Here is a 57671-nt window from a genome sequence, read left to right on the forward strand (position 1 = left end):
TGCGACTGTTGTGGCAACTGCGTACCGTAGCCAGGACGCTGCTGCGAGCCACCGCCACCGCCACCGCCACCGCCGTCCATCATCGGCGCGGTTGCCGAAGCCACCCCGCTCGCAAAGGAGGTGTTGAAGCCCGCGCTGTTGCCGGCGCCTGCGGCATTGCCGGTGCGCCGCACAAAGCTCTTGAGGTCGATCTCCTGCATCACGCCGTTGGCGATCAGGTAGGCGTTGGCGCTCTCGTAAGCCTTGACGATCACATCGATCAGCTGCTGCTGCACCGTGTCCTGCACCCGGGCCCAGAGCTCGCGGCTCAGGCCGGCAGCCAGCCACTGCTCCACCAGCAGCCTGGCCAGCGTCTCGGGCTTGAGCACGTCCTTCGAATCGAGCTCGCTCGTGCCTTCGAGGTGCTGGATGCGCAGGCGCAGGTCGCTGAGCTCGAAGCTCGCCTTGTCGTGGATCACCTGGGCGAGGCGCGAGGCGAGGATGTTGGTCTCGACCACCTCGTCGCCGATCAGCTCGAGCCGCAGCGCCGTGGGAAAGGTCGTGAGGCCGCCGGTCGGCGTGGCGGTGGCGCCGAGGGCCTTGCGCCAGCTCGTTTGCGAGAGCGTCACCCATTGCGTGGCCTGGCCCTGGAACGCCACGAAGTCGTCGCGGTGCTCCTGCATGGCGCGGGCGTTGCTCACCTCGGAGGCCAGTTGCGTCAGCCGCTCGCGGATCGCGCGGGCCAGCGGGACGATGGCCCCCTCCGTGGCCAATACGAAACGCTCACGCGTCTCGCGTGCGAGCTGCAGGGAAGAGGCGGACCGCGCAATGCTCATTGAAGGATCGGGAAGGCCAGGGGGAACTGTTCGGCAACAACAACCGCGAGCTTGCATCGGGAAGCGCCACCGCACAAGTGTGGACACTGCCCGGCGTTGCACGGGAACAGCGTTGCGGCCCCGCCGCCCGCTTTGTTGAACCCTGAAGTATCCGTCAGACCACGGCGCCGGCGTTCGGATCGTCTTCCGATTCACCGTCGCGCTTGGTCGGGCCGCCCTTGATCAGGTCTTCGCGCTTCACGCCCAGCCACATCGCGATGGCCGCGGCCACGAAACACGAGGAGTAGATGCCAAAGCAGATGCCGATGGTCAGCGCCAGGGCGAAGTAGTGCAGCGTCGGGCCGCCGAAGAAGAACATCGACAGCACCACCAGCTGCGTGGAGCCGTGGGTGATGATCGTGCGGCTGATGGTCGAGGTGATCGCGCTGTCGATCACCTCCGAGGTCGTCATCTTGCGGTAGCGGCGGAAGTTCTCGCGCACCCGGTCGAAGATCACGACCGACTCGTTCACCGAGTAGCCCAGCACCGCCAGCACCGCCGCCAGCACCGCCAGCGAGAACTCCCACTGGAAGAAGGCGAAGAAGCCCAGGATGATCACTACGTCATGCAGGTTGGCAAATACGGTAGCCAGCGCAAACTTCCATTCGAAGCGAAACGCCAGGTAGATCATGATGCCCACGACCACCATGGCAAGCGCCTTCAGGCCGTTGCTGGTGAGCTCGTCGCCCACCTGCGGACCGACGAATTCGTTGCTGCGCAGTTCCACCGTCGGCTCGATCGCCTTCAGGGCGCCCATCACCTGGTCGCTCTGCTGGGTCGAGGTCATGCCCTTGGCCACCGGCAGGCGAATCTGCACCGAGGTGCCGAAGCTCTGCACCTGCACCTCCTGGTAGCCCAGCTTGGCGACGGCTTCGCGCACCTTGCCGACGTCGGCCGACTGCTTGTAGGCCACTTCCATCACCGTGCCGCCGGTGAACTCCACCGACAGGTGCAGCCCGCGGTGGAGCAGGAAGAACACCGCCAGCGCGAAGGTGACGACGGAAACGATGTTCAGCACCACCGCGTGGCGCATGAACGGGATGGTCTTGTGGATCCGGAAGAATTCCATGGCTGCTGCCTCTTACTTGGTTTCGGCCACAGCCGTGCCGTCTGTCTGCGGGCGCCAGACCGTGCCGATCGACACGCTCTTGAGCTTCTTCTTCTGGCCGTACCAGAAGTTCACCAGACCGCGCGAGAAGAACACGGCCGAGAACATCGAGGTGACGATGCCGATGCAGTGCACCACCGCGAAGCCGCGCACCGGGCCCGAGCCGAAGGCCAGGAGCGCGATGCCCGCGATCAGCGTGGTCACGTTGGAGTCAAGAATGGTGCCCCAGGCCCGCTCGTAGCCCGCATGGATCGCCGCCTGCGGCGAGGCCCCGTTGCGCAGCTCTTCGCGCACGCGCTCGTTGATCAGCACGTTGGAGTCGATGGCCACGCCGATGGCCAGCGCCATGGCGGCAATGCCGGGCAGCGTGAGCGTGGCCTGCAGGATCGAGAGGATCGCCACCAGCAGCATCAGGTTGACCGCCAGCGCGATCGACGAAAAGATGCCGAACAGCGCGTAGTAGAGGCACATGAACACCATGATCGCGGCGAAGCCGTACATCACGCTGTCGAAGCCCTTCTTGATGTTCTCGGCACCTTGCGTCGGGCCGATGGTGCGTTCCTGGATGATTTCCATCGGCGCGGCCAGCGAGCCGGCGCGCAGCAGCAGCGCCAGGTCGTTGGCTTCGCTCACGGTCATCGCGCCGGAGACCTGGAAGCGGTTGCCCAGTTCGCCGTTGATCGAGGGAGCGGTGAGCACTTCGCCCTTGCCCTTCTCGAAGATCAGCATGGCCATGCGCTTCTTGTAGTTCTCGATGCTGACCTGCCGCATGATGCTGCCGCCCTTCGAGTCCATGGTCAGGTCGACCTTGGGCTGGTTGGTCTGCTGCTCGAAGCCGGGCTGCGCATCGGTGAGGTTTTCGCCGGTGACCAGCACCTGCTTCTTCACGATCACGGCGCGGCCGGAGCGGTCGAGGAATTTCTCGGAGCCGAACGGCACCGGGCCCGTGCCCTGTTCGGCGGCACGGCCTTCGGCGCTTTCGTCCACCAGGCGCATCTCGAGCGTGGCGGTGCGGCCGATGATGGTCTTGGCCTGGGCCGGGTCCTGCATGCCGGGCAGCTGCACGACGATGCGGTCGATGCCCTGCTGCTGGATCACCGGCTCGGCCACGCCGAGTTCGTTGATCCGGTTGTGCAGCGTGGTCACGTTCTGCTTGAGCGCCGCATCCTGGAAGCGGCGCGCGGCTTCGGGCTTGATGCTGGCCACGATGCGCGATTCGGTGCCCTGCTGGCTCTCGACCGTGCTGAGGTCCGGCATCTGGTCCTGCAGCAAGCGCCGGGCGATCTCCAGGCTGGCGGCGTCGCGCAGCGTGATCTCCACGGTCTGGCCGTTGCGGTTCACCGCGCTGCCGCGCACCTTCTTGTCGCGCAGGCCTGCGCGGATGTCGCCGGCGAAGGACTCGGCCTTCTTGTCCAGCACGCCGCGCATGTCGACCTGCAACAGGAAGTCGACCCCGCCGCGCAGATCCAGGCCCAGGTACATCGGGAAGGCATGCAGCGCCGTCAGCCAATGGGGCGAGCGCGACACGAGGTTCAGCGCCACCACGTAGGAGGCCTCGTCCGCGTTCGGCACCAGCGCCTGCTGCAGCGCGTCGCGCGCCTTGATCTGGTCGTCCGTGGTGACGAAGCGCGCCCGCACGGCGGTCGGCTCCAGCGTCAACAGGTCGGGCGTGAGGCCGGCCGTCTTGAGTACCTCTTCGACCCGGGCCTGGGTCGAGGCATCGATCTTGACGGTGGACTTGGCCGCCGACACCTGCACCGCAGGCGATTCGCCGAAGAAATTGGGCAGGGCGTAGATGAGCCCCACGAGCAGCACGATCACGATGATCGTGTACTTCCAGACCGGGTAACGGTTCATGAGAAAGCGCTTTTCAAGAAACGGGACACGGCGTGAATTGGGGCCCTGCGCCGCAAAGCGCAAGGATCAGCTCACGCTTTTATTTGACGGCGCCCTTGGGCAGGACCTGAACCACGGCGCTGCGCTGGATCTTGATCTCGATGCCGTTGGCGATTTCCAGGCCGAGGTACTGGTCGCCCAGCGAGGTGATCTTGCCGAGCACGCCGCCGGCCGTTGCGACCTCGTCACCCTTGGCCAGGGCTTCGATCATGGCGCGGGCTTCCTTCTGGCGCTTCATTTGCGGGCGGATCATGACGAAGTACAGCACCACGAACATCAGCACCAGCGGCAGCATGCTGCCGAGGGAAGACAACATGTCGCCGCCGCCGGCGGCTGCGGGCGCGGTCTGGGCGAAAGCAGAGGAAATGAACAAGAGAGTCTCCAGCAGAGGGAAGAGAAGAAAGCGAGGGGAGTGCGGGCCGGGCCTGCCACTCCATCTCTGAGCGGTCGCGGGAAAACCGGCCGCAAATCAAAGCTCGGCGGGGCTTGGCCACCGCACAGCACCGGGCATTGTATTCGGGGCAAGGCGCCCTTCCAGCGGCTTATCCGGCGCGGCGGGGAGGGCTTTCAGGGTATCCGGTCCGGCCGTTCCTTGCTACGTTTTGAATAGCAAAAAGCGCCCGGCGGGCGCTCTTCGAAGACTGGAACGGCCGAAAATCAGGCCGCCGCGCGCTGCCCTTGCGGGTTGCGCCACTTGGCCATCAGCTCGCTCCAGCGGGTGCGGGCCGCCACCAGATTGCGCTCCTTCACATGGCCGTAGCCGCGGATCTGCTCCGGCAGGCTCGCGATTTCCAGCGCCAGCGCGTGGTTGTCGGCGCGCAGGGCGCCGATCACCTCGTCGATGCTCGCGCGGTATTCGGCGATCAGCGCGCGCTCGGTCTTGCGTTCTTCGGTGCGGCCGAAGATGTCGAGCGCCGTGCCGCGCAGGCCCTTCAACTTCGCGAGGAAGCGAAAGCCCGTGAGCATCCAGGGCCCGAACTTCTGCTTCTGCAGCTGGCCCTTGGCGTTCTTCTTGGCAATGATCGGCGGGGCGAGGTGGTAGTTGAGCTTGTAGTCGCCCTCGAACATGCCTTCGACGCGGTCGAGGAAAGTGCGGTCGGTGTGCAGGCGCGCGACTTCGTACTCGTCCTTGTACGCCATCAGCTTGAACAGGTAGCGCGCCACCGTCTCGGTGAGCGCGGTCTTGCCCAGCAGCGACGATTCCGACTGCTGCACCTTGGCGACGAACTGCCTGTATTCCTCGGCGTAGGCGGCGTTCTGGTAGCCGGTCAGGAACTCGGCGCGGCGCGCCACCAGGTTCTCGACGGTCTCGCGCTTCTTGAACTCGATGACCTGACCCGGGCGCACGCGCTTTTGCAGCTCCTCGGGACGAACGGCGGCCTGGCGGCCCCATTCGAAGGCGGTCTTGTTGTTCTCGATGGCGACAGCATTCAGTTCGATGGCGCGCATCAGCGACTCGTGCGCCAGCGGGATCCAGCCCTTTTGCCAGGCGTAGCCCAGGATCATCGGGTTGACGTAGATGCTGTCGCCCATCAGCGTGGTGGCGGCCGCATCGGCGTCGAAGGTGCCGATGCCGTCGATGCCCACGGCGCGCGCGATCTCGGCGGCACAGGCGTCTTCGGGGTTCTGCCAGTTGGCGTTGCGCACGAAGGCGGCCGTCGGCGAGCTGTGGCTGTTGAGCGCCACGTGCGTGCGCCCTTCGCGCATGCGCGCCATCGTCTCGCCGTTGACCGTGACCAGCGGATCGCAGGCCAGTATCAGGTCGGCCGCCGCGGTGCCCACGCGCGTGGTGCGAATGTCGTCCTGCGTGTCGCCGATGAGCACGTGGCTCCAGGTGGCGCCGCCCTTTTGCGCCAGGCCCGCCGCATCCTGCGTGACGATGCCCTTGGCCTCGATGTGCGCGGCCATGCCCAGCAGCTGGCCGATGGTGATGACGCCGGTGCCGCCGACGCCCGCCACCACCACGCCCCAGACCTTGCCGCCCGCCAGCGACGGAATCGCGGGCTCGGGCAGGAGGCCGAATTCGGCCGGCGTGGCGCCCTTGCTCTTGCTCTTCTTCTTGAGCTGGCCGCCCTCGACGGTCACGAAACTCGGGCAGAAGCCCTTCAGGCAGCTCATGTCCTTGTTGCAGCTGCTCTGGTTGATGGTGCGCTTGCGGCCGAATTCGGTTTCCAGCGGCTCCACCGAGAGGCAATTGCTCTGCACGCTGCAGTCGCCGCAGCCTTCGCAGACCAGCTCGTTGATGACCACGCGCTTGGCCGGATCGACGGCCGTGCCGCGCTTGCGGCGGCGGCGCTTCTCGGTCGCGCAGGTCTGGTCATAGATGATGGCCGTGGTGCCGGCGATCTTGCGGAACTCGCGCTGCACGTCGTCCAACAGGTCGCGGTGCTTGACCTGCACGTGGTCGCCGGGGACGTGCACCCCTTCGTACTTCTCGGGTTCGTCGGTGACGATCACGACCTTCTTCGTGCCCTCGGCATGCAGGCTCTCCGCGATCTGCAGCACCGAGTGCCCTTCGGGACGCTCGCCGACCTGCTGGCCGCCGGTCATCGCGACCGCGTCGTTGTAGAGGATCTTGTAGGTGATGTTCACGCCGGCCGCGATGCTCTGGCGAATGGCGAGCAGGCCGCTGTGGAAGTAGGTGCCGTCGCCCAGGTTCGCGAAGATGTGCTGGTCGGTCGTGAAGGGCTGCTGGCCCACCCACGGCACGCCCTCGCCGCCCATCTGCGTGAAGCCGATGGTGGAGCGGTCCATCCAGGTCGCCATGAAGTGGCAGCCGATGCCGCCCATCGCGCGCGATCCTTCGGGCACCACGGTGCTGGTGTTGTGCGGGCAACCCGAGCAGAACCACGGCTGGCGCGTGGCGTCGGCCACGCTGGTGGAGGCCTGCTGCACCACCATCGAGCGCTCCTTGGCTTCGAGGATGGCGAGCTGCGCGTCGATGCGCGCGGTCATGTCGGCGCCGGCCGCGGCCAGGAGGCCCGTCTTCTTCAGGCGTCCGGCGATCGCCTTGGCGATCAGTGCGGGGTTCAGGTCGGCATTGGCGCGCAGCAGCGTGTGCGAGGTCGGGTTGGGCATCGACCACTCGCCGCCCGAGTAGCCCTCGGCCGCGTGCACTTCGCCTTCGTCGAACTTGCCGACCACGTTGGGGCGCACGTCGGGGCGCCAGTTGTAGAGCTCTTCCTTGAGCTGGTATTCGATGACCTGGCGCTTCTCCTCGACCACCAGGATCTCCTGCAGGCCGGTGGCGAATTCGCGCGTGAGCTGGGCTTCCAGCGGCCACACCACGGCCACCTTGTGCAGGCGGATGCCCAGTTGCCGGCAGGCCGCGTCGTCGAGCCCCAGGTCCAGCAGCGCCTGGCGCGTGTCGTTGAAGGCCTTGCCGCTGGCCATGATGCCGAAGCGGTCATTCGGACCCTGAATGACGTTGTGGTTCAGCCGGTTGGCGCGGATGTAGGCGAGCGCGGCGTACCACTTGTAGTGCATGAGCCGGGCTTCCTGCTCCAGCGCATGGTCGGGCCAGCGGATGTGCAGGCCGCCGGGCGGCATTTCGAAGTCGGTGGGAATGACGATCTCGACGCGCTCGGGGTCGATCATGGCCGTGGCGCTCGACTCGACGATCTCCTGGATCGTCTTCATGCCCGACCACACGCCCGAAAAACGGCTCATGGCGAAGGCGTGGATGCCCAGGTCCAGAATTTCCTGCACGCTCGTCGGAAAGAACACCGGCGTGCCGCAGGCCTTGAAGATGTGGTCGCTCTGGTGCGCGGCGGTGGAGCTCTTGGAGATGTGGTCGTCGCCCGCCACCGCGATCACGCCGCCGAATTCGGTGGTGCCCGCCATGTTGGCGTGCTTGAAGACGTCCGAACAGCGGTCCACGCCCGGGCCCTTGCCGTACCAGATGCCGAAGACGCCGTCGAACTTGTTGGTGCCGGCAGGGGAGAAGCCCAGTTGCTGGGTGCCCCAGAGCGCGGTGGCCGCGAGCTCTTCGTTCACGCCCGGCTGGAAGACGATGTTCTGTTCCTTCAGGAACTTGCTGGCCTTCCACAGCGCCTGGTCGTAGCCGCCGAGCGGGGAGCCGCGGTAGCCGCTGATGAAGCCGGCGGTGTTCTTGCCGGCCTGCTTGTCGCGCAGCTGCTGAAGCATGGGCAGCTTCACCAGGGCCTGCACACCGCTCATGAAAGCGCGGCCGTAATCGAGGCTGTATTTGTCGTCGAGCGTGACGGTCTCTAGCGCGCGGCGAATGTGCTCGGGCAGCGGGGCGTTCATGTTGTCTGTCTCCGTATTGGCAGGGCCTTGTGGGCCTGGCTGGATTGGCTGTGGGTCTGTGCCCGGTAGGGCGCAAGCCCATGATCACGCAAAGTGTATGCCGGGGTTCGCGACAGGTGTTTGCGTTCTTTGCCTCGAAAAACGCGCTTCCAGAAAGAATCTTGCTTAACATCGGCATCCATGGAAAGCATTGACAAGTTCGACCTCGCAATCCTGCAAGAACTGCAGGCCGATGGCCGCCTCACGAACGCCGAGCTTGCGCAGCGCGTCGGCCTCTCGGCCGCGCCCTGCTGGCGCCGGGTGCGCGCGCTGGAGGAAGCCGGCTTCATCAAGGGCTACCGCGCCGAGATCGACCGCCACAAGATAGGGCTCGGCGTGCTCGCTTTCGTGCGCGTGGACACCGAGCGCGTCACCAACGAGGCCACCCGCAAGCTCGAAGACGCGATCCGCAAGATGCCCGAGGTGGTGGCCTGCCACTACATCAGCGGCACCGGCACCTTCGAGCTGCAGGTGGTGGCGCAGGACCTGAACGGTTTCTCGGCCTTCGCGCGGCAGCATTTGATGAACCTGCCGAACGTGAAGGACCTGCACACGAGCTTCTCGCTCGGTGAGGTGAAGGCGAGCAGTGCGCTGCCGCTGGGGCATCTGGCGAAATAGCGGCGCGGCGCTGCCCGGGTCCGATCGATCCGGCCAATGACTTTTGCCCGCTTCGCGCGGGTTTTGTGCGAGCCCCGCATGCAGGGGTGACCATTGTTGGCATTGCGAAATCGGTGAGCCGACAAGACTGTGGACGCCAGACCGGGACAGGCCCGGTCTTCCACTTTCTTCTTCATGGTTCGCATGATCCTCAGCCCACCCTTTCTGCCTGCCCGGACCTCGCAATCCGAAGCCGCCTGGCTCGACACCGCCATGGCGCAGCCGACCTCCCGGCTCTCCAGCACCAACGCCGCCGAAGGCTCGTTTCCCCTCAGCCTGCGGCTGGCCTGGCACAACGGCATCCACATCCAGGCGCCGCAGGCCGCGGGCGCGTACCTGCCGGTGCGCGCCGTCGCCGACGGAACCGTCGTCTTCGTGCATCCGCCGACCGTGCCCAACAACGACGTCCACCACGCGCTCAACTACAACCCGTTCAACACCGGCACGCCCAGCCCCGCGTGGACCAGCGATGGCTTCGTCGTCATCGAGCACAAGGGCGAGATCGGGGCGGCGGGCGCGGTGGCGACCGAGTTCGTCTACTTCAGCGCATACATGCACCTGGGGAGCCTCGCCAACCACGCAAGGACGCGCCAGCCGCTGAAGGCCGGGGATGCCGTCCACCGCAAGGATGCGCTGGGCACCCCGGGACAGATCTACGGCCACGACGGACAGATCCATTTCGAGATCTGCTGCGACGAGGCGAACCTCGAGAAGCTCACCACCCGCAAGCGCGACTGGGCCGACCCGCTGGCGCCCCAGCCACCGACGGCCAACGGCCGCACCGACGCCGTCTTCGGAAGCCTCTACATCTATCTGCCCGCGGGCACGCCGACGCGCGCGAGCCAGCCGACCAGCCACCTGCGTTCGGCCGTCCACACCGGCGGCGCAGCGAGTGCCGCCACCGATTTCTTCCTGCCCGACACCTTGCGCGCCGCGCAGTGGGTGCAGATCACCTATGCGCACGGCAGCGCGATCCTCGCCAGCTGCGACAGGCTGGGCGTGCCGATCGGCCAGCCTCGCAACGACAGCCGGTACGACTACATCGCCGTTGCCGCAGCGCGCCCGGGCGCCTCCCAGAGCTTCGAGTACGACCTGTCCGCCGTCGCCAACGACCGCCACGGCGCGCTCGATGCCGCCACGCAAGCCGTGAGCAGCCCGAGCGGCTGGTACGAGCTGCTGCGCTTCGGCCGCAACCTCGGGCCCGACGCATTGCCGGCCAACGCCGCCCACTGGCGCAAGGTCGTCACGCCGGACGGCGGGCTCTGGGTCGACCTCAATGCACCCGGCACCTTCAAGTTCAGCGACGCCGATTTCCTGGCGATCGCGGGCTGGAACTGCTTCGACGACGACCCGACCCCGACCGACCAGCGCTGCGATTCGCTGCGCATGAAGACGCTGATCCGCGATCCGGACCGGACCAACGACCGGCGCATGGAGCGGGCGCAGTTGGCGCGGCGATTGGGAGAACCCGAGGTGCGCCACAAGCTGCGCCGGGCGATCTGCAGGTTTCCGAGCGAGTGGGACCAGAAGGATGTCGAGTCACGCTACGGCTGGCTGGAGACCGAGGATTTCAAGCCGACGGACGACGACGCGACGGGGGCGCAGAAGTGGGCGCGGTTTGTGAAGCATGCGAAGGCGGTGACGTTTTTGGATTTACCGGAGGCGTTTCTGAAGGCGGACTGGCGGTTTCATCCAAGGGAATTCGTGGGGCATATGAGGAAATGCGGGTGGTTGAGTCGCGAGGAGATGAGGCAAATCTATGAACGCCCATCTGATGAGCCCCCGGTATTTCCCGCGATAGAAAAATATCAATTGGCCTTCAATCGCATGACACAAAAATATCTTCTGAATACTCAAAAAAGGCTGCCCCATATTATTGGCCAAGGTGCAACCGAATCGAATTTTCTACGAACCATGCAAGAGACGGCCATGACCGGCGCCGCAATCAACGGCGAAGTGCATGGAAATTCTGGCATCGACCGGCAATCGGCAGTTGACGAAAGCCGATTTGGACATTGGTGGGGCTCGAATCCGAATGAACGGGTCGATTGGTACGGGTCAAAAAAATACAACAGCAAAGGCGGGTTGATTTCCAGCTCCTACAACTGGCGGATGGGAAATCTCGGAGATCCGGATGCGCAAAAATTTCGCGGCAGAGGCTTCAAGCAATTGACTGGCAGAGACAACTATGTCCAGTACTGGGTCTATCGAGGATGGCTGGCCATTTCCAGTTTTGACAAACATTGGTGGAGCGACCCACAGTACACGGCTAAAAATGCCAGGGGGATGCGCAAAATTCCGGGAATTGTCGATAACCCTGAAATCGTTGGCACCCAGCCCTATAACTGCATGGATGCCGGAGGCTGGTACATGGTTTTTCAGCGTTCCGACGTTATTCGAGAAATCGACAGCGATCTGGATCATCTGGCTATCGGCGTTCACGAGCAGTCTCAGGAGACCCGGACATCCAAGGCGGTCACGCGCGCCATCAACGGCGGCGAAATAGGCTGGGACAAGCGTTTGGAAAACACCAGGGCTGCCAAGAAAATCCTTCTCGACGACTGAAAGCCAAGATGATTAAAAAAATCGCTCTCTCCATCCTGATTTTCCCGGCATTTTCAATATGCCTTTCACAAGAAATCTCGGCATTAAAAACCAGCAATCAAAGCTTGATTCTCAAAAAAGGAGACCAGTCCCTGAACTGCACAAGCAAAACGCCATTCGAGAGTTTTCGATATTCAGGCGATCGTCGTTTTTTGCTTTTCAATTATTTTGACGAGCAGCTGAAAGCATCTCTTTTTCTAGGATTCATCAAGCTATCGGATGCGTACGACCGATGCAACAAGAATGCCAAAATTGAAATCACGCGCGAGCCAGCTGGCGACAACATCCTGGACATCAGCGAAGCAGGGAAAATTTATCTGACTTATCAAGAAGATATGTACAGCATCGGCGGTAGCGCATTGCACTCTCGAACATATGTCGCAGTCAAAAGCTTGAAAACGTCAAAGGAAATACGCTTCCCTTTCAGTGTCAAAAGACGAGATTCCGAGCGATTGACAATGAAGAAAGTGGACCTCATCGGCGGCCCCAATCTTATTGACACAACGAAAATCCCGGAGAAGGTCCACATAATTTCCAAGGATGGAAAATACATCGTGCCCCTTGGAACGTCATGCAGCGCGGAAGATTTCTACATGGGCATTTGGAACGTTGAAACGCGAAAGCAAATTTCCGCAAAGGAAATCGACGACCTGATCCGAAAAGGCGTTCGGTGCAAGGACATGTTCGGCTGATCTCTTTTCGCGGTGTGCGAGCATCCACCCCCTCACCGACACAAGAAGGAAGAGGGAGCCGCATGAATCTCGAACCCCACCGCCGCGCACTGGACCATCTGCAGCAAGTCCGCCTGCTCACCGACGCCGCTCACGCGGCCGCCGTCAACGATCCTGAACTGCCCAACGCCCTGTTTCGCACGCCAGCCGAAGCCCTCGCCTGGGTCGTCGCCCGCGAAATCATTCCGCAAGCGCAGCTCGCCGACCTGCCGGCTCACGCCGCCGCGGGCCAGGAGAACGAAGCCCAGGCCATCGTCTCCGAAGCCACCGACCTCATCAGCGGCGAATTGCCGCTGCCGCCCTGGGCGCTGCTGCACATGCGTCTGCTGGACCGGCGCGTGCACGACGGCGTCAGCGCGAACGCGCTCGATCAGTTGCAGGCCCTGCAGTTGATCGACGCGGCGCAGCACGCGCACAGCCTCTCGATGCTGCCGACCCACGAGGAAGCCTGGGCCGCGCCCGACTCGCTGCCCGCCACGCTCGCCTGGACGGTGCTCCGCTCGGGTGCGCTGAGCGAGGACGAATTGAAGGCGCTCGCCGGCCGCACGGCGCATGAGGACATCGTCGCGGACGCGATTGCCCGCGTGTCGGGCGCGCGGACGGAGATGCGAACGACGAAGACCACGACGACGTTCTCCATCGATTCGCTCAACTTCACCACCTCGTCGTCTTCGTCGACGTCTTCCTTGCCGTCCGTGCCTTTCGCGTTGCCGCCGTCTTCCGCCTCGCAGACGCGAACGTTCAGCTGGACCTCGTCGTCAGCGCCAGGGCCTGCCCCGAGCCGCTGGAAGAGCAAGTTGATCGGCGCCGTCGTGGTCGCGCTGATCGCGCTCTACTTCCTCTTCGGCCGCTGAAGAGAAGAAAAAGAAAGAAGGCGAGCGCGCCGTCTGTCGATCAACAGATCAACAGATCAGCGAATCAGCGCCGCTCGGCGCGGCTCGCCTCGCGCGTGGCGCGGAACTCCGACCCCTGTCCCCATTCGGGCCAGCGCTTGCTGTTCGCCAGCGTCTCGCCCACGCGATAGAGCAGCGGCAGGTCGTGCGCCATGCCGGTGAAGGACCAGCCGGCCTTCCATTCGTCGGCCGGCTGGTGATACCGCTCGGCGGTGTAGGCCTTGGCGGACGCTTCGCCAGCCGCGAGGCCGCCCTCGACCCAGTCGTTGCCCGAGGCGAACGAGAGCGCCGGCACGCCGCGCTTGGCAAAGGAGAAATGGTCGGAGCGGAAGAAGTAGCCGGCCTCGGGGTGCGGGTCCGGCGCGTAGGCGAGGCCGAAGCCCTTGGCCTGTTCGACCAGCAGATCCTGCAGTTGCGAAACCGCGCTGCCCGAGGTGCTGAAGTTGCGTGCCGGGCCTTCGGGGCTCAACGCGTCCATGTTGATCACCGCCACGGTCTTGGCCAGCGGATACAGCGGCTTCGCGCCATAGAACTCGGAGCCCAGCAGGCCGCGCTCCTCGGCGGTCACGGCCAGGAAGACGACGGAGCGCTCGGGCTTCTTCGGCGCGCTGGCGAAGGCACGGCCCATCTCGATCAACGCCGCGAGGCCGGTGCCGTTGTCGACCGCGCCGTTGTAGATCCTGTCGCCTTTCGCGTCGGGCGCGCCGACGCCCAGGTGGTCCCAGTGCGCGCTGTAGATCACCGTTTCGCCGGGGCGCTGGCGGCCTTCGACGCGGCCGACCACGTTCTTCGAGACGATCACCTGCCGGTCGATCGCGTACTCGGCCGAGAAGCTCGCGTCCTTCAGCACCTGGGGCTGGAACTCGCGGGTCTGCGCGAGCTTCTTCTGCGCCTCGAAGTCCAGTCCCGCGCGACGCAGCAGCTCGACCGCCACGTCGCGCTGGATCCAGGCTTCCAGCTTCGGATGCACGGCGGCGGGCTGGTCGCGCTCGATGTCGAGCATGGTCGCGGTGTTGGAGTTCTTCACCGTGGCCCAGCCGTAGGCGGCCGGCGCGGTCTCGTGCACGATCAGCACGCCCAGCGCACCGCGGCGCGCGGCCTCCTCGAACTTGTAGGTCCAGCGGCCGTAATAGGTCATGGCCTTGCCGCCGAAATCACCGCTGCCAGTTTCGAAGTCGGGGTCGTTCACCAGCACGACGGCGATCTTGCCCTTGAGGTCGACGCCCTTGTAGTCGTCCCAGCGCCGCTCGGGCGCGCTCACGCCGTAGCCCACGAAGACCAGCGGCGCCTGCTGGATCGCCACCGAGGTCGAGCCGTCCATCGCGGCGCGCACCGCGATCTGCTCGCCCTGCACCAGCGCGTCGCGCTGCGTGCCCACCTGCAGCGCGAACTGCGGCGTGCCGCGGAACTCGGTCTTCACCAGCGGCACCGACTGCGTCCAGCCGCGCTTGCCGCCGCCTTCGAGGTCGCCGCCGGGCACGAGGCCCGCGGCCTTGAACTGGGCGACGAGGTAGTCGACCGTCTTCGCTTCCGCGGGCGTGGCGGGCGCGCGGCCCTCGAAGTCGTCGCCGGAGATGGCCTTCACGATCTGCGACAGGCGCTGCGGATCGAAGCGCGGCGCCGGGTCGTCGGCGGCCAGCGCGCTCGCGGCGCTGCAGACGAGGCCGATGCCGCAAAGAAGAAAGGCAGTTCCGAGTCGCCGGGTCATGCAGAGCTCCTGAAAAGGGAAGCTCCGGATACTAGACAGCGCACCACGGCCGCCGGGCGATGCCCCCGGCCCCGCCCGGAGAACCTTAGTTAGCCCGCGGGCGCGTGTGCGGCGGGGACTCAGTCGAAGCACTCACATCCCGCTTTACGCAGCGCTAGAAAGGGCCCCGATAGCGCCAGCCTAAAATCCTCGCCCACCACATACGCAGACCGCCGCGCCCCGCGGACACAGAGGACCCTCGAATGAACCCCATCCGCCGCGCCCTGGCTTCCTTGATTCCTGGCCTGGTTGCCCTCGCAACCGTCACGCTCGCCTTCGGTGCCCAGGCCCAGAACCGCGAGCTGACCGTCGCCTCCAGCGCCACCTACGCCCCCTTCGCCTTCGAGAACAAGGACAAGCAGATCGTCGGCTTCGATATCGACATCATCAACGCCATCGCCAAGCAGCAGGGCCTGAAGATCAAGGTCGTCAACACGCCGTTCACCGGCATCTTCGGCGCGCTGAACAACGGCGACGTCGACCTGGTGATCTCGGGCGTGACCATCAACGACAAGCGCAAGCAAAGCTACGACTTCACGCCGCCCTACTTCGCGGCCCGCCAGCTGATCGCGCTGCCGAAGAACAGCACGGTCGCATCGCTGAAGGACCTGGCCGGCAAGAAGATCGCGGTGGTGAGCGCCTCCACCGCCGACGACATCGCCTCGCGCGAATTCGGCAAGACCAACCCCAACATCCGCCGCTTCGAGAGCACGCCGCTCATCATTTCCGAGCTGGCCGGCGGCGGCGTCGATGCCGCCATGGGCGACAACGGCGTCATCGCCTACCGCGCGGCGCAGCATCCCGACCTGAAGACGCTGGACGACAAGTCGTTCCCCGAAGAGGGCTTCGGCATCGTCGTGAAGAAGGGCGACAAGGCGCTGCTCGACAAGCTCAGCGCCGGCCTTGCGGCCATTCGCGCCGACGGCAGCTACGTGACCATCTACAAGAAGTGGTTCAACAAGGACCCGAACGTGCGCTGAGCCGCACGGCACCTGTGACCCGATCACGGCCGCCCTCGAAGCGGCCGTTTGTTTTTTTGAGAGTGATGACGCGAAGGCGATGAATATGGAACAACCGATCCTGCTCTTTGGATGGTTCCGATGGGACATCCTGGTCGAATACAAGGACCTGTTCTGGCAAGGCGCATGGATGACGCTGCGCATGACGGTGGTGTGCGTGCTGCTGGGTTCGAGCTGGGGCCTGTGCCTCGCGCTCGCGCGCCTCGCGCAGCCGCGCCACGCACCCTGGACCTGGATCGCGCGCTTCTTCCTGCGCTGGCCGGCCACGGTGTACGTGAGCTTCTTCCGGGGAACGCCGCTGTTCGTGCAGATCCTGCTGATCCACTTCGCGGTGATGCCGGTGTTCATCCATCCGACGAGCGGCATCCTCATCGACGGCGAACTCGCGCGCACGTTGAAGCAGGAGCACGGCGCGCTCATCTCGGGCGTGGTGGCGCTCACGCTCAACTCGGCCGCCTACATCTCGGAAGTGTTCCGCGCGGGCATCCAGTCGATCTCGCGCGGGCAGTTCGATGCGGGGCGCTCGATCGGCTTCTCGCCCGCGCAGGTGATGCGCTACGTGGTGCTGCCGCAGGCCTTCCGCCGCATGCTGCCGCCGCTGGGCAACAACGCGATCGCGCTCTTGAAAGATACGTCGCTGGTCTCCGCCATCGGCCTCGCGGAGCTGGCCTATGCGGCGCGCACCGTGGCCGGCGCCTATGCGCGCTACTGGGAGCCGTACCTCGCGATCTCGGTCATCTACTGGGTGATGACGCTGGTGCTGACCACGATGCTGCGCAGGCTCGAACACCGCCTCGCACGCAGCGACCGCGGTTGAATCCGGAAAACAGCGCGCCACAATAGCGCCACATGCCACCGATAACGACCGAAGAGACACCCCTGCCGCCCACGCGGCCGCAACCCTCGAAGTTCGCGGCCCTCGAGCCCCTGAAGCTTCCCGTGTTCCGCATGCTGTGGAGCACCTGGCTCATCGCCAACATCTGCATGTGGATGAACGATGTGGCCGCGGCGTGGATGATGACCTCGCTCACCTCCTCGCCGATCTGGGTCGCGCTGGTGCAGTCGGCCTCCACCTTGCCGGTGTTCCTGCTGGGCCTTCCGAGCGGCGCGCTGGCCGACATCCTCGACCGCCGGCGCTGGCTCGTGGCCACGCAGTTCTGGCTGGCCGGCACGGCCATCGTGCTGTGCGCGGCACTGGCGCTCGATTTGATGACCGCGCCGCTGTTGCTTGCGCTCACCTTCGCCAACGGCATCGGCCTCGCGCTGCGCTGGCCGGTGTTCTCGGCCATCGTGCCGGAGCTGGTGCCGCGTCCGCAGCTGCCGGCGGCGCTGGGCCTGAACGGCATCGCGATGAACGCCTCGCGCATCATCGGCCCGCTCACGGCCGGCATGCTGATCGCGAGCGCGGGGACGATCTGGGTGTTCGCGCTCAATGCGGTGCTGTCGGTGGCCTCGGGCTTCGTGGTGCTGCGCTGGCGGCGCGAGCACACGCCCAATCCGCTGGGGCGCGAGAAGCTGATCAGCGCGATGCGCGTGGGCGTGCAGTTCGTGCGGCAGTCGCAGCGCATGCGCGCGGTGTTGACGCGCATCTCCATCTTCTTCTTTCACTCGACGGCGCTGCTCGCATTGCTGCCGCTGCTGGCGCGCAACCTGAAAGGCGGCGATGCGGGCACCTTCACGCTGCTGCTGGCCGCGATGGGCATGGGCGCGATCATCGCGGTGCTGTTCCTGCCGCGGCTGCGCCAGGCGCTCGGGCGCGACCAACTGGTGCTGCGCGGCACGCTGCTGCAGTCGGGCGCCACGGCGGTGATGGCCTTCGCGCCCAACGCGTGGGTGGCGGTGCCGGCGATGTTCTTCGGCGGCATGGCGTGGATCACCGTGGCCAATTCGCTGTCGGTGTCGGCGCAGCTCGCGCTCCCGGACTGGGTGCGCGCACGCGGCATGTCGATGTACCAGATGGCCATCATGGGCGCGAGCGCGATCGGTGCGGCCATCTGGGGCCAGGTGGCGACGATGACGGCGCTGAACCTGAGCCTGGCGGTGGCCGCGGTGAGCGGCACGCTGCTGATGCTCGTCGCCCTGCGCTGGGTGACCGACGTGACCGGCGAGGACGACACCAGCCCCGCCGAAGCCGGCTGGGCCGCGGGGCCGCCGGCCGAGGCGCCGCAGGAAGAAGGGCGCGTGGTGATCACGGTCGAATACCTCATCGAGCCGGCGCGCGCCGCCGCCTTTCACATCGTCATGCAGCAGACGCGCCGCGCGCGCCTGAGCCAGGGCGCCATCGGCTGGGAGCTGCTGCACGACATCGCGCAGCCCAGCCGCTACGTGGAGCAGATCGTCGACGAGTCGTGGACCGACCACCTGCGCCGTTTCAACCGCGCGACGGCCAGCGACATGGTGCTGCGGGAGCGGCGGCTGGCGTTTCACATCGGCGAAACCTCGCCGGTCGTCACGCGCTACATCGTGCGGCGATGAAGCGCTCGCAAACCGCCACGCTCTTCAGTTGCCTCTTTCTCATCGGCGCCGCCGAAGTGATCGCCGGGCCGATGATGGGCGCCATGAGCGCCGACTTCGGCGTGCGCTCCAGCGCCATCGCCTACCTGCCCGCCGCCTACGGCCTGAGCTACGGCGCGGTGGCGCTGGTGGCGGGGCCGCTGTCGGACCGGTGGGGGCGCAGGCGGCCGCTGCTGGCGGGCTTGCTGGGCTTCGCGCTGCTGAGCGCGTCGATCCCGAGCGCGCCCCACCTGCTGGCGGCCATCGTGCTGTCGGCGCTGGCGGGCGTGTGCGCGGCCGTGGTGCAACCCAACTCGCTGGCGCTGGTGGCCGACGAATCGCCACCCGCACACATCGGCCGGCGCCTGGGCCAGGTGTTCATCGGGCTGATGCTGGCCTTCGTTCTCACGCCGGTGCTGGCGGGGCGGCTGGCGGACACGTGGGGATGGCGCTCGGCCTACTACGCGATGGCGGCCCTCGCCGTGCTGGCCGCGTTGGCGGTGGCGCGCAACTTCACCGACCGCCTGCCGGCCGCGCACGCGCACATGAACTTCCTGGCCACGCACCGCGAAGCCCTGAAGACGCCGGGCGCCCGCCGCCGGCTGTCGGCCAGCTACCTGTGGCTGGGCTGGGTCGCCGGCTTCGGGGCGGTCGTGGCGGAGGTCGCGTCGCGCAAGCTCTCGCTGTCGCCCACCGACACGGGCCTGCTGGCCGGCTTCTACGGCCTGGCCGTGATCGCGGGCAACCTTGCGAGCGGCAAGCTGCAGCGCGTATTCGGCGAAGCGGCACTGCCGGGCGCGGCGCTGGTCGCGGCCGTGGGCCTGCTCGGCTTCATGCTGCCGGTCGGCTCGATGACGCAACTGGCGCTGCTCGGCCTGCCGTGGGCCTTCGGCTATGGCTGCGCCGGCCCCCTGCACCACGCGCGGCTGAGCGCCCTGTCGGAGCGCTGCCGGGGCACCATCAACTCGTACCACGCGAGCTTGCTGAACCTGGGCATCTTCTCGGTCTCCTTCGCGCTGGGCACGGTCGCCCCGCGCTTCTCGATGACCGTGTTCTGCGGCCTCGCGGGCGTGGTCACGCTGCTGGGCGCGTGTCTGCTGCTGCCCTGGCCGGGCCGGAAGGCGCGAACCGCGGCGGCGTGAAGAGGGCGGGCGGGGTGCGGCTGCGCTGGCAACAGCGCTGCCATTGACCAGCCGATCGGGTTTGGTCGACGTTTTCGGAAGAACGCCCAGGCGTACGGGTAATTGCGTAGCTACTTTTTTTGACCGACTGGATGATTTAAGTCATCATCCGGCCATCGCGTCACAAGGACCACCCCGATGAATCCGCCTCCCCTGCGCAGCCGTTTCTGGTCCGACCTGACCAGCGAAGAGTTCTCCCGCCTCGACCGCGAACGGCTCATCGCCGTGCTGCCGGTGGGCGCCACCGAGCAGCACGGTCCGCATCTGCCGATGTCGACCGACACCGCCACCATCGACGGCATGGTGCGCGCCACGCTCCCGCACCTGCCCGACGACCTGCCGGTGCTCTTTCTGCCCACCGTGCCCTACGGCAAGAGCAACGAGCATTCGCGCTACCCGGGCACGCTCACCGTGTCGGCGAACACGCTGATCTCGCTGTGGAAGGACATCGGCGCCTGCGTTGCCAAGGCCGGCGTGCGCAAGCTCGTGCTCTACAACAGCCACGGCGGCCAGATGAGCGTGATGGACATCGTGGCACGCGACTTGCGCGAGGAATACGACATGATGGTCGTCGCCGCCAACTGGTACACGCTGGGCCTGCCCGAGGGCCTGTTCACCGCGCACGAAGGCAAGCACGGCATCCATGCGGGCGATCTCGAAAGCTCGGTGATGCTGCACCTCACGCCCGACTACGTGCGCCGCGACCAGTTCCAGAACTTCAGCTCGATGACCGAGCAACTGGCGGAAGAAAACAGGTTCCTCTCGATCACGCCCAGCGGCAAGCTCGGCTGGCAGATCCACGACATCAACCCCTCGGGCGCGGCCGGCGATGCCACGCGCGCCACGGCCGAGAAGGGCGCGGCGGTGCTCGACCACGTGGGCCGTCGTTTTGTCGAATTGCTGCACGAGGTGGACCGCTTCCCCCTGTCGCGCCTCGCCAACGAACCCGCGTGGAAATGAAGCTCACCCCCAGTCTTCGCGCACTTCGTGTCGCTTCGCCAACCCCCTTGCAGGGGGCAACACCGGCGGCCCGGCAAAGCCGGTTCCGCGGTGTTCCTGGCTTTGCATTGCGGTCCGCGTGCAGCACAGTGCCTCACTGACGCTCGGATTCGAACTCCCATGGAAATTCACACGCCATCCACCACGCCGCCGCTGGTCAGCCTGCGCCACGTCAGCAAGCGATTCGCCAACGGCACGCTCGCGCTGCAGGGCATGACGCTGGACATCGGCGAGCACGACTTCATCAGCTTCCTCGGCCCCTCGGGCTGCGGCAAGAGCACGGCGCTCAGGCTCATCGCCGGCCTCACCCGCCTCAGCTCGGGCGAGATGCACTGGTCCGGCGCCAACACCGGCGCGGCCAAGGACAGCAAGAACGACCGCGACCTGGGCTTCGTGTTCCAGGAGCCCACGCTCATGCCCTGGGCCAAGGTGTTCGACAACGTGTGGCTGCCGCTCAAGCTGGCCGGCCAGAGCCGCGATGCAGCGGCGCCGGTGGTGCAGCAGGTGCTGGAGATGGTCGGCCTCTCGCGCTTTGCCGACGTGTACCCGCGCGAGCTCTCGGGCGGCATGAAGATGCGCGTGTCCATCGCGCGTGCGCTGGTCACGCACCCGCGCCTCCTGCTGATGGACGAGCCCTTTGCCGCGCTCGATGAAATGACGCGCATCAAGCTCAACAACGACCTGCTCGCCATCTGGCGCGAGCACCGCTTCTCGGTGGTGTTCGTCACGCACAGCGTGTACGAGTCGGTGTACTTGTCGAACCGCATCGTGGTGATGGCCGCGCGCCCGGGCCGCGTGATCGACGAGATCCGCATCGACGAGCCCTATCCGCGCGGCGAGGAATTCCGCACCTCGAGCCGCTACAACGCGCACTGCACGGCGGTGTCGCAATCCCTGCACGGAGCCCTGCATGGCGTCGACATCGATCACTGAACCCGTCGCCCTCGCGGAGGTGGACACGGCACCTTCGGAAGCCTCGCTGCGCGCGCACGAAGACAAGCTGCGCCGTCGCGAATCGCTGCTGCGCATCGTCGTGCCCGCGGCCATCGTGGTGCTGCTGCTGCTCATCTGGGAATGGACGGTGCGCGCCAACAACATCCCGCACTACATCCTGCCCGCGCCCTCGCTGATCCTGAAGACGCTGTTCGACAACTGGGACACGCTCTCCAGCGCGCTGTGGTTCACGGTGAAGCTCACGCTGCTCGCACTGCTGGCGGCCATCGTCGGCGGCGTGCTGCTGGCCATTGCGTTCGCGCTCTTCAAGTGGGTGGAGATCGGCCTCTTCCCCATCGCGGTGATCCTGCAGGTGACGCCGATCATCGCGATCGCGCCGCTGATCCTGATCTACGTGTCGAGCACCACCGCGGCGCTGTTGCTGTGCGCGTGGATCGTGGCGTTCTTCCCGATCCTGTCGAACACCGTCATCGGCCTGAAGAGCGCCGACAGCAACCTGCGCGACCTGTTCCAGCTCTACAAGGCCTCGCCCTGGCAGACCTTCCGCTATCTGCTCGCGCCGAGCGCGCTGCCGTACTTCATGGCGGGCCTGAAGATCGCAGGCGGGCTGAGCCTGATCGGCGCGGTGGTCGCCGAGTTCACGGCCGGCACGGCAGGCAAGGAAACGGGCCTCGCCTCGCGCATTCTCGAATCGAGCTTCCGCACCGAGATCCCGATGATGTTCGCGGCGCTGCTGCTGGTGTCGTTGCTCGGCATCGTGATCTTCATCGTGTTCGCCGCCTTGTCGCGCCTCGTGCTCGGCCACTGGCACGAAAGCGAAATGCGCCGTGAACGCTAGGACGATGCACACAGTCACCGACTGGGACGCCGTGCGCGAAGACCTGCGCGGACTCAACCTCGTCACCGCGCCGAGCCAGAGGAAGCAACTGTCGAAAGACTTCTACTGGTACAGCCCCATCCTCACCGCGCAGCTCGCGGGCTGCGTGGCCGACCTCGTGGTCAAGGTCAGCACCGAGGACGACGTGCGGCAGGCCGCGGCCGTGGCCGCGAAGTGGAAGCTGCCGCTCACCGTGCGCGCGGGCGGCACCGGCAACTACGGCCAGTGCGTGCCGCTCGAAGGCGGCATCGTGCTCGACGTGACGCAGATGTGCCGCGTGCTCGACATCCAGGATGGCCGCATGCGCGTGGAAGCCGGTGCGCGCATGCACGACATCGACCTCGCCGCGCGCGAAACCGGACAGGCGTTGCGCATGTGGCCCTCGACCTGGCATGTGGCCAGCATCGGCGGTTTCATCGCGGGCGGCTTCGGTGGCATCGGGTCGTTCCGCCACGGCATCCTGCGCGACCCCGGCAACCTGCTGCGCGCGCGCGTGATGACGGTGGAGCATGAGCCGCGCATCATCGAACTGCACGGCGACGAGATCCAGCAGGTGCACCACGCCTATGGCACCAACGGCGTGATCCTCGATGTGGAGGTGGCCCTGAGCCCGGCCGTCGAATGGGTGCACTGCACGGTGCTGTTCGAGACCTACCGCGGTGCGCTCGACTTCGGCATCGCGGCGCAGGCGCCGACGCTCGACATCTTTTTGCTCTCGACGGTGGAGGCGCGCTTCTCCCCGTACTACACGGCGATGCGCGACCGCTTTCCGAGCGACCGGCACGCGGTGTTCACCATGGTCTCGCCGGAGTCGATGGCCGAGTTCCGCGCGCTCGCCGATGCGCACGGCGGCACGATTTCCGTCGCGGGCACCGAGGCCGAACTGCTCGCCGACGGCTTGCCGCCCGCGTACGAGTGCGCCTTCAACCACACGACGCTGCAGGCGCTGAAGGCCGACCGCGGCTGGACGTATCTGCAGGTCGCGTATGCACAACCGTTCGACCCGTCGGTGGTCGAGCGCCACCTGAAGATCTTCGGCGACGACGTGCTGCAGCACCAGGACTTCGCGCGTGCCAACGGCGAGTGCGGCACCTTCGGCATCCTGCTCGTGCGCTGGAAGGGCGAGGCCCACCAGTACGAGGTGATCCGCGAGATCGAATCGCAGGGCGGCTGCCAGATCTTCAACCCGCACGTGGTCACCATCGAGGACGGCGGCATGAAGACCATCGACACGCAGCAGATCGAATTCAAGAAGCGCAGCGACCCGATGGGCCTGATGAACCCCGGGAAAACGCGCGGCTGGACGCCCGAGATGGCCGTCGAACGCTGAAAAGATTTAGTCTCCGCATCCCGTACTTTTCAAAATCTCCACAGGAGCACGTCCCCATGCGCATCCCCGCTTTCAATCTCCGCCCGCTTGCCTTCGGCCTGGCCCTCGCCGGCGCCGCCTTCGCCGCGCAGGCGCAGGAAAAAGTGGTGTTCGCCACCAACTGGAAAGCGCAGGCCGGCCACGGCGGCTTCTACCAGGCGCTGGTGGACGGCACCTACAAGAAGTACGGCCTGGATGTGGACATCCAGCAGGGCGGCCCGATGGTCAACAACCGGCCGATGCTGCCGGCCGGCAAGGTCGACTTCCTCATGACCGGCAACCTGCTGCAGTCCTTCGACAACGTGAAGAACGGCGTGCCCACCGTGGTGGTCGCGGCCTTCTTCCAGAAGGACCCGCAGGCCATGTTCGCGCACCCGGGCCAGGGCTTCGACACCTTCAAGGACATGACCAAGGCGCCCGTCGCCTTCATCGGCAAGGACGGCCAGTTCAGCTTCTGGCAGTGGATGAAGTCGGAGCACGGCTTCAAGGATTCGCAGCTCAAGCCCTACACCTTCAACGTGGGCCCGTTCCTGGCGGACAAGAAGTCGATCCAGCAGGGCTACGCCATTTCCGAACCGCTGTCGATCAAGGCGCAAGCGGGCTTCGATCCGGTGGTGCAGCTGCTGGCCGACAACGGCTTCTCGACCTACTCGACAACCATCGAGACGCGCGCCGACCTCATCAAGACCAAGCCCGAGACGGTGCGCAAGTTCATCGAGGCCTCGATCATCGGCTGGAACAACTACCTCTACGGCGACAACAAGGCCGCCAACGAGATGATCGCCAAGATCAACCCCGACTCGCCCGTGGCCGCATCGCAGGGCTCCATCGAACTCATGAAGAAGATGGGCATCGTGGACAGCGGCGAATCGCTCACCAAGGGCATCGGCGCGATGGACGAGGCCCGCGTGAAGGACTTCTACGACAAGATGGTCAAGGCCGGTCTCTACAAGACGGGCGAGGTCGATCTCTCGAAGGTCGTGACCACGCAGTTCGTGAACAAGGGCGTCGGCGTCGACGTTCGCAAGAAGCTCACCGGCAAGTAATCCACATCGTCTTCGAAAGTTTTTCCCGTGGGTCGCGCGGGGCTTGCGCCGGGGTCAGATGCCGGCGCCTGGGTTGCCATAAGGCACCGCGCGGCCTTTTGTTCCTTGGGCTCTGACCCCGTCTCGCCGACAGGCGAACCGGCCCTCCACCATGAAAACGCTCGTCGTCCATTGCCATCCGAACCCTGACAGCTTCAACCACGCGCTCTACCGCACCGCTCTCGAAGCGCTCGAACGCCGGCACACCGTCCGCGCCATCGACCTCTACGCCGAGGGCTTCGATCCGACGCTCACCCGCGAAGAGCGCATTGCCTACATCGACAACCCCGACCTCATCCGCGAACGTGTGAAGCCACATGTCGAAGCGCTGCTGTGGGCCGAACACCTGGTGTTCGTATTCCCCATCTGGTTCTATGGGCCGCCCTCGATGCTCAAGGGCTGGCTGGAGCGGGTCTGGCTGCCGGGCGTGGCCTTCCTGCCGGCCGAGCGCAAGGGCCAGCTCACGAAGTCGGGCATGCGCCACATCCGGCGGCTGACGGTGGTGACCACGGGCGGCTCGCCGCGCTGGTTCCTGAAGGTGATCGGCGACCCGTGCAGACGACTGTTCACGCGGGGCCTGCGCGCGCTGTTCGCGTGGCGCTGCAAGGTGACGTGGCTGCAGCTGCACGACATGAACGCCGTCACCGAGCGCGACCGCACGCATTTCATCGAGCGCGTTTCGCGCAAGCTGCAGAACATCTAGAGAGCAGAGAGAAAGACAACCACCATGAGCCTCGAACGCACGCTGACCGTCCGCGTCGAACGCATCTCGCGCGAGACGCCGGAGATCCTAGCCTTCGAGCTGGCGCATCCGTGGGGGCGCGCACTGCCGGGGTACGAGGCCGGGGCGCACATCGACGTGCACATGCCGGGCGGCTTCTCGCGGCAGTACTCGTTGGCGCGGGCGCCATCGAACGCGCCTTCGTACGTGATCGGCGTGAAGCGCGAGCTGGCGAGCCGCGGCGGATCGGCCTCGATGCACGAGCGCGTGCGCGAGGGCGACCTGATCGCGATCAGCACGCCGCGCAACACCTTTCCGCTGCGCGAAGAAGCCGCGCATCACCTGCTGATGGCCGGCGGCATCGGCATGACGCCGCTGCTCGCGATGGCGCAGGCGCTCGCGGCGCGCGGTGCGTCGTTCACGCTGTGCGTGTTCGCGCGCAGCGAAGCGCACCTGGCGTTCGCCGAGGCGCTGCGCGATCCCGCGCTGGCGCCGCACCTGCGTCTTCATCTGGACCAGGGCGATGCATCGCAACGCATCGACCTGCAGGCGCTGCTGGCCGACCGGGCGCCGGACACGCACCTCTACGTCTGCGGCCCCGGCGGCTTCATGAAGGCGGTGCGCGAGGCGGCCGCGCATTGGCCCGAAGACGCATTGCACACCGAGTACTTCGCCGCACCGACCGACGCCAACACCACCACCGGCCTGCCCTTCACGCTGAAGCTCGCGCAGCGCGGCATCACGGTGCCGGTCGCGGCGGACCAGACCGCCGTCGATGCGCTGCACGAAGTGGGTATCGACATTCCCGTGTCGTGCCAGCAGGGCCTGTGCGGCACCTGCGTGGTCGAGGGCGACGGCGAAGGCGCCGAGCACCGCGACTTCTGCCTCACGGGCACCGAGCGGCGCAGCAAGGTGGCGCTGTGCTGCTCGCGCGCCAAGGGCCTCGAACTGGTGCTGCAGCTGTGAGCGTGGAGGAAGCCGACAGTGAAGCCCCGGCCACGCGCGGCCGGTCGCGCAAGTACACGCAGGTGCTGGGCGTCATCTACCAGGCCGCCATCGAGGTGTTTGCGAGCGAAGGCCTGGCCGGTGCGACGACGCAGGCCATCGCCGACAAGGCCGGGCTCTCGAAGGCGCAGCTGCACTACTACATCGACAGCAAGGAGGCGCTCTACCGCCTGGTGCTGCAGGACATCCTGAACGACTGGATCGTGGTGTTCGGCTTCAGCGACGAGGCCTTCGGCCCGCGCAAGGTGCTGAGCGACCTGATCCACCGCAAGATGGTGTTCTCGTTCCAGCACCCGCTGCGCTCGCGCATCTTCACCGCCGAGATGATGCGCGGCGCGCCGGTGCTCAACACCATGATGGACACGAGCAAGGCGCGCACCGACCAGGCCGCCGCGGTCATCCAGAACTGGATGAACCAGGGCCTGATGGACACCGCCGACCCGATGCTGGTGCTGTTCCACATCTGGGCGGTCACGCAGTTCTATGCGGACCACGCCACGCAGGCCGCTTACTTCCGCAACGTCGCGCAGGACGGCGACGACAAGGACCGGCGCTACCTGATCGAGCAGGTGACGGATTTCCTGCTGAAGGGTGCAGGCGTCAAGTAAGTCCCGCTATGGCTTCTTCGCGAAACACCGCGGGACCGGCTTTGCCGGACTGCAGGTGTTGCCCCCGGTAGGGGAAGGAGAAGCGACACGAAGTGCGCGAAGCCTGGGGGCGAGCTTATTTCGGCAGGTACATGGTGGCTTCGACTTCGACCAGCACCTCATCGCCCGGCAGGAAGCGCGACACCTCGACCACTGTGCTCACCGGCGGCTCGCCCGGATAGAAGAGGCCGCGCACGCGGTTGTAGAACGCGTAGTGCGGCAGGTGGCGGAAGTACTGCACCAGCTTGACCACGTCGTCCATCGTGCCGCCATGCTCGGCGGCAATCTGGCGGATGCGCTCCAGCACGAACCAGCTCTGCGCGACGATGGCGGCCTCGAACACATCGACCGACATCTGGCCGGTGGCGTAGCCCACGCCCTGCAATGCGGTGCGGGCTTCTTCGGGAATGTCGTCGTAGCCTGCAACGGCGCGGCGCTTGGCCGGATCGACCGCGACCACGCCGCTCATGAAGACGAAATCGCCGACGCGTTTCGCGGCGGCGTAGTTGGCCATTGGCTTGCCCATGCTCATAGTGATTTCTCCAGAATTCGACCGGCACGGATGACAGTGCGTTCGCGCCCGCGCGGCCCGATGAGCTCGTGCTCGCCGGTGGCCGCGAGCAGCACCAGGTCCGCGGGGCAGCCCGGTGCGATGCGGCCGTCCCACGCGAGGCCCAGTGCCTTCGCGGGGCTGACGGTGATCGCATCGAGCCAGTCGCTCGCGGGCGCGAGGTGCGCCATCTGCACGCCGAGGCCGAAGGTCTCCACGAGGTCGTAGCTGCCGTAGGGATAGAAGGCGTCCTGCACGTTGTCCGTGGCCAGGCTCGCACGCAAGCCCCGTGCCGCCGCTTCGTGGATGCGCGTGATGCCGCGCGGCACCGGGGTGCGGTCCCAGGCGCCTTGCAGGTAGAGGTTGGTGGTCGGCAGCGCGACGATGTGGATTCCGGCACCGGCGCAGAGCGCGAGCGTTTCGTTCGCGACGGCGTCGTCCTGCATCGAGAGCGAGCAGCAGTGGCCGCAGACGACGCCCAGCTTGAAGTCGCGCGCACGCACCAGCTGGGCGATGCTGCGCAGGCCCGTCGCTTCGGCGTCGAGCCCTTCGTCGACATGGAAGTCGAGGCCGAGGCCGTGCTGCTGCGCCAGGTCGAACACGCGGCCCAGCTTGTGGACGATGCCTTCGTTGCGATAGACGAACGCGCCGAGCACGCCGCCCGCGCGCTTCACTTCGCGCGCGATGCGCTCGCCGGCTGCGAGGTCCGCGAACACGTCGAGCGGGGTGAGCGAGACGAACTGCAGCGCGATGCGGCCGCGCCATTCTTCGCGCAGCGCCTCGAACACGGCCAGCGCGGCCGGCGGCTCGGGCTGCACCCAATCGATGTGCGTACGCAGCGCGCGCGTGCCCGATTGCCAGGCATCGTGCAACGCCCTTTCCATGCGCAGGCGCAGCGTCTCGCCGGTCCAGCCGGCGCGGTGCTTTTCCATGCGCTCGATGGCCGCGAACAGGTTGCCCTGCGCGGCGCCCACTTCCTGCACCGTGTAGTTCTTGTCGATGTGCGCATGCGCCTCGACCAGCGCGCTCAGCAGCGTGCCGCGCGCCTGCGTTTGCGAGGCGCTGGGCACGATGGTCGCGACCTTGTCGCCATCGAGCGTGACGTCGAAGACCTGCGCCTCGCCCGCCGCGAAGCCACGCAGCGGTGCCGGAATGCGCAGGGCCTCCAGCTTCATGCGCGTTGCTGCAATGCGCGCAGCCAGCCCAGTCCCGCGGAGGTGCCGCCGGGCTCCGAGCCGCGCTTGGGTCGGTACTCGCAGCCGACCCAGCCCTGCCAGCCGCTTTGCTTCGAGACCTCGTCGATCACGTCGAAGAGGTAGCCGTAGTTCTGCTCGCCGATGTCGGGCTCGTGGCGCTCGGGCACGCCGGCGATCTGCAGGTGGCCGACGCGGCCGGTCGGCAGGTACTTGCGGATCTTCATCGCCACGTCGCCTTCGACGATCTGGCAGTGATACAGGTCCATCTGCACCTTGAGGTTCGGTGCGCCCACGGTCTCGACGATCTCGTGTGCATCGTCCTGCCGATTCAGGAAGAAGCCCGGGATGTCGCGCGTGTTGATCGGCTCGATCAGCACGTCGCGGCCCGCCTTGGCGGCCTCTTCCGCGGCAAAGCGCAGGTTGTCGAGGTACACGGGCCGCACCGCATCGCGCTGGAGGTCTTGCGGTACGAGGCCGGCCATGACGTGGATGCGCGGGCAATCGAGCGCCACGGCGTAGTCGATGGCTTTCGCGATGCCTTCGCGGAATTCGGCGTCGCGCCCGGGCAGGCATGCGAGGCCGCGTTCGCCGCCGTCCCAGTTGCCAGGCGGGCCGTTGAAGAGCACCTGCTGCAGGCCGTTGTGCTTCAGGCGCGCGACGATCTCTTCTTTGGCAAAGGCATAGGGGAACAGGTATTCGACGGCCTTGAAGCCGTCCTTGGCGGCGGCGTCGAAGCGGTCGAGGAAGTCGAGCTCGGGATAGAGCATCGAGAGGTTGGCTGCGAATTGGGGCATGGTTTCTTTGACTACCAGCGCGCACCGAACGTGGTGCGCAGTTCATCGATCTGATCGGCATCCAGCGGCGCGGGCCTTGCGGCGCCGGTGAGCATCTGGAGCCTGGCGGTTTCCTCGAGTTCCTCGAGCACCGCCATGGCGGCGCCCGGCGTCTCGTGCCACACGTTGGGGCCGAGGCGTTCGAGCATCACGGCACGAAGGGGCGTGCCGGCGGCGCCGAAGCGCTCGATGGCCTGCGCCACCTTGTCTGCTGCCTCGGGTGCGCCGGGGCGGTGATACGGAATGAGCGGCACGTGGCCGACCTTCATCACGAAGTAAGGCGTGAGCGCGGGCAGCAGTTCATCGCCCGGTGCATTCAGCGTGAGCGCGACGCAATGCGTGCTGTGCGTGTGGATGACGCAGGCGGTCTGTGCATCGAACCTGCACGCCGCCGCGTAGATGCGCGTGTGCAGCGCGATGGTCTTGCTGGCGCGGTCGCCGCCGGTCTGCCTGCCATCCGCATCGAGCCGTGCAAGCCGCGCCGGATCGAGAAAACCGAGGCAGGCATCGGTCGGCGTGATGAGAAAGCCATCGTCCAGCCGCATGCTGATGTTGCCCGCCGTCGCATGCACATAGCCGCGCTCGAACAGGCTGCGGCCGACCCGGCAGATTTCTTCGCGTGCTTGGTTCTCGGTCATGCCAGCACTGTAAAGGCCTTGGTGAAGAAATCGTCGCCACCGAAGTTGCCGGACTTGAGCGCGATGTGCACGCCTGCACCCTGCGCGGCCTCGGCGCGCGCGTGGCACCACGGCACGCCGGGGTCGATCTGCGGGCCGATCTGCATCTGCGCGATGCCCAGCGCCTGCACGCAGGCGCCGGAGGTCTCGCCGCCCGCCACCACGAGCTGGCGCACGCCCAGGTCGACCAGGCCGCGCGCGATGGCGGCGATGGCGCGCTCGACCATCGCACCGGCCTCCTCCACGCCGAGCTTGCCCTGCACCGATTTCACGGCACCGGCCTCGGCGGTGGAGTAGACCAGCACCGGTTGCTTGCCGACCAGCGGCGCAGCCCAGGCCAATGCTTCAGCCGCGACATCGACGCCCGCCGCGATGCGCAGCGGATCGATCGCCAATGCCGCGCCGCCGCGTTGAATGAAGTCGAGCACCTGCCGGTTGGTGGCGAGCGAGCAACTGCCCGACACCACGGCACGCAACCCGCTCGCTGCCGGCAATGCGCTGGCTTGCGAAGAAGGCGAGAGCCCGAAGTTGGCGGGCAGCCCGATGGCCACGCCCGAACCTGCAGTGACCAGCGGCATCTTCGCGATCGCGGGGCCGAGGCGCAGCAGGTCATCGTTCGACACCGCATCGACGATGGCGATCGAGATGCCCTCGCTCTTGAGTTGCGCGATGCGCTCCGTGATGGCCGCATCGCCGCGCGCCACCACCGTGTGATCGATGAGCCCCACCTTGCGCGTGCACTGCGCCTGCAGCACGCGCACGAGGTTCGCATCGGTCATCGGCGTGAGCGGATGGTTCTGCATGCCGCTCTCGTTGAGCAGCACATCGCCCGCGAACAGGTAGCCCTTGAACACGGTGCGCTTGTTGTCGGGAAAGGCTGGCGTGGCGATGGTGAAGTCGCACTTGAGCGCCTCCATCAACGCCTCGGTGACGGGGCCGATGTTGCCCTGCGCCGTGCTGTCGAACGTGGAGCAGTACTTGAAGTAGATCTGCTGCGCGCCCTGCGCCTGCAGCCAGCGCAGCGCATCGAGCGACTGCGCGATGGCCTCGGCCGGCGCGATGGTGCGCGACTTGAGCGCGACCACGACGGCATCGACATCCGCATCCAAGGGCGTGGCCGGCACGCCGATGGCCTGCACCACGCGCATGCCCGCGCGCACGAGGTTGTTGGCGAGGTCGGTCGCACCGGTGAAGTCGTCGGCGATACAGCCGAGCACTAGTTTGCCCATGGATCAGTCCTTGATGGCAACAGGCAGTACGGGCAGCTTCACCGCCTGCGGGTTCTCGCGCACGTAGTCGCGCAGGATGGCGTCGAAGCTCGCGTCGGCTTTGAGGCCCAACGCCTCGGCGCGCGCGGCGTGGATGCGGCTCGGCCAGCTGGTCACGATCTTGGCGACCTGCGCATCGGGCGTCCAGTCGATCAAACCCGTGGCGTCCTTGCCGGCGATGCGTTCGAGCGCGTCGGCCATCTCGCGCACGGTGGTGGTCAGCGCAGGCAGGTTGATGGCGGTGCGCGCGCCCCATTCGGCCGCGCTCGCGGTGGCCGCGCGCACGATGCCCGCGACGGTGTTGCCGGGCGAAGCCAGCGCGACCGGCGTCTCGGGCGCCACGGGGCAGCGCGCCCGCTCGCCGGCCAGCGGCTCGCGCAGCATGCCGCTCAGGAAGCTGGAGGCCGCGCCGTTCGGGCGACCCGGCCGCACCGAGACGGTCATGAGCCGCACGTTGCGGCCCTGCACGAAGCCCTTGCGCGTGAAGTCGGCGACGAGCTGTTCGCCGATGAATTTCTGGATGCCGTAGCTGTTCTGCGGCGTCGGCAGCGTCGTGTCCTCGATCACCGCGGGCAGGCGCTGCTCGGGCGAATCGCCGAACACGGCCACCGAGCTGGAAAACACGAACACCGGCGCATGACCCGCGCGGCGGCAGGCATCGAGCAGGGCGCGGGTGGTGTCGAGGTTGCTGCGCATGCCGAGGTCGAAGTCGGCCTCGCATTCGCCGCTCACGGCGGCGGCGAGGTGGAACACGGCATCGGTGTCGGCCAGCGGCAATGCGCCATTGCCGGCCTGCTCGTACAGGTCGCCCTGCACGAACTGGATGCGCGCATCGGCTGCAAGGTCGGCAGGCGGCGGCACGCGGTCGGCCAGCGTGATGCGTGCGATGTCTTTCGCTGCGCCGCCGGCCAGTGCGAGCGGGCCGCCTGCGAGCAGCGTGCGCGCGAGCCGTGCGCCGAGGAAGCCGCAGCCGCCGGTGATGAGGATGTTCATGGTGTCGTCTTGTCTTTGCGGATTCGTTCAGGAAATGGCGGGCAGGAAGCGCAACAGCGCATCGGCCACCGCCCCGGGCGCTTCGCGCTGTGGGAAGTGGCCCACGCCGTCGAGCAGTTCGCGGCGGTAGGGGCCGCTGAAGAAGCGCTCCTTGCCGGCCGAGGTGTCGGGATGATTGCAGCTGTCGGCCGCGCCGTGCAGCACGAGCGTGGGCACGGGCAGCACCGGCGCGGGGTGGAGCGCGGCATCGTCAGCGGCATAGCGCGGATCGCCGGGCGTGAAGCCCCAGCGGTGGCGGTACGAATGCAGCACCACCTTCGCCCAGTCGTCGCCTTCGAAGGCGGCGGCGGTGGCCTCGAACTCGGCGGGGTCGTACCAGCCTTCGGGCGCCCAGGTGTTCCACATCGTCCGCGTGAAGGCGATGCGGTCGTCGTGCACCGTGCGCTCGCCGCGCGGCGTGGCCATGTACCAGTGGTACCAGTAGTTGCGCGCCTGTTCGAGCGCCATCGGCTGGTCGGGGGCGTTGGTGCCGTAGCCGACCGACATCAGCACCAGCGCGCGCGCCACCTCGGGCCGGAGGCCGCAGGCATTGGCGACCGCGCGGGCGCCCCAGTCGTGGCCGACCAGCGCGGGCCTGTCGAGGCCGAGTGCGTCGATGAAGTCGAGCAGGTCGCGGCCGAGCGCGGAGAGCTGGCCGCTGCGCGGCGTGTCGTCATGCAGGAAGCGCGTGGGCGAAAAGCCGCGCAGCGCGGGAGCGAGCACACGCCAGCCGGCCCCGGCGAGCGTCGGCGCCACGCCGTGCCAGCAGCGCGGGCTGTCGGGCCAGCCGTGCATCAGCACGACGGTCGCGGCACCGCCGGGGTTCCATTCTTCGTAGCCGATGCGCAGCAGCGGCGTGTCGACGGTCTTGATGTCGCTCATGAGGCTTTTCCTTTCGCGGCGGGCAGTTCGATGCCCGGAAAGATCTTGATGACCGCGCTGTCGTCTTCGCGCGCGAAGCCCGCGGTCGATGCCTGCATGAACATCTGGTGCGCGGTGGACGACAGCGGCAGCGGAAACTTGCTCGCGCGCGCCACGTCGAGCACCAGCCCCAGGTCCTTCACGAAGATGTCGACGGCCGACAGCGGCGTGTAGTCGCCCGCGAGCACGTGCGCCATGCGGTTCTCGAACATCCAGCTGTTGCCCGCGCTGTGCGTGATGACTTCATAGAGCGCGTCGGGGTCCACGCCTTCGCGCAGGCCAAGCGCCATCGCTTCGGCGGCCGCGGCGATGTGCACGCCGGCCAGGAGCTGGTTGATGACCTTCACCTTGCTGCCCGCGCCGGCCGAGTCGCCGAGGCGGTAGACCTTGGCGGCCATCGCGTCGAGCGTGCCGCCGGCCCTGGCGTAGGCGGCGGGCGTGCCGGCGGTCATCATCGTCATCTGTCCGCTCGCGGCCTTCGCGGCGCCGCCGGAAATCGGCGCGTCGAGGTACAGGATGCCCTGCGCCGCGAGGCGCGCTTCGAGCGCGACCGACCAGTTCGGATCGACGGTCGAGCACATCACGAAGAGGCTGCCGGGTTTCATCGACGCCGCGCAGCCCGGCGTGGTGCCGTCGCCGAACAGCACCGATTCGGTCTGCGCCGCGTTGACGACCACGCTGACCACGATGTCGCACTGCGCGCCGAGCGCGGCCAGCGTGTCGCAGGCCGTGCCGCCATCGCGCGCGAAGGTTTCGGCGACGCCGGGGCGCACGTCGAACACATGCGGCGCATGGCCCGCGCGGCGCAGCGATTGCGCCATGCCGCTGCCCATGGCGCCGAGGCCCACGAGGCCAACGACGGGGGGAGTGTTGCTGGAGGTGTCTGTCATGGTGTCGTTTCTCCGGTCAGCGATTGACGAGTTGCTTGGGCGTGAGCCAGACGCCGACGGCGCCGAGCACCAGCGCCGCGGCCAGCACGTACATGCCGATCTGCGTGCTGCCCGTGAGGTCCTTGAGGTAGCCGATGAGGTACGGGCTCACGAAGCCCGCGAGGTTCCCCACCGAGTTGATGGCCGCAATGCCCGCGGCCGCGGCCGTGCCCGAGAGGAACGCGGTCGGCAGCGACCAGAAGAGCGGCGCACAGGTCAGCACACCGGCCGCAGCGAGCGAGAGGAACGCAAGCGACACGGCCGTGTTCTGCGTGTACGAAGCGGCCACGGTGAAGCCCACGGCGCCCATCATCGCGGGCACGATCAAGTGCCAGCGGCGCTCCTGCCGGCGGTCGGCGCTGCGGCCGAAGAGGTTCATCGCGACGATCGCGCAGACGAACGGGATCGCGCTCAGGAGGCCGATGTTGAAGTTGCCCTGCACGCCCGTCGCCTTCACCAGCGTGGGCAGCCAGAAGGTCAGCGCGTACTGGCCCATGACGAAGGCGAAGTAGATGAGCGCCATCCACCACACGCGCGCATCGCGGAACACTGCCGCCACCGAGTGCGGCCCCTTGGCGCCGTGCGCCTGGTCGCGCTCGACCTCGCGCTGGAGCAAGGCCTTTTCCTCGGGCGAGAGCCAGCGCGCCTGCTGGATGCCGTTGTCCAGGTAGAAGAGAACCATCACGCCGACCAGCACCGCAGGAATGGCTTCGATGATGAACATCCACTGCCAGCCGTGCATCGACGAGACGCCGTGGAACGCATCCATGATCCAGCCCGACAGCGGGTTGCCGAAGATGCCCGCCACCGGGATCGCCGACATGAAGACCGCGATGATCCGCGCGCGCCGGTGCGACGGGTACCAGTGCGTGAGGTAGAGGATCACGCCGGGATAGAAGCCCGCCTCGGCCACGCCGAGCAGGAACCGCAGGATGTAGAAGCTGGTGGGCGTTTCCACGAACACGAAGCATGCCGAGAGGATGCCCCAGGTGATCATGATTCGCGCGATCCACATGCGCGCGCCGACGCGGTTGAGCAGCAGGTTGCTCGGCACCTCGAAGAGGAAGTAGCCGAGGAAGAAGATGCCCGCGCCGAGGCCGAACACCGTTTCGCTGAAACCGAGGTCCTGCCCCATCTGCAGCTTGGCGAAGCCGACGTTCACCCGGTCGAGGTACGCGACCACGTAGCAGAGCATCAGGAAGGGAACGAGGCGCCAGAAGACCTTGGAATACGCACGCTTCTCGAGCGCGGTGTCGGCGGGCAGGCCGGCCATGGCCGAAGGCGCGCCGGCCTGGAGGGTGGAAGTCATGACAGGGAAGTCCGCTTGGAGCTTTGGATGAAAAGCCTGGATGAGGAAGCGAGGTCGTCCCGTCGCCATGCAGCGCGGCCGCCTCTTGATTTGTCAGGTCATCATACAAATTCAAGACAAGTTGACCGACCCGGGTAAACCCTCGGGCTACACCTCGTTTCCTTCTTCTTATTTGCCCGCGGGCCAGCCTTCGACCAGGGGCCGCGCGAGCTGCGCGCCTTCCTGCTGCCAGAAGGCGGGGTCGGCCTGCTCGATGCGGCGGATCGCGTTGTCCATGTGCGACTTGGCGGCCTCGCGGGCGCGAAGCGCGTCGCCGGCCTCGATGGCCTCGACGATCTGCGCGTGCTCCTGTGCCACTTCGCGCGCGAAGTCCGCGCGGCGCGCTTCGTTGGCACGGGTGACGCGCGTGGCGCCGTGCAGGAACTGCCGCAGGTATTGCAGCGTGCCGATCAGGAACGGGTTGCGTGCGGCCTCGGCGATGGCGCGATGAAAGCGCACGTCTTCGTCGGCGCCGTTGCCGCCGGCAGCCACCGCGGCATTCAGTGCGTCGATGGCGTCGCGGATGCGCTGCACATCTTCAGGGGTGCGGCGCTCGGCGGCCAGCGCGGCCACTTCGGCTTCGAGCGCGCGGCGCAGCTCGACCATCTGGATCACCGCTTCGCGCGAGGCGACATGCGGCATCTCGAAGCGCAGCGGCTCGACACCGGCAGCACGCACATACACGCCGCTGCCCTGGCGCGAATCCACGAGCCCCAGCGACTTGAGCCGCGAGACCGCTTCGCGCACCACGGTGCGGCTCACGCCGAACTGCTCGGCGAGCACCGCTTCGGTGGGCAGCCGGTCGCCTTCGGACAGGCGCCCGCTGCGGACCTCGGCCGCGAGCGCATCGGCCACCTGGTCGGCCAGGCGGACGGCGGGGGCGAGGGATTGGAAGCGGGCGGTCATATGAACCGCGCGACTCTAACGCAGGCCCGCGCCCCTGCCGGGGTTCACCCCAGTGCGTAGCGAGCCGCCCGCGCGATGCTCGCCGCGTCCACGCCAAAGAATGAACGCAATGCCGCGCGCGTGTCGCTGCGGCCGAAGCCATCGGTGCCGAGCGTGAGGTAGCGGCGGCCTTCGGGCAGGAAGGCGCGCACGCTCTCGGGCACGCTGCGCACGTAGTCGGTGGCGGCAATGATCGGGGCCTTGCCGGCACCGAGTTGCTGCGCGATGAACGGCACGCCGGCTTCTTCGCCCGCGATGGCGCGCTGCTCGCTCGCCAAGCCGTCGCGCGCGAGTTCGCTCCAGCTCGTGACGCTGAACACCTCGGCCTCGATGCCTTCGTCGGCCAGCAACTGCGCGGCCTTGACGACTTCCGTGAGGATCGCGCCCGAGCCCATCAGCGTGACCTTCTGCTTCGCCTTGCCCTTGGCCGGCGCATAGGTGCCGAAGCGATAGCAGCCGTGCAGGATGTCGGATTCGGCACCCGCGGGCACATCGGGCTGCGCGTAGTTCTCGTTCATGAGCGTGACGTAATAGAAAACGTCCTTCTGCTCGACCATCATTTCGCGGATGCCCGCGTCGACGATCACCGCCATCTCGCCCGCGTAGGCCGGGTCGTAGGCCTTGCAGTTCGGGATGGTCGCGGCCACGAGGTGACTGCTGCCGTCCTGGTGCTGCAGGCCTTCGCCGCCGAGCGTGGTGCGGCCGGACGTGGCGCCGAGCAAGAAGCCGCGTGCGCGCTGATCCGCCGCGGCCCAGATCGCATCGCCCACCCGCTGGAAGCCGAACATCGAGTAGTAGATGTAGAAGGGCAGCATCGCCAGGCCATGCACGCTGTAGCTGGTGGCCGCGGCCGTCCAGCTCGCAATGGCGCCGGCTTCGCTGATGCCCTCTTCGAGGATCTGCCCGTCGGTGGCTTCGCGATAACTCAGCACCGAGCCGATGTCTTCGGGCGCATAGCGCTGGCCCACGCTCGAATAGATGCCCACCTGCTTGAACAAGTTGGCCATGCCGAAGGTGCGCGCCTCGTCGGCCACGATGGGCACGATGCGCGGGCCGAGCGCCTTGTCCTTCAGGAGGTTGCCCAGCATGCGCACGAACGCCATCGTGGTGCTCATCTCCTTGCCGGCCGCCGCGGTGGCGAACTGGGCGTAGCTCGCGATGTCGGGCTTGGGCACCACGTCGCACGCGGTCTCGCGGCGCGGCATGGCGCCGCCGAGCGCTTCGCGGTGCTGGCGCAGGTACCGCATCTCGGCGCTGTCTTCGGCCGGGCGGTAGAAGTCCATCGCGGTGGCTTGCGCGTCGGTGAGCGGCAGGTTGAAGCGGTCGCGGAATTCGATGAGGTCCACGTCGCCCATCTTCTTGTGCGAGTGCGTGGTCATCTTGCCCTGCGCGGCGCTGCCCATGCCGTAGCCCTTCTTGGTATGGGCGAGGATCACTGTGGGCTGGCCCTTGTGCTTGGCGGCTGCGGCGTAGGCGGCATGGATCTTCACGAGGTCGTGGCCGCCGCGCTTGAGGCGGTCGATCTGCTCGTCGGTCATGCCTTCGGCCAGGCGCGCGAGCTCGGGGTTCTGGCCGAAGAAGTTGTCGCGGTTGAAGCGGCCGTCCTTCGCGGCGAAGGTCTGCATCTGGCCGTCGACGGTGTTGGCGAACACGCGGGCCAATGCACCGCTCACGTCCTGCGCGAAGAGGCCGTCCCAGTCGCTGCCCCACACGAGCTTGACGACGTTCCAGCCCGCGCCGGCGAAGAGCTTTTCGAGCTCGTCGATGATGCGGCCGTTGCCGCGCACCGGGCCGTCCAGGCGCTGCAGGTTGCAGTTGACGACCCACACGAGGTTGTCGAGCTTCTCGCGTGCGGCCAGCGTCAGCGCACTCATCGATTCGGGCTCGTCCATCTCGCCGTCGCCGAACACGCCCCAGACCTTGCGGCCTTCGCAATTGAGCAGGTTGCGATGCGTGAGATAGCGCATGAAGCGCGCGTGATAGATCGAGCTGATGGGGCCGATGCCCATCGAGCCGGTGGGGAACTGCCAGAAGTCCGGCATGAGGTACGGATGCGGATAGCTGCTGAGGCCGCGCGCGCCGCTGCCATCGGTGAAGGCCGGCGCGGTGAGTTCCTGGCGATAGTGCGCAAGGTCTTCTTCGCTCAGGCGCCCTTCGAGGAACGCCCGCGCATAGACGCCCGGCGCGCTGTGCGGCTGGAAGAACACGAGGTCGCCGCGGTGCGCTTCGCTGCGCGCGTGGAAGAAGTGGTTGAAGCCCGTCTCGAACAGGTCGGCCGCGCTCGCATAACTCGCGATGTGGCCGCCGAGCTCGCCATACGCCTGGTTGGCCTTGGCCACCATGGCGAGCGCGTTCCAGCGCATCAGCGACGCCAGGCGCTCTTCCACCGCGAGGTCGCCGGGGAACGGCGGCTGGTCTTCGGCGGCGATGGTGTTGACGTAAGGCGTCGCGAGTTCGGGTTGCCAGCCGATGCGCTGCTGGCGCGCGACGCGTGCCAGTTCGACCAGCATCTGGCGCGCGCGCTGCGGGCCCTGCGTTTGCGCGAGCGCCAGGAAGGCGTCGCGCCATTCGGCGGTCTCCGCGGGATCGGGGTCGTTCGACATCGGGGTATCGAGCAACAAGGCGCGCATCTGGTCGGCTGAAATCGGGGCGTTCATGGCGGCACTTTAAGCCGGTACACGGAAAATTAGCTACCGGCGCCGGCAATTCCATGCCAGCGTCTCAGCATAAAATGCTGCCATCTCTTGATTTCGAAGCATTTCATGCAACTCGATGCCATCGACCTGCGCATTCTCGACGAGCTGCAACGCGACGGCGCGCTGTCGAACGTGGAGCTCGCGCGCCGCGTGCACCTCTCGCCCTCGCCGTGCCTGGCGCGCGTGAAGGTGCTCGAAGCGAACGGCGTGATCGACCGCTACGTGGCGCTCGCGAGCGCGAAGGCGCTGGGCCTCGGGCTCAACGTGTTCATCTCGATCAGCCTGACGACGCAGAGCAAGCAGTCGCTCGCCGACTTCGAGCAACGTATCGCCGAGCACGACGAGGTGATGGAGTGCTACCTGATGACCGGCGACAGCGACTACCTGATCCGCATCGCCGTGGCCGACATGGCGGCGCTGGAGCGGTTCATCATGGAACAGCTCACGCCGATTCCGGGCATCGAGAAAATCCGCTCGAGCTTTGCGCTCAAGCAGGTCAGATACAAGACGGCGCTGCCGTTGCCGGCAGCGCCGTCCTAGCTGACGCTTACTTCGAGAGCTTCAGCTGGATCGGGTCGGCCGTGAGGTAGCCGACGGCTGCGCTGAAGCGATCCTTGTAGTTCGCGCGCACCAGCGGATCGAGCGTGGGCTGCACCAGCGAATGGATGCCGCCCCAGTCGCCCGGATGCTGGAAGTTGCTCATGATGTAGGTCCAGCCGTTGATCTCGTCGACCGCGTGCAGGCCGGTCGACTCGCCGCCCGCGGGGATCGACATGATGCGTGCGAGCTTCTTCGTGTCGATGTTGTAGGCCCACAGGAAGTTGTTGACGTGGCTGCTGCTGTCCTCGCCGATGAACAGCGTGCGCATCTTTTCCGAGAACTTGAGGTTGTCGGGGTTGCCGATGGTGTCGGGGCTGGAGGTGTTGCCCAGTGCGTCGGGCGTGTCGAGGTCCTTGCCCACGATCAGCGCGCGGGTCTGCGTCGGCACCCATTCGCTGTTGATGGCGGTGCCGTCGGCATCCTTCTGTCCACCACCGAGGTTGTGCGCCATCACGCCGCCGGCGCTGAGCTTCTTGGGCAGCGCGATGTTGGTCGCGGCCGACCAGCCCTTGCCGCCGCTGACCATCGAGTCCTGGATGTTCTGCAGCGCGGAGTAGGCGACCTTGTCCTTGATGTTGACCGTCGTGCCTTCCATCTTGGTGAAGGCCATGCTGGCGCCCTTGAGGTTGGCGTAGCGATGGGTCTCGAGGTAGGCGGCGGCCTTCTCCATGCCGGGCTTGAGCTTGACCCAGTTGGCCGCGCCGTTGGCGAACAGCTTGGTGTAGCTGGCGTCGCCCGGATCGGCCGTCTTCACGTCCATGATGTCGAGCGGCTTGAGCGTGTTGGCGAGGTTCTCGATCTCGGCGCTGGTCGCGTGGCCGAGCTTGATCCAGGTGATCTTCGTGGGCGCGGCGGCCGGATCGATCGAGTAGCCCGCGTCGTACCTGGCGACGTAGAGCGTGCCGGCCGACAGGTCTTTTTCCTTGTCGGCCACGAACATGAAGAAGCCGCCGTTGGTGTAGTCGTCGCCCATGATGGCGGTGCGCTGGTCGGGCATGACCTGGATCAGCTCGTGCGAGATCCGGCCCATGCAGTAGTGCTTCTTGACGCTGCCGGTGCCGTCGGGGTTGACGGTCACTTCGGGCAGGTGGCCGTAGTGGTAGACGTTGGCCGTGGTCTCGTCGCCGAACACGTTCTTGCTGTAGGCCTTGAACTGCTTGTCGGCCGAGGAGCCGACGGCGGCAAACGCATCGGGCTCGTATTCCTCGCTCGACAGATGGGTGTTCCAGGGCGACAGGCTCGCGCCGCAGGTGATCCACAGGCCGTGGGCGCTGGACATGTCGACGTTGTGGTACTTCACAAGGCTCAGCTTGCCGGTGGTCTGGTCCTGGTCGAGCGTGAGCACGGCGATGGGGGACGGCAGCACGCCATAGGTGTCGGCACCGCTCTGGTCGCGCGTGTTGTATTCGAACTGGACGACGGCGAACACCGGCTTGCCCTTGACGCCGGCCACGTTGGCGTTCGGCAGCGAGAGCAGCGAGGTGCCGTCGGGGCTGTCCGAGAAGAACTGGCGCTCCTTGCCGGCGACCGAGGCGTCGATGATCGGCTTGTTGTTGATATCGACATAGCCGCCGGCGAGGATCTTGCCGCCCTTGCCGTCGGACACCATGTCGCCCGTCAGGAAGAAGGGCTGGTAGGCCAGCTTGTATTCGGTGGAGCTGCCGTTGTCGAACGACACCTTGAGCGTGGAGCCGACCGTGGTGGTGGCCATGGCGGGTGCGTTGGCGAGCGTGGGTGCGGCCATGCCGGTGAATTCGGCCGAGACGAAATTGACGGCTGGCGCCGGTGCCGGTGCCGGAGAAGGCGCGGGCGCCGGGGGAATGATGGGGAAGCTGGTGCCGCCGCCACCACCGCCGCCGCAGGCAGTGAGGAAGGCAAGGCCGCCGAGCGGCAGCATCGGTGCGGCACCGAGCAGTTTGAGGGCGTGACGGCGCGAGGCGCCGGACTGCACCTTGGAATCGGACATGGAATTTCTCCCGAGTTATCGTGGGTGTTGCGGGTGGATGACCGTGCAGCCTCTCTCCGCTGCCGGTCAGGCGTGAACCTTAGTTATCCACTGTGACGACGGCGTGCATCGCTCATGACAAAACGATGACGCCGCGCGCACGCGCACACGACGACAGCCGCGTGTCGTCGCTCCCGGGAGCCGCACGCGTGGACCGGCGAGGCCGGTCCACGGTGCCGGACTTCAGAGGCCGATCAGGCCGCCGTCGTTCTTCGTGATCACCACCGTCGCCGAGCGCGGACGGGCATTGCCGCCTTCGGGCCAGTGGCTGCCGAACTTCGTCGGGTCGGTGATGTTCGCGGCCGCCGTCGTTTCACCCGGGTGCTGGATGTTGACGAACAGCGCGCGGCCATCGCCCGACTCGGCGATGCCGGTGATCTCGCAGTCCTTCGGGCCGACCAGGAAGCGGCGCAGGCCCTCGGTGCCGGGCGCCTTGCCGACGAAGGTCGCCTGCGTGCCGGTGGTGCTGCCATCGACGTTGGTGATGGACTTGGCCGCACCGTCGCCGACCTTGCCCGGCAAGGCCGCGAGCATCATGCAGTTGGTCACGTCGGTGTACTTGCCGTCGTCGGTCTGCAGCCACAGCAGGCCGGGAGCGGCCTGGCTGAACCACATGCCATCGGGGCTGGAGAAGTCGTTGTCGGCACCCAGGGCAGACAGGTTCACGTCGGCCGATGCGGTGGAGCGCGCGCCGAAGAGGTAGCAGTCCCAGGTGAAGGTCACGGCCGCCGGGTTGCCGCCGGCGTCGGCGAAGCGAACGATGTGGCCGTTCGGATTGCCCTTCTGCGCGGCGCCGTTCTTCGGGTCGTTGTACGAACGCGGGTTGGCTGCGTCGGTGCCGCCGACCGGGCGCGCCGAGTTGTTGGTGAGGGTGAGGTACACCTCGCCGTTCTTCGGATTCACGGCCGTCCACTCCGGGCGGTCCATCTTCGTGGCGCCGGCCGCGTCGGCAGCGTGACGCGCGTTGATCACGACGTCCGCAGCGTCGGCGAATGCGTAGCCGGCATAGCCCGAGGTGATGTTGTTCACGCCCAGCTTCAGCTCGAGCCAGTTGCCCGTGCCGTCGGCATTGAACCTGGCGACGTAGAGCTTGCCGTCGTCCATGTACTTGTCGCCGGCCGCGATGCCGCCGCCGATGTCGGCCGCGTCCCAGGCCTTGGTCGAGACGAACTTGTAGAGGTATTCGTTCTGCGAGTCGTCGCCCATGTACCAGACCAGCGGCTTGCCGACCACGACCGGGCCGAGGCAGGCGCCTTCATGGCCGAAGCGGCCGAGCGCGGTGCGCTTCTTGGGCGTGCTGGCAGGGGTGAAGGGGTCGATCTCGACCACCCAGCCGTAGGTGTTGTGCCCGTTGCGGAAGTCGTCGATGGCGGTGGCGCCGATGACCTCGGTGTTCCAGCGGCCGTAGAGGTTGTCGCTCGTGTCGGGCGTGACGGTGGCCCAGAGTTCGCGGCCGTTGCTGGCCACGCCATAGCGGTTGAAGCTCGCGATTTCCTTGGCGGTGCGCTTGGCGTCGTCGGTGGCCTTGATGCGGCGGAAGTAGCCGGCCCAGTTCTCTTCGCAGGTCAGGTACGTGCCCCAGGGCGTGGTGCCGTTGGCGCAGTTGTTGAGCGTGCCGCGGGTCTTGCTGCCGTCGGTGGAGTACTTGGTCTTGAGGTAGTCGGTCTTGGCAGCCGGGCCCGAGAAGGTCATCTCGGTCAGCGTGTGGACGCGGCGGTTGAGGCTCGAGTCCTGCTTGTAGCTCCAGGCGTTGCCGGTCTTGTTGACCTCGATCACGCTCACGCCGTGCAGGTAGAACTCGCGCAGCACTTCGTCGGCGACAGTGCGCACCGCGGCAGTGCCGCTGCCGGTGATGGTCTGGCCGGCAGGATGCAGGAACAGCGGCGTGATGGCTTCATGGTTCATCACGAGCAGACCGCGCGATGCGCTGGCCGGGTCCCACTTGTTCGACGCATTCGCGCCGAAGAAGGTCATGCCGTCGTGGTGGTCGCCGGCGCGGCGGTCATAGGTGGTGGCATCGTCGGTGCCGTCGTTCTTGTAGGCGGCGACACCGGAGGCGATCGGGTCGCCCAGGCGGTAGAGCACGCTGGCGGTATAGCCGGCGGGCACGCTCACCACGTCGTCCAGGCTCTTGGCCACGGCATTGAAGTTGAGCTTGAGCGGGGCTGCCCCCGGCGCAGGAGCAGGTGCGGGCGCGGGGGCGGGGGCCGGTGCTGGCGCGGGCGGCAGGATGGGGAAGTTGGTGCCCCCGCCGCCACCGCCGCCGCAGGCCTGCAGCAGCGCCGTACCGGCGGTGCCCACGCCCAGGCCGAACAGGCTGCGGCGGCTCAGGCGCGAGGCGATCAGATCGGAAAACGAGGGGTTGGCCGTGGGGTTGGTGCCGATGTCGTCGAGATCGATGCCGGATTCGTCGGAACGGGTGTTTGCGGTCATGCGCAATTTCTTTCGTGGGTTGAAGAAGAAGACAACCCGCGAAGCTAGGCACTTCGTATGACACTCCCGTGAATTGATCAGCTTCCCGTCAGGTTGAATGTGGCTCGCCCCCAGGCTCCGCGCACTTCGTGTCGCTTCTCCTTCCCCCTACCGGGGGCAACACCGGCGGCCCGGCAAAGCCGGTTCCTCGGTGTTTCTGGAAGGGATCGATCCGATCCCCTCTTTGGTCAGGGCGCGGGGAGTTGCCTTGGCCAGAGGGCCCAGAGGCGCAACGGCTGGTTCACGCTCGCGGCGAGACGACCCGCATCGGGGCCGGTGCCTGCGAAGTAATCGGCCCGCACCGCGCCGAGGATCGCGCTGCCGGTGTCCTGCGCCACCACCAGCTTCTGCAACTGCGCCGCCGGCCCGCTCGAGGCGAGCCATACCGGCGTGCCGTACGGAATGCTCTCGCGGTCGACCGCGATCGAGCGCCCCGCCGTGAGCGGCACGCCCTGCGCGCCGCGCGGGCCGAAGGCGGCGTCGACCTCACTCATGGTTTCCTCGCGGAAGAACACATAGCGCGGATTGCTCCACAGGAGCTGCGGCACGCGCTGCGGGTTCTGTGCGGCCCAGGCCTTGGTGTCGTCGGGCCACTTGCCGACCTTGCTCACGCCCTGGCTCATGAGCCACTGCTGCACGCTGCGGTAGGGCTGCTCGTTGGTGGCCGCGAAGGCCACGCGCACGGTGTGCTGGTAGCCGTTGGCCTCGGTGATGCGCAGGCGCCCCGACCCCTGGATGTGCAGCATCAGCGCATCGATGGGATCGGCCATCCACGCGATCTCGCGGCCGCGCAACGCGGCCTGGGCTTCGGGCAGGGTCTCGATTTCCTGGCGCGTGTACCAGGGGCGCTTGGGCACCAGGCCATCGGGCGCCTGGTAAAGCGGCACGTTGAAGGCGGCGCTGGGCACGCGGGAGGCTTCGTACACCGGCTCGTAGTAGCTGGTGAGCTTGCCCTCGCTCTGGCCCGCGAGCGATTCGACGCGGTAGGGCTGCAGCCGCTCGGTCATCCACTGGCGCTGCTCTTCGGGGGTGGCGATGGCCAGCTGGCGCACGTCGCGGCACAGCGGCGCGAAGGCGGCGTTGGGTCGCGCGCAGTTGGCGAGCAGCGCGATCCAGGCTTCATGCAGCGGGTCTTCGCTGAAACCCGGGAGCTCGGCCCAGCCGACGGGCACCCAGCGGCTCTTGGGGTGCGCGAGCGATCCGGTCAGCGGCCCGAGCTCGCGCGGCGGGGTGGCGGAAGGTCGGGTGGGGGCGTCGGGCACGCGGGGGCCGACGGAACAGCCGGCGAGCGTTGCTACGATCACAAGCCCGACCAGCCACTGGAGTCCATTTCTCATGGGTTTGATTCTGCTTGAAGCCCTCGCCGCGGGACTCGTGTTCATCTTGATCATCTGGTGGACCATGTTTTCCGGCCGCAGCAAGGGTGAATTGCATGACGACACCGAGCCTGAAGCCGACCGAACGCCCGACGATGGGCATCCGCCGCCGAAACCGTGAATTGCTTGCGTAGCCCAGTGCCGCGCTCCGGTGTCGGAGAAGCGCCCGCTCGCTATTACTTTAGTAGCAATCATCGTAACATTCATGCGCAATGCCGAGGGTTTTCTTATTTTCCGTAGGGCCTTGAACCCGTACCATCGCGTACCTTCCCAGCGCTAAGCTGTGCCCCGCTTGATTCAACATCGAAAGGGATCGCCATGAAAAAGTTCGTACTCGCCACCTGTGCCACCGCCATCGTCCTGTCCGGCTGCGCCGGCGGCATGACCGACACCCAACGCAACACCGGCATCGGCGCCGGCATCGGCGCACTGGGCGGGGCCGCCATCGGCTCGGCCACCGGCGGCAACCGCGGTGCCATCGGCACGGGCGCCGTGGTCGGCGCGGCAGCCGGCGCGCTCGGCGGCTACCTCTGGTCGCAGCGCATGGAAAACCAGAAGCGCCAGATGGAAGCCGCCACGCAGGGCACCGGCGTCGCCGTGACCCAGACCCAGAACAACGAGCTGAAGCTGGCCATCCCGAGCGACGTGTCGTTCGACGTGGGCCGCGCCAACATCAAGCCCAACTTCGCACCGGTGCTCGACCAGTTCGCCAGCGGCCTGCGCAACAACCCGAATGCCGAGGTGCGCATCATCGGCCACACCGACAGCACCGGCTCGGACGCCATCAACAACCCGCTGTCGGTCGACCGTGCCGCCAGCACGCGCGACTATCTCGTGGCACGCGGCGTGAACGCGGCGGCCTTCCGCATCGAAGGCCGCGGTTCGCACGAGCCGGTGGCCGACAACAACTCCGATGCCGGCCGCGCGCAGAATCGGCGCGTCGAAATCTACGTGGGTGAGCGCGGCCCGCGCGGCTAAGCAGCCACCCAGCGGGAAACCGGCCGCATCGAACGGCCGGTTCCCGCCATCTTTTTTTTGGTCCATAAGAGGGAAAACTCATGAGGAAGCTTCTTGTCTCGGGTGCAGCAGCAGCGGCTGCGGTGATGTTCATTGCAGGCTGCGCCTCGCAGTCCGCACCGCCGCCGGCACCCGCGCCGGCCGCGCAGCCCGCACCGCCCGCCAACAGCTGGACAGCGCGTCTGGCCGCACTGAAGGCCGACCTGGAAGCATCGACCAAGGGCACGGGCGTGGTGATCGAGCAGACCGCCGACAACCAGCTGCACGTGGTCATTCCGAATGAGCTGTCCTTCGACACGGGCCGCGCCAACGTCAAGCGCAACCTCGCGCAGGTGCTCGACAAGGTCGCCGAAGGCCTGAAGACCGCCACCGCCGCCAGCGTGCGCGTGGTCGGCCACACCGATGCGACGGGCAGCGAAGAAGGCAACGAGCGCCTCTCGGTGAGCCGCGCCGACAGCGTGCGCAACCACCTGGTGGGCCGCGGCGTGTCGACCACCGCGATCACGACCGACGGCCGCGGCTCGCGCGAACCGCTGGCCGACAACAGCACCGCCGCCGGCCGTGCCCAAAACCGCCGCGTCGAAATCTTCGTGGCAGAGAAAGCCTGACCCCAGTCTTCGCGCACTTCGTGTCGCGCGCGCCTTCCCCCTTCCAGGGGACCACACCTGCGGCCCGGCAAGGCCGGTTCCGCGGTGTTTGCCTGAAAGCCGGAAACCGCTAGAGGTCTCTCAGGCGGTTGGCGAGCTCCACCGCCGACTTCACTTCCATCTTCTCGAACACGCGCGCCCGGTGGACCTCCACCGTGCGCACGCTGATGGCCAGCTGATCGGCGATCAGCTTGTTCGGCAGTCCCTCGACCACGAGCCGCATCACGTCGCGCTCGCGGTCCGTCAGCTCGGCGATGCGCTCTACCAGGCTGCGGCGCACGCGCTGCACCTCGAGCGCGCGCAGCGACGCACCGAGCGCCTGCTCGATGCGGTCGACCAGCGCGTTGTCCGAGAACGGCTTCTCGCAGAAATCGAAGGCACCGCGCTTGACCGCGTCGACGGCCGTCGGCACGTCCGCATGGCCGGTGAGAAAGATCACCGGCATCGCGTCCAGCAGGCCGCGCTCGGCGAGACGGTCGAACAGCACGAGCCCGCTGGTGCCGGGCATGCGCACGTCGAGCAGCAGGCAGCGCGGCTGATCGGGCAGCGGGCCCTCGGCCAGCAATTGCTCGAAGGCCTCGGCGCTGCCGAAATGCTCGCTCGCCAGGCGCCGCGAGCGCAGCAGCCAGGCGAGCGCCTCGCGCACGCTGGCATCGTCGTCGACGATATAGATGAGTCCATCGATCAGCGGTTGCATATCAACAATTCCAAAAACAAGCGTGTCCGTTCCCGGGGACGCCGCGGAACCGGCTTCGCCGGACCGCAGGTGTCGTCCCCGGCGAGAGGGGAGGAGAAGCGACACGAAGTGCGCGAAGCCTGGGGGTGAATCATGTACTTGGCAGGGTGAATCGGAAGATCGTGCCGCGCGGCCGGTTGGGCTCGTGCATGAGCGCGCCGCCGTGCTGCTCCACCACCGTGCGGCACAGGCTCAGGCCGAGGCCCATGCCGTCGGCGCGGGTGGTGAAGAAGGGCGTGAAGAGCCGCTCGGCCACATCGTCGCTGATGCCGCAGCCCAGATCGGCCACCGAGAATTCGAGCCAGCGGCGAGCGTCGTCGGCGGCGGTGCTTCCGCCCACCGCCACGGCGCGCGCCACGCGAAGCCGCAGCACGCGGCTGCCGACGTTGTCGGGGCTGTCCATCGCCTGCATCGCATTGCGCGCGAGGTTCAGCAGCACCTGCTCGACCAGCGTGCGGTCGCACATCGCCGCGGGCAGCCGGTCTTCGAGCACCACCTCGATGATCACGCCGAGCTTGCGCGCCTGCAGCCGCACCAGCGGCAGCACCGCGTCGATGAGTGCCTGCGGCGCGACGGCCTCGCGCGTGCGGTCGCGCCGGCGCACGAAGTCGTGCACGCTGCGGATCACCTGGCCGGCACGGTCGGCCTGCTCGGCGATGCGCTTGACCGCCATCGCGACTTCGCCCTGGTCGCCCTTCGCGTTCGGCCCGAGCAGGTTGAGCGAGCCGCTGGCATAGCTCGCGATCGCGGCCAGCGGCTGCGTGAGTTCGTGACTGAGGAGCGAGGCCATCTCGCCGACCGTCGCGAGCCGCGCACTCGCCTGCAGCCGCTCCTGGCTCGCGCGCGAAAGCTCTTCGATGCGGCGCTGCTCGCTCACATCGATGAACGCGCTCATCCAGCCGGTCTGCACGCGGTGCGCGTTGATGAGCGGCGCCTCGAAGATCAGCACCGGAAAGCGCGTGCCGTCCTTGCGCATGAAGACCGACTCGAAACCTTCGCGCGGCGGCATGCCGCCAGCGAGCCGCCGCGCCTGGCGCTGCTGGTATTCGTGCGCGAGCTCGGTGGGCCAGTAAGGCGCGTCGGCGTTGTCCGCCATGAGCTCGTCCGGGGTAAAGCCGACCATCTCGCAGAAGGCCGGGTTCACGTAGGTGATGCGCCCCTGCAGGTCGCGTGCGCGCAAGCCCGTGATGACCGAGTCTTCCATCGCCTTGCGGAACGCGAGCGCATCGGCCAGGTCGCGCTCGGCGCGCAGGCGCCGCCGGGTGTCGCGCGCGAGCAGCACCAGCACCGACACCAGCGCGATAGAGATCGCGGTGACCAGCGCCGTGAGCATGTTCGGGAACAGGTCGGGGGCGGCGCGCCAGCCGTCCACGCGCAGCATCAGCGCGGCGCCCGGCAGGTCGATCAGTTGCTGCGAGGTGAAGACGCGCGTGCCGACGCGGCGCGAACTGCCCAGTGCCACCAGCCGCGTGCCGTCGGTCTCGGTGAACGCCACTTCCTGCCCGCGCGTGAGCGTGGGGCCGACGAGTTCGATGAGCGCGTCGCGCAGCGAATAGCTCGCGACGAGGAAGCCGCCGGCGTCGATAGGCACGCAGAACTCCATCACCTCGATACCGCCGCCACCGGCGATCGGCACGTAGTGGCTCGGCGAGTACGCGCCCGCGCCGAGCTTGCGGGCGGCCGCGCAGGCCAGCATCACGTCGGACTGCTCGGGGCCGCGGCTCGCCTCGTCGAGAAGGCGCATGCGGTAGGGCGTGTTGACGGCTTCGACCGGCCGCAGCGCGGCATCGCGCCATTCGAGCCTGAGCCACTCGCGGTGCTCGCGCAGCAGGGCGGCCGCGGCGTCGTTCCATTTCGCGCGATCCGTGCCCGGCGCCTGCGTGGCGCGCAGGCTCTGCGCATTGCGCTGGAAGCCGCTGCGCAGATCGGAGACGGCGTCGGCGGTGTCGCGGTCGAGCTGGGCCTGCACCTGCTCGACCTCGTGCCGACCCGCGAGCCACACCACCGTGACCAGCAGCACCGACACCAGCACCGCAAGCAGCAGCCACAGGAACCAGCGCTGCCACAGCGAGCGCAGGCGCCCGTAGGCGGAACGCGCCCACCGCTGAGGTGCGACGGTCAGCAGCGCATCGGAGGACATCGCGGCTAGAGCACGCAGTGCGACAGCACGGGCAGCTGCATGCGCGTGCGCTCGATCTGCTTCGCGTCGATGTCGAACAGCACCACGCCTTCGTCGCTCGCCTGCTGCGCCACCACCGTGCCCCAGGGGTCGATGACGAGCGACTGGCCCCAGGTCTGGCGGCCGTTCTCGTGCGTGCCGCCCTGCGCGGGCGCCACCACCCATGCGAGGTTCTCGATGGCGCGGGCGCGCAGCAGCACCTCCCAGTGGGCCGCGCCGGTGGTGCGGGTGAAGGCGCTGGGCACCAGCAACAGGTCGGCCCCCTGTTTGGCGAGCGCGCGGTACAGCTCGGGAAAGCGCAGGTCATAGCAGACACTCATGCCGATGCGCCAGCGGTGGCCGTCGCGCGAAGGCAGGTCGAACACGACGGGTTTGGCGCCCGGTGCGATGACGCGGCGCTCGTCGTAGCGCTCGGTGCCGTTGTCGAAGAAGAAGAGATGGATCTTGTCGTAGCGCGCCACGCACTGGCCGTCGGGCGCAAAGGCCAGCGAGCTGTTGAAGACGTGCTCGGCATCGGTGCTCTCGATGGGCAGCGTGCCGCCCACGATCCACAAGCCGAACTCGCGCGCCGCATCGGCGAGGAACCCCTGCACCGTGCCCGCGCCGGCCGTCTCGCGCAGGCCCAGCTTGTCGGTGTCGCGCGCGCCCATCATGCAGAAATACTCGGGCAGCACCGCGAGCTCGGCGCCCGCTGCGGCGGCCTGCGCGAGCAGCTCGTGGGCGCGCGCGAGGTTGGCTTCGCGGGCGATGGCCGACACCATCTGGATGGCTGCGACTCTCATTGCGTGGTCTCCGTTTTCTTGCCTTCTTCCGCTGCCGCGGAACCGGTCCGGCCCGGTGCCCCCGGCAATCCCGGGAGGCTCGGCAGTTGCAGCGTGCGCGGCACCTTGGCTATTTTGGGGTCGGTCCAGGTGCCTTCGATGTGGAACTCCTGCGTGGCGGCGGCGGCGAGCGGCTTGCTCAGCACCCATTGCGCAAGGAAGGTGCCCAGGCCGATGGCCGGGTTGATGGCGGTGGCCACCAGCGCGGCGGTGCCGGCGTTGATTTCGGGCACCACCACCACGCGCAGGCTCTGCGTCTCGCGCACGATGTCGGCCGAACCGTCCATGAGCGCCGCGGCGTTGACGCCCTTCATCTGCAGGTTGTTGGTGCTCGCGATGCCCTTGTCGATCTTGGCGTTGCCGCGGATGAAGTCGAAGGCAAAGCCCTCGCTGAACACGTCGCGGAAGTCCAGCGTGAGACGGCGCGGCAGCGCCTGCAGGCTCAGCACGCCGAGCAGCTTGGCCAGCCCCGGGTCGGCCTTGAGGAACTGGCCCGACTCCACATCGACCTGCAGGTTGCCGCCCAGGCTCGGATAGTCGAGCGAGAACGGCGAGCCGCGCCAGTTGACGTCCCCTTCCATTCGCCCCTTGCCGCGCCGCAGCACGCCGGGCATGCCGAAGCGCGCGAGCAGGTCGCCGGCATCGGCGATGTCCAGCCTGAAGGTCATCGCCGTGCGGCGCTGGCCCGCGGCGGCGCCGGGAATGGCGGCCCAGGTGCCCTTGGCCGCGAAACTCGCCTCGGGCATGGTGAAGGTGAGCTTGTTGAGCAGCCACTCGCGGCCCGCGCCGCCGCGGTTGACCGCATCGATCTCGGCGCGACCCAGGCGCTTGCCGAGCAGTTCGAAGTCGTCGATCACAATGTCCAGCGCGGGCAGCGTGCCCGGCTGCTCGTCGAGCAGCGCCTCGACCTGCGTCGCCTCGGACGGCGCGATCTTCAGGCGCGCGAGCCGCGCGTAGAGCCGGCCGGCCTGCGTGTGGCGGTACTCCGCGTAGCCGCTCAGTTCGGTGGCGTCGATGTTGGCGCGCCAGAGCGCCCCTTCGCGCGTGCCGCCCAGCACCACGTTGTGCAGCGTGCGCCCGGCAATGCCCAGCTGCTGCGCGCGCACCGCGATGCGCGTGGGCAGGTAGGCCTGCGCGGCGTCCTCGCCGGCGCCAGGGGCTTCGCTCTGGGTGCTGCTGCTCGCGGCGGTGCCCAGGAGGGCGTCCCATGCGGCGATGTCGAGCTTGGCCACGTTGACGTTCGCGAACACGCCCTTGTCGGGCAGGCTCGCGGTCTCGCCCGCCGAGAGGCCGACACCGATGCTGCCGCGCAGCACGCGCGCCTCGGCACCCGAGATGTCGCGCACGAACTGCACCGCGCCGACGCGGCCCAGCTCCAGCGAGAGCTGGTCCTGCGTGGCGACGGTCACACCGCCCTGGCGGGCTTCACGCGCCAGCACCTTCTTCTCGATGCGCAGCGGCATCTGCTCGTCGGCCGTCTTCACCAGCGGCGTCGGCAGCTGCAGCGCGAGGCCTTGCAGGCTGCTCGTGAGCGAGAGCTCGGAGGCGCCGTCGCGCACCGAGAACGTGGCCGCATACGGCGTGCTGCCGGTGGCCTTCTCGGCAAGGCGTGCCATCCAGTCGACCTCGCGCGCGCTGCGCAGCCCCTCGGCGGTGGCCGTGCCTTGCGCCTTCAGCGCGACCTCGCGGTTGGGGCCGGTGAAGCGGCCCTTGCCTTCGAGGCGGATGTCGCCGCCGAGCAGCTTCGCCTGCACGCCGGCCAGCGAAAAGCCGGTCTCGGTGAAGTTCAGCGTGCCCTTGGCGTGCGTGAGCGAGGGCGCCTCGGGCACGAACTGCAGTTCGTTGTCGGCGAGCGCGATGCTGGCCTGCACCTTGGCGTTGTCGATGGCCGCGAGCGGCAGTTCGAGGTGCAGCTTGTAGTCGGCGGTGCCGGTGGCCCGCGCGCGCAGCATGTGCTCGCCGACCCCGTCCTTCTCGCTGCCGGCCAACGGCGCGCCCACGCGCAGCACCTCGCCGAGCGGCCCCTTGGCCTGCACGTCGACGCGCAGCAGCGGCGTGTGGCTCGACAGCTCGGGGATCTGCGCCTCGCCCTTCGTCACCTCGATGCCGTTGGTGCCGGCCAGCCGGCCGCGCGCATTGCGCACCAGCATGCTGTCGCGTTCGAACACCAGTTCGCCCGAGAGGCCGGTGAGCGGCGGCCACACCAGCGGCGGCGCACCGGTGCGCGAGGGAATGGCGGGGGCGCTCGGCGGCACGTAGGCGTAGTTGACGTCGGCCACCTTGGCCGCAATGCGGAACTCGCCCCGCTTCGGGTCCAGGAAGGGCATGTCGTGCAGGTCGCCGCGCACGCGGAAATCGACGGTGCTGGCCGTGCCCTTGGTGACCGAATCGCGCACGTAGTCGCGGGTGTGCTGGGGAATGTCGAGCGGCAGGTAGCGGAATACGCGCGTGCCGTCGGCCCGGGTGAGCTTGCCCTGCAGTTCGAGCACGCCGGGGAAGCGGCCCTTGCCGCTGGAGACGGCCGGGTCGCTGGTGCGCCAGCTGGCTTCGGCATCGCCCTCGGCATCGGTGTTGGCGAAGCGCAGCTTGGAGACCTGCACCTGCGCATTGCCGTTGTCCAACTTCCACTGGAGCTGTGTGGAGAGCCGGTCGATCGGGATCACGGGCTCTTCGAAGACACCCGGGAATTCGAGCGTGCCCTGGGCGATGGCCAGTGCGGCCGTGCCGCCGGCTTGGGTGGCGTCGAAGTCGATGGTGGCGCCGCTCAGGCCGGGCGTGCCGGGGTGGGCGCGAGGGTGCGTTGCCGCGGCGGCCGTCGTCGCGGGAGCTGCTGTTGTTGTTGCTGCAGGAGGCGCAGCCGGTGCAGACGGCGCCGGTTGCGAGGCCACGCGCAGGCCGCTCACGCGGCCGCGCGCCTGGTACTTGTCGGGCGCGCCCAGCGAACCCTGCCAGCTCAGGTCGATGTGCTCGACCAGCCCGCGCAGTGCGTAGCTGTCGAGCACGCGGTGCGTGGCTTCGCCCAGCGGCAGCCGGTCGGCAATGAGCGCGAGCGCGGCCAGGTCGAGCCGGTCGGCACGCAACGCGCCTTTCTCGAGCGTGCGGCCCTTGGCCGGCGTGTGCTGCAGCCAGAGGTTGCCGCCGGGCCAGCGCATGCCGTCGGAGGTGTCGAACTGCAGCGCGGTGGTCGAGAACTCGAGGGTGTCGTCGTCCCGCTGCCCCGCGAGGCGACCGGTGACCGAGCGCAGCACCAGCGGCTGCAGGCCCTTGCCCAGCGAGGCATCGACGCGGTCGAGCCCCAGGTCGGCGGCGCCGCCCACGAGCTGGCCGTCTTCCACGTCGGCCCAGAGGCGCACCGCGCCGTTGCCCTCGCGGATGCGCGCATCGAGCGAAACGTATTGGCCCAGGCGCGTGACATCGATGTAGGGCAGGTCGGCGTAGATCTGGCCGTCCCAGGTCTGCCAGCGGCCGGTGCGCACCGACAGCAGCGGCTGGCGGAACTGCCCGCGCAGCGTGAAGCGCTGGCCCCAGCCGGCGGGCGGCGTGGCATCGAGCCGGAGGCCATGGCGGCGGCCGCCGTTGCGCGCCACGAAGCGCACGTCGGTCAGCAGGAGCGGCTCGGCCTGGCGCTGCTCGTCGGTCCAGCGCACCGTGCCGCCTTCGATGACCAGCTCGCGCTGCGCGAAAAACCAGTCGGCGGCGCGGGTCTCTCCGGTCGTATCGGTGTCCATGTGCAATCCAGCCACATGGAGTTTTCCCTGAGCATCGCGGCGCACGTCGAGCTGCGGGCCCTCGATGTAGAGCTGCTCGAAGCTGAAGCGCCAGATCGAGCGCGGCGACACGCTGGCCACCACGCGCACGAGGCGAAGGGCCTCGCGCTGGTCGGCATCCTGCAGCACCACGTCGCGCAGTTCGAAGGCCGGGAAAAGCCCCTCGGGGCGGGCGGTGATAGAGCCGATGCGAACCGGCACGCCGATGGCCTTGCTAGCCTGTGCCTCCAATGCGCCGCGAAAATCACCGATTCGCGGCACAATCCACGCGTGTAGGACAACGACTGACAGCGCCAGCAGAAGCCATGCAGCGATCAGCAAACCCAACAGCCAGCGCGCCGTCACAGCGGTGATTTTGAGCAGACGTGAAGGGGTAGACGCCGTGTCGTTCATTGAGGATCGCGCTGTGTCGGGAATTATGACCGCCAGCATTCAGAGGGGTTCCACGGAAACCGATAGCAGTGTGAACCAGTTGCCAGCCACTTCGACGCAGATCGCGCAGATCGCGTTCTCTTCCTACTCCCGTTTTGTCCAGCGCCTGCGTCGCAGGTATGCGGCCGAGCTTGCCTTGCTTCCCCCGGGCGAGCCGCGGCGCGAATCGATGACCGTGGCCTTCGAGGCCTTGCGCCAGCGCGGTGATGCGGTGGGCGACGCCCTGCGCATTGTCAGGCAGCTGGTGATGGAGCGGCTGGTCACGCTCGATTGCGATGCGCAGGCCCCTCTTGCCGTGGTGACCACCGCGGTCACCGAGCTTGCCGAATTCGCGCTCGATATCGCCTGCGCCGACGCGTGCCGCGAACTCGACGCGGTGCATGGCGCGCCGCTCGGCCCGGAAGGCCAGCGCGCACAGCTCTGGGTGATCGGCATGGGCAAGCTCGGCGCGCGCGAGCTCAACGTGTCGAGCGACATCGACCTCATTTACCTGTACGACCTCGACGGCGAGACGAAGGGCGACGCCGACGGGCGCGGGCGCCTCGCGAACCAGGAGTACTTCTCGCGCGCCGTGAAGCGCATCTATGCGCTGGTGGGCGACACCACCGAACACGGTTTCGTGTTCCGCGTCGACCTCGCGCTGCGGCCCAACGGCAACTCGGGGCCGAGCGTGGTCTCGCTGGATGCGCTCGAAGAGTATTTCCAGGTGCAGGGCCGCGAGTGGGAGCGCTTCGCGTGGCTCAAGAGCCGCGTGGTGGCGCCGCGCCAGGTGGTGCTCGACGGCAATGCACAGGGCCTGCGCGGCGCGGTGCTGCCCTTCGTATTCCGCCGCTATCTCGACTACAGCGTGTTCGATTCGCTGCGCACGCTACACCGGCAGATTCGCGAGCAGTCGGCGCGCCGCAGCGCCGGCCGGCCCGAGCGCGCGAACGACGTCAAGCTCTCGCGCGGCGGCATCCGCGAAATCGAATTCACCGTGCAGCTCCTGCAGGTGGTGCGCGGCGGGCAGTTCCCCGAACTGCGCACCCGGCCCACGTTCGATGCGCTGCAGCGTCTTGCACGTGCCAACCTCATGCCGCAGGAAACCGCCGACGCGCTGGCCCTGGCCTACGAGTTCCTGCGCCGCGTGGAGCACCGCATCCAGTACCTGGACGACCAGCAGACCCATGTGCTGCCGGTGGCCGACGACGACCTGCGCTGGATCGCGCAGTCGATGGGCTATGCCGATTGCTGCCCGTTCCTCGCGCAACTCGACACCCACCGCGAATTCGTCGCGCAGGAGTTCGACAAGCTGCTCGGCGGCGAGAAGCCCTGCAACGGCAAGTGCAACGGCAAGAAGGCCGCGGCACCCGCTGACCTGGCGGACCTGCTGGACGACCTGCCCCCCGTCTTTGCCGAGCGCATCCGCGACTGGTGCGAAACGCCGCGCGTGCTCGCCCTGCGCGAAGAAACGCGGGGCCGGCTGCGCCAGCTGGTGCAGCGCACCGGCCAATGGCTCAAGGAACCCGATGGCGACGGCGCGGGGCAAACGCCGCGCCACGTCGATGCCGCGATGCGCTGGGCCGACTGGATCGAGCCGTTGATGCGCCGCGAAAGCTATCTCGCGCTGCTGGTCGAACGGCCCGCCGTGCAGGAGCGCCTGCTGCGCCTGCTGGGCGCGGCGAAATGGCCCGCGCGCTACCTGATGCAGCACCCGGGCGTGATCGACGAGCTGGCAAGCGACGAGATGCTGTCGGGCCGCTTCGTGGCCGAGGAATTCGAGCGCGAGCTGGAGGCACGCCATGCCTCGCTCACCCGCACCGGCGAGGCCGACGAAGAGCGCCTCTTGAACCTGCTGCGCCATGCCCATCACGCCGAGGTGTTCCGCACCCTGGCGCGCGACGTCGATGGCCGCATCACCGTCGAGCAGGTGGCCGACGACCTGAGCGCGCTGGCCGACACCACGCTGCGCGTGACCGCCCGCTGGTGCTGGCCGCATGTGCGCAACCGGCACCGCGAGGTGCCGCAGTTCGCCATCATTGGCTACGGCAAGCTGGGCGGCAAGGAGCTGGGCTACGGCAGCGACCTGGACATCGT

At 67.4% G+C, this 57671-nt stretch carries 45 protein-coding genes (2 of these 45 cut by a window edge); 21 read left to right on the forward strand and 24 right to left on the reverse strand.

The genetic code is table 11. The features are described 5' to 3' along the window. The 5 genes from J2W23_RS16905 to J2W23_RS16925 all read right to left on the reverse strand — a co-directional run. A protein-coding gene (locus J2W23_RS16905; protein WP_307649543.1) for a DUF1631 family protein crosses the window boundary here: on the reverse strand, nt 1-815 show its start. It extends 1654 nt beyond the left edge of the window; the window shows 815 of its 2469 coding nt (coding positions 1-815); its start codon is at nt 813-815; its stop codon lies off the left edge, out of view. A gap of 154 nt (nt 816-969) precedes the next feature. Continuing rightward, nucleotides 970-1923: a protein translocase subunit SecF gene (gene secF / locus J2W23_RS16910; protein ID WP_176661297.1), complete on the reverse strand. Its 954-nt coding sequence runs from the start codon at nt 1921-1923 to the stop codon at nt 970-972. 12 nt (nt 1924-1935) lie between these two features. Next, nucleotides 1936-3819 carry a protein translocase subunit SecD gene (gene secD / locus J2W23_RS16915; protein WP_307649544.1) on the reverse strand — a complete coding sequence of 628 codons (1884 nt, stop codon included), beginning with the start codon at nt 3817-3819 and terminating at the stop codon, nt 1936-1938. 79 nt (nt 3820-3898) lie between these two features. After that, nucleotides 3899-4231, reverse strand: coding sequence for a preprotein translocase subunit YajC (gene yajC / locus J2W23_RS16920; protein WP_013544185.1), 333 nt, complete (start codon nt 4229-4231; stop codon nt 3899-3901). Nucleotides 4232-4515: 284 nt separating this feature from the next. Further along, entirely contained in the window at nt 4516-8127 is a 3612-nt protein-coding gene (locus J2W23_RS16925; RefSeq protein WP_307649545.1) for an indolepyruvate ferredoxin oxidoreductase family protein, read from the reverse strand. A gap of 180 nt (nt 8128-8307) precedes the next feature. On the opposite strand from J2W23_RS16925, the gene J2W23_RS16930 reads away from it, so the two are divergent. The 4 genes from J2W23_RS16930 to J2W23_RS16945 all read left to right on the forward strand — a co-directional run bounded on the left by J2W23_RS16930 (nt 8308) and on the right by J2W23_RS16945 (nt 13012). Continuing rightward, nucleotides 8308-8784, forward strand: coding sequence for an Lrp/AsnC family transcriptional regulator (locus J2W23_RS16930; protein ID WP_042577412.1), 477 nt, complete (start codon nt 8308-8310; stop codon nt 8782-8784). Between the two features lie 174 nt (nt 8785-8958). Next, entirely contained in the window at nt 8959-11388 is a 2430-nt protein-coding gene (locus tag J2W23_RS16935; protein ID WP_307649546.1) for a hypothetical protein, read from the forward strand. A gap of 8 nt (nt 11389-11396) precedes the next feature. Continuing rightward, nucleotides 11397-12119 carry a hypothetical protein gene (locus tag J2W23_RS16940; protein WP_307649547.1) on the forward strand — a complete coding sequence of 241 codons (723 nt, stop codon included), beginning with the start codon at nt 11397-11399 and terminating at the stop codon, nt 12117-12119. 62 nt (nt 12120-12181) lie between these two features. Next, complete coding sequence (locus tag J2W23_RS16945; RefSeq protein ID WP_307649548.1) at nt 12182-13012, forward strand: hypothetical protein; 831 nt, start codon at nt 12182-12184, stop codon at nt 13010-13012. Nucleotides 13013-13076: 64 nt separating this feature from the next. Here the strand turns inward: J2W23_RS16945 and J2W23_RS16950 are convergent, their stop codons facing one another. After that, a complete protein-coding gene (locus tag J2W23_RS16950) occupies nt 13077-14759 on the reverse strand; it encodes a M28 family metallopeptidase (protein WP_307649549.1) in 1683 nt (560 codons plus the stop codon). 242 nt (nt 14760-15001) lie between these two features. Here J2W23_RS16950 and J2W23_RS16955 point away from each other — a divergent pair, with 242 nt between their 5' ends. The 12 genes from J2W23_RS16955 (at nt 15002) to J2W23_RS17010 (ending at nt 27109) form a co-directional block, all read left to right on the forward strand. Next, the gene (locus J2W23_RS16955; RefSeq protein WP_176661290.1) at nt 15002-15778 is read left to right on the forward strand and encodes a basic amino acid ABC transporter substrate-binding protein; all 777 of its coding nucleotides are present in this window, start codon (nt 15002-15004) and stop codon (nt 15776-15778) included. Nucleotides 15779-15863: 85 nt separating this feature from the next. Then, entirely contained in the window at nt 15864-16634 is a 771-nt protein-coding gene (locus J2W23_RS16960) for an amino acid ABC transporter permease (RefSeq protein WP_013544193.1), read from the forward strand. 32 nt (nt 16635-16666) lie between these two features. Continuing rightward, nucleotides 16667-18292 carry an MFS transporter gene (locus tag J2W23_RS16965; protein ID WP_176661289.1) on the forward strand — a complete coding sequence of 542 codons (1626 nt, stop codon included), beginning with the start codon at nt 16667-16669 and terminating at the stop codon, nt 18290-18292. After that, nucleotides 18289-19452 (forward strand): MFS transporter, encoded by a 1164-nt coding sequence (locus tag J2W23_RS16970; RefSeq protein ID WP_307649550.1) that lies wholly within the window; start codon nt 18289-18291, stop codon nt 19450-19452. Before J2W23_RS16965 ends, J2W23_RS16970 begins: the two co-directional genes overlap by 4 nt. A 177-nt stretch (nt 19453-19629) precedes the next feature. Further along, a complete protein-coding gene (locus J2W23_RS16975) occupies nt 19630-20451 on the forward strand; it encodes a creatininase family protein (RefSeq protein WP_307649551.1) in 822 nt (273 codons plus the stop codon). Between the two features lie 159 nt (nt 20452-20610). Further along, the gene (locus tag J2W23_RS16980; RefSeq protein WP_176661286.1) at nt 20611-21423 is read left to right on the forward strand and encodes an ABC transporter ATP-binding protein; all 813 of its coding nucleotides are present in this window, start codon (nt 20611-20613) and stop codon (nt 21421-21423) included. After that, complete coding sequence (locus J2W23_RS16985) at nt 21401-22282, forward strand: ABC transporter permease (RefSeq protein ID WP_307649552.1); 882 nt, start codon at nt 21401-21403, stop codon at nt 22280-22282. The genes J2W23_RS16980 and J2W23_RS16985 overlap by 23 nt, the downstream gene beginning before the upstream one ends. Nucleotides 22283-22286: 4 nt before the next feature. Beyond that, nucleotides 22287-23651 carry an FAD-binding oxidoreductase gene (locus J2W23_RS16990; protein ID WP_307649553.1) on the forward strand — a complete coding sequence of 455 codons (1365 nt, stop codon included), beginning with the start codon at nt 22287-22289 and terminating at the stop codon, nt 23649-23651. A 56-nt stretch (nt 23652-23707) separates the two neighbouring features. Beyond that, the gene (locus J2W23_RS16995) at nt 23708-24736 is read left to right on the forward strand and encodes an ABC transporter substrate-binding protein (protein WP_176661283.1); all 1029 of its coding nucleotides are present in this window, start codon (nt 23708-23710) and stop codon (nt 24734-24736) included. A 151-nt stretch (nt 24737-24887) separates the two neighbouring features. Beyond that, nucleotides 24888-25478: an NAD(P)H-dependent oxidoreductase gene (locus tag J2W23_RS17000; RefSeq protein ID WP_176661282.1), complete on the forward strand. Its 591-nt coding sequence runs from the start codon at nt 24888-24890 to the stop codon at nt 25476-25478. Nucleotides 25479-25502: 24 nt separating this feature from the next. Continuing rightward, entirely contained in the window at nt 25503-26462 is a 960-nt protein-coding gene (locus J2W23_RS17005; RefSeq protein WP_307649554.1) for a PDR/VanB family oxidoreductase, read from the forward strand. Continuing rightward, nucleotides 26459-27109: a TetR family transcriptional regulator C-terminal domain-containing protein gene (locus tag J2W23_RS17010; protein WP_307649555.1), complete on the forward strand. Its 651-nt coding sequence runs from the start codon at nt 26459-26461 to the stop codon at nt 27107-27109. The genes J2W23_RS17005 and J2W23_RS17010 overlap by 4 nt, the downstream gene beginning before the upstream one ends. Nucleotides 27110-27224: 115 nt before the next feature. On the opposite strand, the gene J2W23_RS17015 is transcribed toward J2W23_RS17010, so the two are convergent. From J2W23_RS17015 to mdeB, 11 genes are all read right to left on the reverse strand, one after another. Then, nucleotides 27225-27680 (reverse strand): RidA family protein, encoded by a 456-nt coding sequence (locus J2W23_RS17015; RefSeq protein WP_306881201.1) that lies wholly within the window; start codon nt 27678-27680, stop codon nt 27225-27227. Next, nucleotides 27677-28873, reverse strand: a complete 1197-nt coding sequence (locus tag J2W23_RS17020; RefSeq protein WP_307649556.1) for an amidohydrolase family protein — start codon at nt 28871-28873, stop codon at nt 27677-27679. Before J2W23_RS17020 ends, J2W23_RS17015 begins: the two co-directional genes overlap by 4 nt. Continuing rightward, complete coding sequence (otnI, locus tag J2W23_RS17025) at nt 28870-29688, reverse strand: 2-oxo-tetronate isomerase (protein WP_176661277.1); 819 nt, start codon at nt 29686-29688, stop codon at nt 28870-28872. The genes J2W23_RS17020 and otnI overlap by 4 nt, the downstream gene beginning before the upstream one ends. Nucleotides 29689-29699: 11 nt before the next feature. Next, nucleotides 29700-30365, reverse strand: coding sequence for a class II aldolase/adducin family protein (locus tag J2W23_RS17030; protein ID WP_307649557.1), 666 nt, complete (start codon nt 30363-30365; stop codon nt 29700-29702). Further along, nucleotides 30362-31633, reverse strand: a complete 1272-nt coding sequence (gene otnK, locus J2W23_RS17035) for a 3-oxo-tetronate kinase (RefSeq protein ID WP_307649558.1) — start codon at nt 31631-31633, stop codon at nt 30362-30364. Before otnK ends, J2W23_RS17030 begins: the two co-directional genes overlap by 4 nt. Before the next feature lie 3 nt (nt 31634-31636). Beyond that, the gene (denD, locus tag J2W23_RS17040; RefSeq protein WP_307649559.1) at nt 31637-32665 is read right to left on the reverse strand and encodes a D-erythronate dehydrogenase; all 1029 of its coding nucleotides are present in this window, start codon (nt 32663-32665) and stop codon (nt 31637-31639) included. Nucleotides 32666-32692: 27 nt separating this feature from the next. Continuing rightward, complete coding sequence (locus tag J2W23_RS17045) at nt 32693-33586, reverse strand: alpha/beta fold hydrolase (RefSeq protein ID WP_307649560.1); 894 nt, start codon at nt 33584-33586, stop codon at nt 32693-32695. Further along, a complete protein-coding gene (gene ltnD / locus J2W23_RS17050; protein WP_307649561.1) occupies nt 33583-34515 on the reverse strand; it encodes an L-threonate dehydrogenase in 933 nt (310 codons plus the stop codon). Before ltnD ends, J2W23_RS17045 begins: the two co-directional genes overlap by 4 nt. Nucleotides 34516-34531: 16 nt before the next feature. After that, on the reverse strand, nt 34532-35863 hold the full coding sequence (locus J2W23_RS17055; RefSeq protein ID WP_373423948.1) for an MFS transporter: 1332 nt from the start codon (nt 35861-35863) through the stop codon (nt 34532-34534). 168 nt (nt 35864-36031) lie between these two features. Further along, nucleotides 36032-36808 carry a FadR/GntR family transcriptional regulator gene (locus J2W23_RS17060; RefSeq protein WP_307649562.1) on the reverse strand — a complete coding sequence of 259 codons (777 nt, stop codon included), beginning with the start codon at nt 36806-36808 and terminating at the stop codon, nt 36032-36034. A 44-nt stretch (nt 36809-36852) separates the two neighbouring features. After that, nucleotides 36853-39504, reverse strand: coding sequence for an alpha-ketoglutarate dehydrogenase (mdeB, locus tag J2W23_RS17065; RefSeq protein WP_307649563.1), 2652 nt, complete (start codon nt 39502-39504; stop codon nt 36853-36855). Between the two features lie 105 nt (nt 39505-39609). Between mdeB and J2W23_RS17070 the strand changes: the two genes are divergently transcribed. Further along, nucleotides 39610-40083, forward strand: a complete 474-nt coding sequence (locus J2W23_RS17070) for an Lrp/AsnC family transcriptional regulator (protein WP_176661269.1) — start codon at nt 39610-39612, stop codon at nt 40081-40083. A gap of 7 nt (nt 40084-40090) precedes the next feature. Here J2W23_RS17070 and J2W23_RS17075 read toward each other — a convergent pair whose 3' ends face one another. From J2W23_RS17075 to mltA, 3 genes are all read right to left on the reverse strand, one after another. Continuing rightward, complete coding sequence (locus J2W23_RS17075; protein WP_307649564.1) at nt 40091-42109, reverse strand: PhoX family protein; 2019 nt, start codon at nt 42107-42109, stop codon at nt 40091-40093. Between the two features lie 222 nt (nt 42110-42331). After that, complete coding sequence (locus J2W23_RS17080) at nt 42332-44581, reverse strand: PhoX family protein (protein ID WP_307649565.1); 2250 nt, start codon at nt 44579-44581, stop codon at nt 42332-42334. Nucleotides 44582-44808: 227 nt separating this feature from the next. Beyond that, nucleotides 44809-45957 carry a murein transglycosylase A gene (mltA, locus tag J2W23_RS17085; protein WP_176661266.1) on the reverse strand — a complete coding sequence of 383 codons (1149 nt, stop codon included), beginning with the start codon at nt 45955-45957 and terminating at the stop codon, nt 44809-44811. Here mltA and J2W23_RS17090 point away from each other — a divergent pair. The 3 genes from J2W23_RS17090 (at nt 45956) to J2W23_RS17100 (ending at nt 47621) form a co-directional block, all read left to right on the forward strand. Continuing rightward, nucleotides 45956-46117: a hypothetical protein gene (locus J2W23_RS17090; protein WP_307649566.1), complete on the forward strand. Its 162-nt coding sequence runs from the start codon at nt 45956-45958 to the stop codon at nt 46115-46117. The genes mltA and J2W23_RS17090 overlap by 2 nt on opposite strands. A gap of 197 nt (nt 46118-46314) precedes the next feature. Beyond that, on the forward strand, nt 46315-46974 hold the full coding sequence (locus tag J2W23_RS17095) for an OmpA family protein (protein ID WP_013544214.1): 660 nt from the start codon (nt 46315-46317) through the stop codon (nt 46972-46974). 80 nt (nt 46975-47054) lie between these two features. Continuing rightward, on the forward strand, nt 47055-47621 hold the full coding sequence (locus J2W23_RS17100; RefSeq protein WP_176661264.1) for an OmpA family protein: 567 nt from the start codon (nt 47055-47057) through the stop codon (nt 47619-47621). 109 nt (nt 47622-47730) lie between these two features. Here the strand turns inward: J2W23_RS17100 and J2W23_RS17105 are convergent, their stop codons facing one another. The 4 genes from J2W23_RS17105 to J2W23_RS17120 all read right to left on the reverse strand — a co-directional run bounded on the left by J2W23_RS17105 (nt 47731) and on the right by J2W23_RS17120 (nt 55556). After that, complete coding sequence (locus J2W23_RS17105; protein WP_176661263.1) at nt 47731-48357, reverse strand: response regulator transcription factor; 627 nt, start codon at nt 48355-48357, stop codon at nt 47731-47733. A 130-nt stretch (nt 48358-48487) separates the two neighbouring features. Continuing rightward, on the reverse strand, nt 48488-50536 hold the full coding sequence (locus J2W23_RS17110) for a two-component system sensor histidine kinase NtrB (RefSeq protein ID WP_176661262.1): 2049 nt from the start codon (nt 50534-50536) through the stop codon (nt 48488-48490). Between the two features lie 5 nt (nt 50537-50541). Further along, on the reverse strand, nt 50542-51357 hold the full coding sequence (locus J2W23_RS17115) for a carbon-nitrogen hydrolase family protein (protein WP_307649567.1): 816 nt from the start codon (nt 51355-51357) through the stop codon (nt 50542-50544). After that, complete coding sequence (locus J2W23_RS17120) at nt 51354-55556, reverse strand: YhdP family protein (RefSeq protein ID WP_307649568.1); 4203 nt, start codon at nt 55554-55556, stop codon at nt 51354-51356. The genes J2W23_RS17115 and J2W23_RS17120 overlap by 4 nt, the downstream gene beginning before the upstream one ends. Before the next feature lie 25 nt (nt 55557-55581). On the opposite strand from J2W23_RS17120, the gene glnE reads away from it, so the two are divergent. Further along, nucleotides 55582-57671 carry the 5' portion of a bifunctional [glutamate--ammonia ligase]-adenylyl-L-tyrosine phosphorylase/[glutamate--ammonia-ligase] adenylyltransferase gene (glnE, locus tag J2W23_RS17125; protein ID WP_307649569.1) on the forward strand. The gene runs 715 nt beyond the window's last position, so 2090 of the gene's 2805 nt are visible here — the first part of the coding sequence; it begins with the start codon at nt 55582-55584; the stop codon falls past the right edge of the window.

Source organism: Variovorax boronicumulans (assembly GCF_030812215.1).
Taxonomy (GTDB): domain Bacteria; phylum Pseudomonadota; class Gammaproteobacteria; order Burkholderiales; family Burkholderiaceae_C; genus Variovorax; species Variovorax boronicumulans_C.

Coding starts and splice junctions, on each gene's coding strand:
- secF (WP_176661297.1), bottom strand. CDS start 1,923: ATGGAATTCTTCCGGATCCACAAGACCATCCCGTTCATGCGCCACGCG.
- secD (WP_307649544.1), bottom strand. CDS start 3,819: ATGAACCGTTACCCGGTCTGGAAGTACACGATCATCGTGATCGTGCTG.
- J2W23_RS16925 (WP_307649545.1), bottom strand. CDS start 8,127: ATGAACGCCCCGCTGCCCGAGCACATTCGCCGCGCGCTAGAGACCGTC.
- J2W23_RS16930 (WP_042577412.1), top strand. CDS start 8,308: ATGGAAAGCATTGACAAGTTCGACCTCGCAATCCTGCAAGAACTGCAG.
- J2W23_RS16935 (WP_307649546.1), top strand. CDS start 8,959: ATGGTTCGCATGATCCTCAGCCCACCCTTTCTGCCTGCCCGGACCTCG.
- J2W23_RS16940 (WP_307649547.1), top strand. CDS start 11,397: ATGATTAAAAAAATCGCTCTCTCCATCCTGATTTTCCCGGCATTTTCA.
- J2W23_RS16945 (WP_307649548.1), top strand. CDS start 12,182: ATGAATCTCGAACCCCACCGCCGCGCACTGGACCATCTGCAGCAAGTC.
- J2W23_RS16950 (WP_307649549.1), bottom strand. CDS start 14,759: ATGACCCGGCGACTCGGAACTGCCTTTCTTCTTTGCGGCATCGGCCTC.
- J2W23_RS16955 (WP_176661290.1), top strand. CDS start 15,002: ATGAACCCCATCCGCCGCGCCCTGGCTTCCTTGATTCCTGGCCTGGTT.
- J2W23_RS16960 (WP_013544193.1), top strand. CDS start 15,864: ATGGAACAACCGATCCTGCTCTTTGGATGGTTCCGATGGGACATCCTG.
- J2W23_RS16965 (WP_176661289.1), top strand. CDS start 16,667: ATGCCACCGATAACGACCGAAGAGACACCCCTGCCGCCCACGCGGCCG.
- J2W23_RS16970 (WP_307649550.1), top strand. CDS start 18,289: ATGAAGCGCTCGCAAACCGCCACGCTCTTCAGTTGCCTCTTTCTCATC.
- J2W23_RS16975 (WP_307649551.1), top strand. CDS start 19,630: ATGAATCCGCCTCCCCTGCGCAGCCGTTTCTGGTCCGACCTGACCAGC.
- J2W23_RS16980 (WP_176661286.1), top strand. CDS start 20,611: ATGGAAATTCACACGCCATCCACCACGCCGCCGCTGGTCAGCCTGCGC.
- J2W23_RS16985 (WP_307649552.1), top strand. CDS start 21,401: ATGGCGTCGACATCGATCACTGAACCCGTCGCCCTCGCGGAGGTGGAC.
- J2W23_RS16990 (WP_307649553.1), top strand. CDS start 22,287: ATGCACACAGTCACCGACTGGGACGCCGTGCGCGAAGACCTGCGCGGA.
- J2W23_RS16995 (WP_176661283.1), top strand. CDS start 23,708: ATGCGCATCCCCGCTTTCAATCTCCGCCCGCTTGCCTTCGGCCTGGCC.
- J2W23_RS17000 (WP_176661282.1), top strand. CDS start 24,888: ATGAAAACGCTCGTCGTCCATTGCCATCCGAACCCTGACAGCTTCAAC.
- J2W23_RS17005 (WP_307649554.1), top strand. CDS start 25,503: ATGAGCCTCGAACGCACGCTGACCGTCCGCGTCGAACGCATCTCGCGC.
- J2W23_RS17015 (WP_306881201.1), bottom strand. CDS start 27,680: ATGAGCATGGGCAAGCCAATGGCCAACTACGCCGCCGCGAAACGCGTC.
- J2W23_RS17020 (WP_307649556.1), bottom strand. CDS start 28,873: ATGAAGCTGGAGGCCCTGCGCATTCCGGCACCGCTGCGTGGCTTCGCG.
- otnI (WP_176661277.1), bottom strand. CDS start 29,688: ATGCCCCAATTCGCAGCCAACCTCTCGATGCTCTATCCCGAGCTCGAC.
- J2W23_RS17030 (WP_307649557.1), bottom strand. CDS start 30,365: ATGACCGAGAACCAAGCACGCGAAGAAATCTGCCGGGTCGGCCGCAGC.
- otnK (WP_307649558.1), bottom strand. CDS start 31,633: ATGGGCAAACTAGTGCTCGGCTGTATCGCCGACGACTTCACCGGTGCG.
- denD (WP_307649559.1), bottom strand. CDS start 32,665: ATGAACATCCTCATCACCGGCGGCTGCGGCTTCCTCGGCGCACGGCTC.
- J2W23_RS17045 (WP_307649560.1), bottom strand. CDS start 33,586: ATGAGCGACATCAAGACCGTCGACACGCCGCTGCTGCGCATCGGCTAC.
- ltnD (WP_307649561.1), bottom strand. CDS start 34,515: ATGACAGACACCTCCAGCAACACTCCCCCCGTCGTTGGCCTCGTGGGC.
- J2W23_RS17055 (WP_373423948.1), bottom strand. CDS start 35,863: ATGACTTCCACCCTCCAGGCCGGCGCGCCTTCGGCCATGGCCGGCCTG.
- J2W23_RS17060 (WP_307649562.1), bottom strand. CDS start 36,808: ATGACCGCCCGCTTCCAATCCCTCGCCCCCGCCGTCCGCCTGGCCGAC.
- mdeB (WP_307649563.1), bottom strand. CDS start 39,504: ATGAACGCCCCGATTTCAGCCGACCAGATGCGCGCCTTGTTGCTCGAT.
- J2W23_RS17070 (WP_176661269.1), top strand. CDS start 39,610: ATGCAACTCGATGCCATCGACCTGCGCATTCTCGACGAGCTGCAACGC.
- J2W23_RS17075 (WP_307649564.1), bottom strand. CDS start 42,109: ATGTCCGATTCCAAGGTGCAGTCCGGCGCCTCGCGCCGTCACGCCCTC.
- J2W23_RS17080 (WP_307649565.1), bottom strand. CDS start 44,581: ATGACCGCAAACACCCGTTCCGACGAATCCGGCATCGATCTCGACGAC.
- J2W23_RS17090 (WP_307649566.1), top strand. CDS start 45,956: ATGGGTTTGATTCTGCTTGAAGCCCTCGCCGCGGGACTCGTGTTCATC.
- mltA (WP_176661266.1), bottom strand. CDS start 45,957: ATGAGAAATGGACTCCAGTGGCTGGTCGGGCTTGTGATCGTAGCAACG.
- J2W23_RS17095 (WP_013544214.1), top strand. CDS start 46,315: ATGAAAAAGTTCGTACTCGCCACCTGTGCCACCGCCATCGTCCTGTCC.
- J2W23_RS17100 (WP_176661264.1), top strand. CDS start 47,055: ATGAGGAAGCTTCTTGTCTCGGGTGCAGCAGCAGCGGCTGCGGTGATG.
- J2W23_RS17105 (WP_176661263.1), bottom strand. CDS start 48,357: ATGCAACCGCTGATCGATGGACTCATCTATATCGTCGACGACGATGCC.
- J2W23_RS17110 (WP_176661262.1), bottom strand. CDS start 50,536: ATGTCCTCCGATGCGCTGCTGACCGTCGCACCTCAGCGGTGGGCGCGT.
- J2W23_RS17115 (WP_307649567.1), bottom strand. CDS start 51,357: ATGAGAGTCGCAGCCATCCAGATGGTGTCGGCCATCGCCCGCGAAGCC.
- J2W23_RS17120 (WP_307649568.1), bottom strand. CDS start 55,556: ATGAACGACACGGCGTCTACCCCTTCACGTCTGCTCAAAATCACCGCT.